A 56,183-nucleotide genomic window follows, 5' to 3' on the forward strand; every position below is an offset into this window, starting at 1 on the left:
GGAGAAAGTGCACTCGACGACGTCAACGTGTTGACCGGCCGGCAGGCCTCACCGTGCCGAACTCACCAAGCTGGAGCGGGACGAACAGATTTCCCGCTGGGTTGAGCTGATCGAACTCAAGAGGGTTTCGTCTCAGGTTGAAACGAAACCTTCCGGCAGGCGCCCCGAGAGCGGGGTGAACGCCGCCGCCCGCGAGCTGGGGATTTCGGAGCCGGATGAGTGCTGACTGCGGCCGGCAGTGTGGCCGGCGGAAGCCCGAGGCGAACTAGGCACTCCAGCGAGTCCCATAGCTACGCTCGCATGTCCTGTGGGGCAATCGCGGGCCAGTTCGTGGCCAAGTGATATTGATTCCCGGCAGCCAGAACGTCGGCATCGCCGCCATCAGGCCCTATGAGCTGCATTCCCATGGGCAGACCACTCGCGCCGAATCCACAGGGGAGAGCCAGCGCGGGAAGCCCAATTAGGCTAACGGGGACGACTATCTCCATCCAGCGGTGATAGGTGTCCATGGCACGGCCGTTAATTGAACCGGGCCAGCGCCAATCCGAGGGGAACGGCCAAACCTGCGCCGAGGGCAACACGAGAAAATCGTAGTGCTCGAAGAGCTTCGCAGCCTCCGAGTACCAGCGCGACCGGGTGACGCTCGCGGCATAGACTTGAGATGCCGTCACCGTCTGGCCGAGCTCGATCTCCCATTGGGCCTCCGGCTTGAGGAGGTCTCGGCTTTTCGGATCCGCAAGAAGGGCGCCTTTCGAGCCTGCATTGAGGAACCCCCGCAATCTGATCCAAGCCTCCCACAGTTCCTCCGCTGCGAACGGCGGGGGAATCAGATCGACCTTGGCGCCAAGCTCCTCAAGCACTCGCAGACCCTGGCCGCACAAATCAAGAATGCCCGGCTCGCACGCATAGGCGCCGCCCCAGTCGGCAAGCCAGCCGACCCGACGGCCGCGCAGGTCGGTGTCGAGCCGGTCAGAGAACGTCGTTGAGCTTCGCCCGAAGGGCGCGCGCGGATTGGGCCCGGCGAGCGTTTCCAGCAGGCGCGCGACATCGTCGATAGTGCGCGCCATGGGTCCGTCCGTCGCCAGCGTCGACAGGAACGTGTCGCCCGTCGCATCGGCCGGAACGAGGCCCCAACTGGGCCGGAACCCATAGACATTGCAGAAGGCCGCTGGGTTTCGCAGGCTTCCCATCATATCCGACCCGTCGGCGACAGGTACCAGCCGCGCTGCCAAAGCGGCCGCCGCGCCGCCCGACGATCCCCCTGCGGATCGGCTCAGGTCGTAGGGATTGCGAGTGGTCCCGAATATCAGGTTGAAGGTGTGACTTCCCTGACCCCACTCCGGCGTATTGGTCTTGCCGGTAAAGATGGCGCCGGCTGCGCGCATGCGCTCGGCGATCAGATCATCCTGCTCGGGCACATGATCCCGATAGAGCGGCGAGCCGAACGTGGTTCGTATGCCGCGCACCTCAACCAGGTCTTTCACCGCAATCGGAATGCCGTGGAGCCAACCGCGTGGAGTTAGGTCGTCCAGCGACCTCGCCTCAGCCAGAAGCGCCTCCGGCTCACGCGAAGAGACGATGGCGTTTATGGGCGGGTTGGCGGCGGTCAGGCGCGTTAGGTACGCCTCCATCAACTCGGATGGCTTCAGCGCGCGGCTTGCTATCAGGCGAGACAGCTCGCTCGCACTTAGGTCCATCAACGACATTGAGATCCGCTCTGCACTTTTGCCTCAACTCAAGCTCTGGACGCTTAGTCGGCCTTCTTCACCAGCCGGACACCCGCGCCGCCGCCATTCTCTGGAATGAACTCGATGCCGGCGGCTTCGAATGCGCGCTGGATAGCGCTCGCCGTACGCGCTTGGGCCGCAAGCGGACCCGGTAGCGATTCAAGCCTTTTAATCGAAGGAAGCGAGACCTCCGAGGCTTCCGCTAACTGTCTTTGCTCCCATCGAAGCATCGCACGGGCGGCTCGCACCTGTTCGCTCGTCAGCATCGTTAGAATTAATCCTGAAGGATAAATTTATCCCTGAGGCATTGACGTAGCCTCAGGAGTTGAATTATTCCTAGGGTATCGAAATTAAACGCGCTGAGCAACCCCATGCCGAACACCATCGTTCCGGCCAACGCCACCGGCTTGCCTGATGTCAGCTACGACCGTTCCGCCATCATGCGGAAAGCAGTGGCTCACGCGCGGCAGATGATCGAGCGCGAGCGGGAGCACTACCAGCGCCGCTGGTCCGCCGAAATCCGCTACGGCGGCAAGCGCCCGGCTATGAAGCTGCCGACATGGCGCGCCGCCATGTCGGAAGGGCTCCGCTTCGCCTGGGCGGATGCAAAGAAGGTTCGCAAGCCTGCGCCCATTGCTCCGGCCATCTCCGCCGAACTCGCCAAGGTCGAGCTTCGCATTCTCTCGATACACGCCGCCGAACGGGTCACCCGAGACGAGAGCGCCATGCTCCCGACTTTGCACGCCCGAGCAGCCGAACTCTCCCGTGCCGCCATGGCGCACATTCACCATTGAGGGCCATCCAATGACGACACGCCGCAATTTCATGTGCGTCGCAGCCGCCCTTCCGGTTTCGGCTGCCATTCCGGACGCCGTCAGCGGCCCGCTCGCGGCGGGCACCGTCGATCCCATCTTTGCGGCCATCCACGCGAGGCGGCAGGCGCGGGCGCGCTATGTGGCCTGTTGCGACGATTGGACGATCCCCAACGAAGAGAAAGATCCTGCGGCGAAAGCGACGGGAGATGATGAGTGCCGCACGACCATTACGGCCCTGCGAACCACGCCGACGACCCTCGCCGGCTTACGGGCATTCGGGGAATTCGGCGCTGAATTGGCGCGGGAATTCGCCGAGGTCGGCTGCGGGCTCTGCGATTACACCCCCGGCATACCGCTGAGGATGCTCGACGTCCCTAACGTCGAAGAGATGTATTTCGCCACGCTGGAGCGAGCGGTGCGGCTGCTGCTGCCGACCTGAACCTCACCACGTCATCCGATCAATCCGCCAACAAAACCCCGCCGCATTGCGCGCGGGACGGAGGAAGACATGTCCAATTTGAACCGCCGCAATCTCATTCGCGGGGCTGCTCTGGCGCCGCTGCTTGGCGCCCTGCCGGCTCCCGCCTGCTCCGCCGAGGCCGATCCGTCCATCATCGCCGTGAACGCCTACAAGGTCGCGCGGGCGGCTTATGTCGATGCCTGCCAGCGATGGGATAGCGACGACGAGGTGGACGCGACGAACCGCATCGAGAGCTTGGCAGCAATCGCCGCCTTGTCGACCGTGCCCACGTCGCCCGCCGGCCTTCGTTCACTCTGCGAATTCGCTAGCTGGCTGGTAAGCGTCGGCGAAGCGGAGCTTTCGGAATGGCGCCCCGGGTATGGCACCGCCGGAGCCGACCAGCGGACCGGCGAAGACATGTACTTTGCAACGCTCGCCGCCGCTGCCGCCGCGCTCCTGCCGGCCGCACCGCAGGACATGGGCACGATGCCGGTTTGCGTGCCTGCGCCTGTGCGTCACGATCCGCTCGCCGATATGATCCGGGCCTTTCACGACGAGGAAGTGGTTATGCGCTCGTTTCCGGGCGATATCCCGGAAGACTTCGAGCATGCGGCCTTCGCTGCGCTCGGCGACGAGGAACTCCCGCCTGCGCTGTCGCAAGAAGTGGCGCTAGATGCCCTGCGGCTCTCTGTCCGCCTCGGCGATGAGGCCCCCGGCGACTATGCGGCGCCGAACCTCGCCCGCGCTGCGCTCGCATTCTTTGAGGGGGTGTGACATGGCACGGACCACACCGACCGAAGAATTGCTGCCGGGCCCCCGCGACTGTCAGATCAACAGCACGGAAGACGCCAACACTGCCTTGGACTTCGCGATTGCGATGGTCCGCACGGTTGGCATTGCCTTGGCCCACAAAGGCGACTTGGACGACAAGGCGATTGATGCCGCGCAGCTCACCATAAGCGCCGCTCTGGACCGCTTGGACGTCGTGTCTGGTTGGGTGCTCGACGCCTATAACGATATGGTTCGGGCGCGGAACGACATTGCGATGCGCAAGGGGATAGTGCGGCTGAGAGCCCCCGTGGCGGAGGCAGCAGAATGAACCAGCGCCCCGAGCCCACAACCTTCATCGCCATCACGCCCACGATGCGCCAGCTCATCGAGAACGTCGTCGAGGATCTGATGCTCCTGCTCGACGAGATCGACGGCGATGTGGATTGCGAAGACGAGGCGCCCCGGTTCGCTGCCGGTGACACCCCGGCACCTTGAAAGGGTGGGGAGCGACGATGTTCGCGCCCCTGTTCATTGACCTTCTTCGTTACGATGCATCAGGATCAGGGAGTTGCATGCTGTCGCCCAAAACGTTCTGACATCTTCCCGAACCAGCGTGCGCAGCTTCGGCGAACATATGATTGAGTAGGGCATGAACGACGAAGAAGATGAAGGACCGTCACCCCCCGATGTTGCCACGGGGGAGCCGATGCTTTTGGGCCTGCCGCAGGACCCACACATCGGCGGGGAAATGGCCTTGTCTGAGGCGATATACTGGATAGCGAGCGAAGGGGGGGCCACCCCATTTGACGCCCGCGATGCCGGCATATGGAGGAAAGCCGCAGACGCCCTTCATATGCGGATAGTCGACGGTTCCGTTCTCCTCATGGGTCGTCGGCACGGTCTTGGATTTGCTGAGCGTGTCGATGGGGTGCTGCTGTCGGGAGTGGAGATGAACCCTCCATACGCAGTTAACGCGCCCTTCTCGCTCATTATGGGCCGCCGTCCTTACATCGATTATGTTGGGCGGGCTTCACGGGAGCAATGGCAGGATTGGGCGCACGACGATCTACATGGCGCTAATCGAGTGCCGGAGTATACCCATTTGCAGGTGAGAGCTCCCGACATAGCTCGAATATGGCCATTCCCCGCTCGTCTCGCGGCCCCGTTAGAGGCGAGCGAGTGCGATGAGACTTCATCGCGACCGGGCCGCCCCACAGATGAACAGGTGCGAGCCATCATAGAGCAGGAGAACGAGCGTCGAGCTATAAGCAAGAGCCCGAACAAAGTGACCCAGAATGAGGCCGGCGAATTGGTCAGAAGCCTTGGCTTTTCAGTCGATAGGCTTCAGGTCAGATCAATAGCTAGGGAACTGAAAGGAAATAACAAATCCGGACCGCAGGGTCCTCGTAAATAAACGTGCGCAATTTTAATCGTGCGGCACGTTTGCACAATTTGACGGCATGATTATCAACCCACAAATTCTCAGCAACGGCAACAAACGCCGGACACGTCATCGACGTTTCACCGCTGAGGACACGAAATGCGCAAGTCGCCTGACCGGATCGACACTGAAACCCTGGCCTATGACGTGAACGACGCCATGCGCGTCCTGAGCATCGGCCGCAACAAGCTCTATGACGAGATTACCGCCGGGCGGCTTGATGCCCGGAAAGTCGGCCGTCGCACCGTGATCCCGCGCGCCGCCATCGAGGCTTGGCTCAGCAATCTGCCGCGCGTCGCGAGCACTGCTGCCTGAGAACGCGAAAGCCCGGCGCTGTGGCGGCACCGGGCTCTCTGAAGCGTCCGAAACCCCATCCCTGGCAGGATTGATTTCAATGTCCTTTATATCTCACGCCCGGAGTCCGGGCAAGGAAGTTCAGCCAACCTCTGGCCTGCCGCTCTTCGACTGGCGCCCCTCGCGGGCGCTGTATGCGAACCCCCTGCACGTCATTGCCCGCCGTCTCGCCGAGCGCTGCCGTGTTCCCTTCCATGTTGCGCTCGCCCACGCCGAACAGGCGGGCCTCGGTAAGGAGGCCTGCTGATGCGCGGCCCGCAATCTCTCCTCATCCGCGCCCGCCTGGGCGGTGAAGACGGCAAGGTGATCACGGTGAACGGGCGTGCTGCCTGGGCGCTGGATCAGCTCATGAAGGCCGGCGACCGGGGGCTCACCCCGGTTTCCAATCCCGCGCCGAGGTGGAGTCATTACGTGTGGCTCTTGAGGGCTGAAGGCGTCGCCGTCGAGACGGTCGATGAGCCGCACGCGGGCGCCTTTGCCGGCACCCATGCCCGGTACATCCTGCGCTCGCCGATTGAGGTGCTGGAGCGTACCGGCGCCACGGCTCCGCCCCCGCCGCCCGTCGCGGCCGGCGCACCGCTGGAATACGGGAGGCGCCCGTGAACGTCATTCGCTACCGCAACCGCCCCTTTGCCGTGCTGAACGGTGGCGTCATCACCAAGGACACCGACCCGTCCAACGTCGGCAAGTTCTGGTTCTTCGTCGAGTACGTTGGCGAGGAAGGCGACCGCCTCGGTGTGTGGGATGGCCCCTCCTATGATGACGCCTGCGCCGCTCTGGCAGCTTGGCGTCAGGACGGTGTGCGTACCGTCGACTTGTTGCAGGGGGCGCCTGATGCTCTCCACTGACACGCACGGCGCTCCCCATTCGGGGGGCGCTGCTCACCCGCATGATGGCGATGCCATTGTCGAGGTGGAGCAGGAACTGCTTGGCGCCCTTCTCACGATGCCCGACGCCTTCCCGGCAGTGGTCGGCCTCGTCACGCCGGAGCATTTCGCGGAGCCGATTCACGCGCGGATCTTCGCAGCCATCGAAGCGCGCCAGACGGCGGGGGCTCCCGCCAACCCGGCGACGCTTGCGGTGGATCTCGGGAGCGATTGGCTCCAGCCCTTGGAAGGGTTGGGCATGACGCTGGGCCAATACATCGCGCGTTTGGCGACCGCACCGGCTCCCGCCGTCATGATCCGGCCCCACGCTCGCGATGTGCGGGATTCCGGCGCGCTGCGGCTCCTCTCCGGTGCCGTGGCTGAGGCCACGACGACGGGCGGGATGCCAGGCGATCAACTCACCCGTATCTTTACCGCCGTCGATGAAGCGCGCGCCCTCGTCGTCGAGCGTGAGGGGGCGCGACGGGCGGCGGGCGAGGTTTCCGGTGCCCTCGTTGAACGGGTCAACGCCGCGCGCATGGGTGAGCCCATCGAGACCGGCGCGACGTCGGGGTGGCCTGCGCTCGATGCGCTCATGGGAGGCTGGCGGCCGGGCCAGTTGGTCGTCATCGCCGGCCGGCCCGGCATGGGTAAGACGACCGTGGGCACGTCGTCTGCCTGGCAAAGCGCGGCGGCTGGCAACCCCGGTCTGTTCTTCTCCCATGAGCTTGGCGAGGAAGATTGGAGCGCGCGCGTCCTGGCGGACATGGCGACGTGCCGGGGTGAGGCGATCCATTACGCCAGCGTGCGCCGGGCCAATCTGATGGATCGGCAGATGTCGCGCCTTTTGGAAGCAGACGCGCGGTTGAAGACGCTCCCGCTTTATGCCGACTTCTCCAGCCGGCTTTCGGTGGCGCAGATCAAAGCCCGCGTTCTTGCCACCAAGCGCAGCCTGGCAGCCAAGGGCGAGCAGCTGCGCACGGTGTACATCGACTACCTCAAGTATCTCACCGCCACGGACCGATATAAGGGCAACCGTGTGTACGAGATTGGCGAGATTACCGCCGGCCTGCGCGCCATGGCGAAGGAGATGGGCGTGTGCGTGGTGCTGCTGGCTCAGCTCAATCGCGGGGTTGAGGCTCGGGACGACAAGCGCCCCCAGCTGTCCGACCTCCGGGAAAGCGGCGACATCGAAGCTGACGCCGACGTGGTACTCTTCGTCTTCCGCGAGGAATATTACCTCACGCGGGAAGCCGAGGGGAAAGACTGCAAGCCGGAGACACTGGCTCGCCTGGATCAGGTGCGCGGCACGGTCGAGTTGATCGCCGCCAAGAACCGGAACGGGGCCACGTCCTCGGTGACGCTGGAGGTGGATATTGCCGCGTCCGCCGTACGTGATCCCAGCAAGGAAGGGGTGCACTGATGACCGCGTTTCCGGTTCTCCCCCTCTTCACGGACGCTTTCATAGCCGACACCACCCATCTCACGGCCGAGGAGACTGGAGCCTACCTCATGCTGCTTATGGTGGCGTGGCGTCGGCCGGGGTGCTCGCTCCCGGACGACGATACAAGCTTGGCACGCTGGGCGCGGGTTTCGGCGAAGACCTGGGCGCGTATCCGGCCCCGCGTCATGGCGTTCTGGACCCTCGGCGAGGCCGGCGAGTGGGTGCAGTCAAGGCTCTCTCAAGAGCAGTTGAGGGCTTCCCAACGGGCGAGTGTCGCCCGCGAAAACGGAACTAGGGGCGGACGACCTAAGTCGTTGAAAAACAAAGATCCCGAAAACCCGGCGGGTTTGCAGAAGGAAACCCAGGAAAAAGCTTCTATATCTATATCTAAAGATAACCCTATAGTCCCTCAATCAAAGCTCGATATCGAAGGCCCCTTTCGAGAGTTCAGGGCAACCTATCCGAAGCGGGATGGATCGCAGGATTGGGCAAAGGCGAAACCCCGGTTTGCCGCTCTCATCGGCAAGGGCATTCCGCCGGATCGGCTCATCGCTTCCGCGCAGGCCTACCGCGCTGAGGCTGTGCGGCAGGGCAAGCTTGGCACGAGCTACGTGAAGCAGGCCGCCACGTTCCTCTCGGGCTCATGGGAGGAGTACGGCGGCGCCTCCGATGCCGAGCCGGGGAATGACCCGCACCCCGCTGCATGGCCCCGCAACCTTCCGGCTCCGAGCCTCGTCAAATCGACGTGGCACAGCGGCAAGTGGCCTCGCGATGCCTGGGGCGCTGAGCCGGGCGAGCAAGGGAGCCGTGTCCCGGCCGCGATTGCGGCGGAGTGGACGGCGGAGCGTGTAGCCGGCGGCGAGGGTGCGGCGTTGGCCGCAGGGCTGAGGCTCGTCGAAGCGGCAGAATTCCCCGCGAAGGGGACATCAGCACTGACAACGTCGGCACATAAGATACCGAGGGCTGCTTGCTGACTCAGGGAGACTCGCTCGCGGCCATTCGGGCCTTGGAAGCTCGGAGGGGCCGGCGACACCAGAGCGCCCGTTACGAGTCAAATGTAGGGATTTACAGGCGGGGCGGTTTTAGAGCGATATAGCCGACCTCACGTGCAGGCGCACGACGCGCGAAAGCCGGCATGCTGGTGACCACCGCTCTGCACTGTTAGGATCAAATCCCAAGAGGGCGGCGCATGAAAGACAATTTCCGGATGGCGGTCATCGGTGCCGCCTGTGCGCTCCTCGGCATCGGCATTGGTTTTGCTCTGGCCGCCACGTTCTGGGATCGGCTCCTGGTCGGCATCAATGATGCGAACCTCTCAAATTGGCTGGGCTTCACCGGGGCGATCCTGGGGGCTCTCGCGACCGTCACCGCCGGCGCGCTGGCCTATCTGGGGGTGCTTTATAACCATTCCGCCAGCACGCGCGACGATGCCGTGCATCGGATCACCGGCTATCTGGCGACCCTGCGCAATCTCTATGCCAGCTGGCTCGAATTGAAGGACATGCCGGAGACTGATCCGAACCGGCCGCTGAAGATGCACACGCTTCAGAGCGAGCTTGTGAGGCCGGAAATCACCGTCGCTCTGTACGATTCGATTCTGCAAGAGGACCAGGTGCCGGTCTTCGTGTTCTGCAACACGCTGCGCGTCGCGCTCACGACAGGGCACCCGCATCAGCACAATGCTGCGGCAATCGCCCTCTTCATCTTCGAGGACGTCACCCGGGCGCTGACAATCCGGAAACGGCTGCTAGAGGAAGGCACCCCGCTCCGGAAGGTACAGGGAACCAAGTTCCTTACTCCTGAGCCTTACATCCAGGCGCTCTCCGACGGACAGACGAACGCCCTCGCCGCGAAGAAGGCATGGGTCTACATCGAGCCTGGGCAGCCGTCGTCCGAGCTGCCCGGATAGCCGTCCAGGCGGGCGACAGCCCGATTGCTACGAGTGACGCTGAAGCCAACCGTCACCCTCCATGCCCCTTACGCGGGTCCGCAGACTATGTCCTTGCGGGTTTCGCCGTCTTCTTCGGCTTCCGCTTGCCCGAAACGCGGGGCGGCGAAGGCGTAGGGGGCAGCGGCGCCAACTGCCGCAGCAATCCCGAGAGGTAGCTTCCGCCTCCTCGGCGCGAAGAACCCTCCTTCTCGATCAGATAGCTTTCAAGCGCTCGCCTGAAATCGTCCTGCCGTTGTGAAGCGCGGCCCTTCGCGAAACCGTCCGTCGCCAGCATCTCCGCAGCGAGCCGAAGCGCGCATTGCAGAAGCCATCGCAGCTCCGCGTCATACGGATCCCGGCCAATTGGCATCAACCGTTCGTGGACATCCCGCACCCCCTCATGAATAGAGGCGTGAAGATGCACATCGGCGGCAGCCAACCTCTCGTACAGGGCTTGGAGCGCTACGCTGGTGCGATAGGCGTTATCAGGGCCTCGTGCGACCGCTCGCAGAATTTCGATGGCAAGCCCGGAAAACGCGTCTGCCGCCATCGCCTCTGCATATGCAGCTCGTCGTTCTTCCGGGCTACCACTGCCCTCGATAACGCGCAGATCGACCATGGCCGCCTCCTCGATTTCGGAGGGAGCCTAAGACCTGATCATCCATGCAGTCGAGTTTGGCGGAGGCGATCCCGCAGAATCACGGTTGTTCCCGCCTGATCCCGCCAAAGTTCGCCGACGGTTGCCCAAAGCCCAGCCGGCTGTTGGGGTAAATGTTGGGGTGCGCCCGAAGGCGATCAGAAAAGACCCAATTTTATCAGAGCGTTAGGGGATTTAATTGGTGGAGCCAGGCGGAATCGAACCGCCGACCTCTTGAATGCCATTCAAGCGCTCTCCCAACTGAGCTATGGCCCCACCGAGGGTGCCGGATGCGTGAAGCGCCGGGGCGCCGCACTTTGGGTTGTCATCCGGACTTGCCGACCCGGATCAACCCGGGGCGGAGTGGTCGTAAAGCATATGGCGGATCGGACTGCAAGCCTCGATTTCAAATCGAGTGATCCGTCCCCAGAGCTTTCCTTGCTCAGCTTTCCTCGTCGTCCTCGATGCCGTCGCCGATGAGATCGGTCACGTCATCGTCGCCGTCCTCGTCTTCTTCGAGGAAGGTGTCGTCATCGTCGCTGGCGACCTCGTCGTCGTCGACCTCCAGATCGTCGTCGGTCGCCGCTGCCTTGGGCGTGCCGGCGGCTTCCTCGTCGGCGTCCTCCAGCGAGACCAGCTCGACCTCGGCGACCTCTTCCAGCTCGGGGTCGACCACCGGCGCCACGACGGCACGCGGCGCTTCCGCGCGGCCGCGCGTCACCGGCAGGGTGATCGGGACGATCTGGCCGGTATAGGGCGAGATCACCGGATCCTTGTTCAGGTCGTAGAACTTCCGCCCCGTGACAGGGCAGACGCGCTTGGTGCCTAATTCAGCTTTCACCACGGTTTCGGACCTCGGGTGGTGATGGAAGGGTGCTCCCATTGAACCGCTGGCGAGACGGAGTCAAGCCGCATCTGCGAGGGCCGTGGCGGCAAGGACGCCCGCATGCTAGGAGGGGCGCCGATTACGCCGCCGGGGAAGAGTTCTGCCGGCGTTCCGCGTTACCGCTCCCGGCCGGGAGCCCTGAACTCTGCAAGACAAGGCTTTTCTGATGAGCAGCAATGGCCACGCCGACCTCCCCGTTCCCGCCCTCGCCCGCCGCTCCCAGGCGCTCAAGGGCCGGGTGCGCGTCCCCGGCGACAAGTCGGTCTCGCACCGCTCGCTCATCTTCGGCGCGCTCACCATCGGCGAGACCCGCATTTTCGGCCTGCTTGAAGGCGAGGACGTGCTCAACACCGCAAAGGCTTGCGCCGCGCTGGGGGCGGATGTCGAGCGGGTGGGCGAGGGCGAATGGCGGGTGCGTGGCCTTGGAGTCGGCGGGCTGCGCGCGCCTGAAGGCGTGCTCGATTTCGGCAATGCCGGCACTGGCTCGCGGCTGATGATGGGCGTGGTGGCCGGCAACCCGATCACCGCCACCTTCGACGGCGATGCGAGCCTGCGCCGTCGGCCGATGCGCCGCATTCTCGACCCGCTGGAGCAGATGGGTGCCGAGGTGGTGGACGCTGCCGAGGGCGGGCGCCTGCCGCTCACCCTCAAAGGGCCGCAGGAGTTGGTGCCGATCACCTATGAGAGCCCAGTCGCCTCGGCGCAGATCAAGTCCGCCGTGCTGCTCGCCGGCCTCGGCGCGCCGGGCGAGACGACCGTGATCGAGAAGGAGGCGAGCCGCGACCACACCGAGCGTATGCTCACCCATTTCGGTGCCGAGGTGACGGTGGAACCCTATGGCGAACACGGCCGCAAGGTGACGCTGAAGGGCCGCCCCGAGTTGAAGCCGGCGCCGATCCGCGTGGCGGCCGACCCCTCCTCCGCCGCCTTTCCGCTGGTAGCGGCGCTGATCGTGCCGGGTTCGGACGTCGTCATCGAAGGGGTCATGACCAATCCGCTGCGCACCGGGCTGCTGATCACTCTCAGGGAAATGGGTGCCGACATCAGCTTCGAGAATGAGCGCGTGGAAGGGGGCGAGAGCGTTGCCGATATTCGCGTGCGGGCCTCCAAGCTGACCGGCGTCGATGTGCCGGCAGAGCGGGCCCCGTCGATGATCGACGAATACCCCGTGCTGGCGGTGGCGGCCGCCTTCGCCACTGGCGAGACGCGGATGAACGGGCTCTCGGAGCTACGGGTGAAGGAATCCGACCGCCTCGCCGCGGTGGCGGAGGGCCTTGCGCAGGCGAGCGTCGCCTACCGCATTGAGGGTGACGACCTGATCGTCGCCGGCGCCGGCGCCGCGCCGGGGGGCGGCACGGTGGAAACCCACATGGACCACCGCATCGCCATGAGCTTCCTGGTGATGGGGCTCGCCACCGATACGCCCTTGAAAGTGGATGACATCTCCTTCATCGCCACCTCTTTCCCCACCTTCCTGTCGCAAATGCGTGGGCTCGGCGCGCTGATCGACACCGAGGTCGTCGCGGCATGATCATCGCCATTGACGGGCCGGCCGCCTCGGGCAAGGGGACGATCGCGCGCCGGCTGGCGGCGCATTACCGTTTGCCGCACCTCGACACCGGGTTGCTCTACCGCGGGGTGGGTGCCAGGGCTCTGGCCGAGCACGTCAAATTCGATGACGAGGCGGCCCTCGCCGCGCTCGCCGGCGGGCTCGACCTCTCCACGCTCGATCCCGAAGCGTTGAAAGCGGGCATCTTCGGCGAGGCCGCCTCGCGGGTCGCCGCGCTTGCGCAGGTGCGTGCCAGGCTGTTGGCCCTGCAGCAGGATTTCGCCCGCCAGCCGGGCGGGGCGGTGCTGGACGGGCGCGACATCGGCACCGTCATCGCTCCTGAGGCGGAGGTGAAACTGTTCGTCACGGCGAAGCCGGAGGCGCGGGCGGCACGGCGGCACCGTGAGTTGCTCCAGCGCGGGGAGAGCGTGACGCTCGACGCGGTGCTCGCCGATATTCTCAAGCGCGATGAGAGAGATAGCGGCCGAGCCAGCGCCCCGCTCATCTGCGCCGCCGATGCTGATATCCTTGACAATACCGGTCTCGACGTCGAGCAGAGCTGGCAGGCGGCGCTGGCGCTGGTCGAGCGCCGCCGCCCTGCCGATGGGGCATGAGGCATATGAGAGAGGGCGATGAGGTGAACGATCAGGTCGATCCGGCCAAACAGGCCACCCCCGCCGCCGGCGACGACCGCCTCATTCGGGGACAGGCCCGGCTCGCGGAAATCACCGGTCGTACCGGTGCCGACGTTATGGCGGCGCTGGGCGAGGTGGCGCCGGATTTCGCCCGCTACATCTTCGAGTTCGGCTATGGCGACGTCTATTCGCGCCCCGGACTGGACCTTCGCACGCGCATGCTCTCCACCGTCGCCGGGCTGGTGTGCCTGGGTCATGCGGCGCGGGAGCTGGAGGTGCATATCGGCTCGGCGCTGAATGTGGGGGCCACGCGCGAGGAGGTGGTGGAGGTCATCATGCAGATGGCGCTCTATGCCGGCTTCCCCGCCGCGCTGGACGCGCTGATGATTGCCAAGACGGTTTTCGCCGCGCGCGGCCTCACCCCGCCGGCGCCCTGAGCCATGCGCGCCGTGCTGGTCATCGGCATCGGCATGGGCGCGCCCGACGGGCTGACCTTCCGCGCCGTGGAAGCGCTCGGCCAGGCGGATGTGTTCTTCCTGCTCGACAAATCGGAGGGTGCGGGCGACTTGGTGACGGCCAGGCAGGCGCTGATCGCCCGCTTCGGCAAACCCAGCCACCGCGTGGTGCGCGCCCCCAGCCCGAAGCGCGCCCCCGCGCCGCTCGACACCGCGCGAAAAACCTATGAGGGCGCGGTGGCGGACTGGCACGACGCCCGCGCGCACCTGCTGGCCGGGCTGATCGCGACCGAGCTGGCGGAGGACGAGACCGGCGCTCTGCTCGTCTGGGGCGACCCCATGCTCTATGATTCCACCTTGAGGGTGCTGGAGCGGGCGCAGGGGCAGGCCGACTTCAATATCGAGGTTTTTCCAGGGGTTACGGCGCTCCAGATGCTGTGCGCGGCGCACGCCATCCCGCTCAACGCCATTGGCGAGGAGGTCGCGCTCACCACCGGGCGCAATGTGGCGGCGGCCACCCCGCAAGCGCGCGCCTTCGCCGTGCTGCTCGACGACGGGTCGGGTCTGGCGGCGCTGATGGCGCGCGGCTTTGACGGGCATATCTGGTGGGGCGCCAATCTCGGCACGGCGGGCGAAGTGCTCCTGGCGGGCCGGCTTGGCGAGGTGGGCCCGGCGATCCCGGAGGCGCGGGCGCGGGTGAAGGCGGCGCGCGGCTGGGTGATGGATGTGTGGCTGGCACGGGTGGCGCCCGGCGGGCCCGGCTGAGGCGGCGGGCGGCCGGAGAGGCGGCGAGCCCCGCGTCTGACGCAGGGCTCGCGGGCCGGAAAGCGGCAGTTTTCGAGCTTCGGCGGCGGCGTTTTCGCGCGCATAATCCGCGCCAGCCCACCATCGAGGAGCCCCTTATGGCCGCCGAATCCGCCATCCCCGAGGTCGCCGGCAGCCGGGCGCGACACCCCGATGCCCCCGCCGGCACGCTGCAGACTGTGCTGCATTCTCAAGCTGCAGAACGGGCCTTTCAGGCTGCAGAGGAGCCCGCAGCCCGGGGACAGGCTGCCGCTTCCGCGCTGGACTGGCTGGCCGCCCCCACGACCCACCCGGAAGAGATGAAGGCGGCCTACGAGGTCCGCTTCGGCCCCCTGCGCCTGTCCGGCGGCGCCCGCATGACCCCCGCCGCCGTCATCGCTGCCGGCGTGTGCACCGGGATCATCCTGCTGGGGGTGGCGGTGGTGATCCGGGCGGGGCGGCGGTGAGGGGGCTTCTCCGGACTGGGGGCGGACCGCACCGAAGCCCCGCCCGCCTAGCGCCCGCTCACTCGAAGACGTCTCGCAATTCAGGTAAGTCCGATTCGCTCAAAGAACGCTCGGTTACGAGATTTAGCCGAATGAAGCACATCTTTGAAAGACGAAATTTCGATAAATATCGAATATGATGGATCCCAGCAATAATAACTATTTGAACCAGCTCGTCGATGAAATGATCCTAGATCTTTCATGACAGATTTCAAAGTTGGCGTCATATCCGCGATTATGTGACACATAAACGGCGTCGTTTGATCTATAGCCCGAAGAGGAGATCCATCAAATCGAACCGCTTGACCGGCATCGCGCATGTCATCAACGTATTTGCGAACTTGCGTAATTGGGTTATTTGCCAAACTATAATTGTCAATTTTCGGCCGCTTAAACTCGATTATTGTAATCGGCGTAGACGTGTCGTCATTTTGAAAAGCAAGACCCAAATCAAATACGGAAATATCTGGGCGATCATCCGGGCGAGTTGGGGCATCAACTTGTTTTCGAAGCTTAATATCAGAGTTAAAATATGAATAAAATGCCAAACGATCGTCTACAATCCACAAATTGTGATCTTCATATTCAAGCTCATCTGTAGTCGATTTCAGAGGGCATATTATGTCATGTAATATATCTTCATATTCAGAAGACTGTTTTTCTACATCTTTAAATTTTAAACTGTCTTCGAACACTTCCAGTATCAATTTACGTTTCATCACATATTCAGCCAATGACGAAAGAGATTCAGCCTTTAGGCCGGATACGTATTCCGCAGCTTTTATATGAATATCCGGAAGTTTTTTCTGTAGTGATTTCCTAAACCCATTCTTTCGGCGCTCGTATGCGCGTAGAGATTGCCTAGACAGTTCTACGTATATCTCTTCTTTCGATTGAGTTGCGTAGTGCAAGGAGTCCGCGACAGTTTTAGGGTCGCTTGCGATGCTCAAAAATCTAGGATGTTCAATGCGTAGAGCCGCGACAACATTCGTTTGTCGGTCGCGAATATCCTTTAATTCGGCAGCTAAAAATGTGTGAACTATAGCTTTTGATTTGTCGACAATATCGGATATGCTTTCGTCTGAAATTGAAAATTCAGTCCGTGTCTCGTTGACGCTATCGTCCAAAGCGTCAGATTCGACGTATCCGAGAAATGCGTATTTTCCATCTATTGCTTTGAGGCCGAGCACGGCGTCCATGTCAAAACGTTTAACAGCCCTACCGTTGGCCCCTAGATAAAGTGCATTAGTGCTCTTTTCATCATCCGAAATGGCTTTCGGCAATAAGAAGCAATGAACAGTAAATTGCGTTGAGCCAGCATCGGTGTCGATACTGAAACTAAAATCCTGATCTCTCTCCGTTGACAACGTGAACTGATCGAATAGATCGATTACATTATCATTATCAATGACGGTAATTTTGGGTTGGCTTATATTTATAAAGTAACTTATAAAATGTGCCAAAACGCGATTAGCAATAGTTGACGCCTTCTTCGGTATCTGAGAGGCGTACTCTATTTTGTACGGATATAAATTAACTGACGTTCCAATATTAGACGGATGACTGTCAATTTTACGAAGAAAACCATAAAGTGGATCGTCGATACAGAAATCAAAATCAACTGTAGTTATTTTGTCTTCGTTGATAAATGTACTTTTTATATGAGCTTTCTCTAGTACTTTTAGCCAAAGAAGGCGACCGACACCTTTCCCGCCGATCGTTGCTTTCGTCTGAGAGTCCATTCGAGTGAACGAGCTGATATTGGACGGAGTGAATCCAATACCATTGTCGTCGATCCTGAATCCAATACAATTTTCATCTTGACGTATAATTGTAATATCAATTATACCATTTGAAATATGATCTTTTCCAAATCTCTCTTCTACGGCATGAATTGAGTTCATTACTGCTTCGAAGAGCGGATATAAGGTGTTTTTGGCACTTGGTGCCAAAGAGATGTTTCGCACCCTTCCAGCAGGATCGCTTTGCCAGTTCGAGGCCGGGTTCTTTTCCACGAGTTCTCTTTCTGCAATTTAGTTACAAGAGAATGCACACGGATGAAGGGCAAGGCAATGTGGGAGCGGAGTTCATCCCCCCGCCCTTGCCCTTCGGCTCCCCTTGCGCTATTTCACGCGCTGGTCCGGGCCACCCTCTTTTCGAGGCGGTTCATCGGGAGGGCCGGAGGCGCGGGATGCGCGCTCTCCGTGCTTGGAGGCCTGTCCTCCGATCCTGCCTCGCGGCGTGCCCCGGACAGTTCGGCGTTTCCGTGCGTGACGGCTCCATCTGAGGGGCCGCGCCCGGGCGGCGCCGCGTAAAAAAGCTTTCAAAGCCTTGTCCCCCACGGCCAGCGCGCCGGGTTCGCTCCTTGAGCGGACAGCGCCGGGCCTGCCAGTCCCGGCGCCCGTGGAGGAGAAGGCTCATTCAACCCAATCCGGCGCAGATCCTGGCAAGGAGCTTATATGTCCGCTACTCAAACGCTTGCCGCCGCACGTGACGATTTCGCCGCCATGCTCGAAGCGAGCTTCGGTGAATCGGAGCTCGCCGAAGGTTCGGTCGTCAAAGGTATCGTCGTCGCGATCGAGAAGGATCTCGCGATCATCGATATCGGCCTGAAGACCGAAGGCCGCGTGGCACTAAAGGAATTTGCCGGCCCCGGCCGCGACCAGGAAATCAAGGTCGGCGACGAGGTCGAGGTCTATCTCGAGCGCGTCGAGAACGCGCTGGGCGAAGCCGTCCTCTCGCGCGACAAGGCCCGCCGCGAAGAGAGCTGGGTCCGCCTCGAGAAGGCGTTCAACGCCACCGAGAAGGTCACCGGCGTGATCTTCAACCAGGTCAAGGGCGGCTTCACCGTCGACCTCGACGGCGCCGTGGCGTTCCTGCCGCGCTCCCAGGTGGACATCCGCCCGATCCGCGATGTCGGCCCGCTGATGCACAACCCGCAGCCCTTCCAGATCCTCAAGATGGACCGCCGCCGCGGCAACATCGTCGTGTCGCGCCGCACCGTGCTGGAAGAGACCCGCGCCGAGCAGCGCCACGAGCTGGTGCAGAATCTCGAAGAGGGCCAGGTCATCGACGGCGTGGTCAAGAACATCACCGATTACGGTGCGTTCGTGGACCTCGGCGGCATTGACGGCCTGCTGCACGTCACCGACATCGCCTGGCGCCGCGTGAACCACCCGACCGAGGTGCTCTCCATCGGCCAGACGGTCAAGGTGAAGATCATCAAGATCAACCACGAGACCCACCGCATCTCGCTCGGCATGAAGCAGCTGCTCGGCGATCCGTGGGAGGGCATCGAGGCCAAGTACCCGGTCGAGGCCCGCTTCAAGGGTCGCGTCACCAACATCACCGACTACGGCGCGTTCGTGGAACTGGAGCCGGGCATCGAAGGCCTGATCCACGTCTCCGAGATGAGCTGGACCAAGAAGAACGTCCACCCCGGCAAGATCGTCGCCACCTCGCAGGAAGTGGAAGTGGCGATCCTCGAGGTCGACCCGGTCAAGCGCCGCATCTCGCTCGGCCTCAAGCAGACGCTGCAGAACCCCTGGGACGCCTTCGCCGAGAAGTATCCGGCGGGCGCCACGGTCGAGGGCGAGGTCAAGAACAAGACCGAGTTCGGCCTGTTCCTGGGCCTCGACGGCGACGTCGACGGCATGGTCCACCTGTCGGATCTCGACTGGAACCGTCCCGGCGAGCAGGTGATCGAGGAGTTCAAGAAGGGCGACATGATCAAGGCGGTCGTTCTCGACGTGGATGTCGAGAAGGAGCGCATCTCGCTCGGCGTGAAGCAGCTCGGCGGCGACCCCTTCCAGGATTCCGGCGAGCTCCGCAAGGGCGCGATCGTCACCTGCGAAGTGATCGACGTGAAGGATGGCGGCGTCGATGTGAAGATCATCGGCTCGGACATGACCGCCTTCGTCAAGCGCTCGGAACTGGCCCGCGACCGCGGCGACCAGCGTCCGGACCGCTTCGCCGTCGGCGAGAAGTTCGATGCCCGCGTCACCCTGTTCGACCGCAAGGCGCGCAAGGTGCAGGTCTCGATCAAGGCGCTCGAAATCGCCGAGGAAAAGGAAGCCGTGGCCCAGTTCGGCTCGCAGGATTCCGGTGCCTCGCTCGGCGACATCCTCGGTGCCGCGCTGAAGAAGCAGGCCGAGAAGACGGATTGATCCGTCTTCGTTCAGCCGCCTGACGGCTGATCGAAAATGACAGAAGCGGCCGGCGTGGCGACACGCCGGCCGTTTTGTTTTGCGGGAGCTCAGCGTGAGCGCCCCGGCACCGTCATGGCTGCCACGCCGATCACCACCGCGATGAGCCCGAGCCAGGCGGTGGGCGCCAGCGCCTCGCCGAGGAACACGACGCTGATGCCGACGCCGATCGGCACCCGGACATAGGCCTGCGCCGTGGCGCCCACCGGGCCGAGCGTGCGCAGCAGGCGGAAATACAGCACGAAGGCCGCCGCCGTGCAGGCCAGCGCCAGCGCGACCAGCGCCGCCAGCGAGGCGGGCGAGGGCGAAAGCGTCCATGGCTGGTCGACCACCAGTGCCAGCGGCGCCAGCAACGCGGTGCCGCACAGAAGCGAGCCGCAGGCCGGCAGCATCGGATCGAGCCCGGCGAAACGCGCGCCGAACAGCGCCGCGCCGGCATAGCAGGCGGTGGCGAGGAGGATGGCGAGCGGCGCCAGCAGCGCTGACGGCGTCGCGAGGGCCTCCGCATTAAGCGCCTGCGTGCCCACCACGAGGCCGGCGCCCACCAGCCCGCAGGCGACGCCCACCAGCCGCAGCACCCCGCCGGAGGAATGCCGGCCGGTAGCTGCCGCCATCAGGAAGGCGAAGATCGGCGTGGTGGCATTGAGAATGACGGCCAGCCCGGCGCCGAGCCGCGTTTCCGCCCAGGCGATGAGGGTGAACGGCACCGCACTGTTGAGGCACGCCTGGATGAGGAAGGCGCGCCACGTCGCCCGGTTCGCCGGCAGGCGCAGGCCGCGCCCGCGCAGCACGCCATAGAGCACCGCGCCCGCCAGCGCCGTGCGGGCGGCGATAAAGGTGAGCGGGGGGATCGTCTCCACGCCGATCTTGATGAAGCTGTAGGAGGCGCCCCACAGCGTCGACAACAGCAGCAGCAGGGCAAGTTCGACCGCGAGGCGGGGCTTTTCCATGGGGCATCCGGCATGAGGGGGCCCCTGTCTAGCCGACCGCGCTGCGCCGATGTTTCGGCCGTGGCCGAAGCGTTGGCGGCTGACGCACGCGGCGCCTGCGCCTAGAGTGGCTGGATGAACCACCCGGTGTCCCGCGCCACGGCCGCCCTGCCCTTTGCCTCGGGCGCCCGCATCGCCGAGATCGCGGCGCTGCTGGGCGACCCCGCGCGCGCCAACATGCTGCTGGCGCTGATGGGCGGCCAGGCGCTGACCGCGGGGGAACTGGCGCGCCATGCCGGGGTGAGCGCGCCGACCACCAGCGGGCATCTGGCGAAGCTGGGGGCGGCCGGCGTGGTGGCGGCGCGGGCGCAGGGGCGGCACCGCTACTACCGGCTGGCCTCGCCCGAGATCGCCGAGGTGCTGCACGCGCTGATGGTGGCCGCGACAGCAGGCCCACCCCGTCATCGCCCGCCCGGCCCGCGCGATGGCGCGCTGCGCCTCGCCCGCAGCTGCTACGACCATCTTGCCGGGCGGCTGGCGGTGGCGCTGCTCGCCGCGCTGGAGGCGCGGGGACATATGCGCCTCTCGGGCGAGGGCGACGCCGCCGAGCCGACGCCGCAGGGGCGGGCGTTTCTGGCCGATTTCGGCCTCGCTCTCGATGGGCAAGGCCAAACTTCCCGCCAAACCTCCCGCCGCCCGCTGTGCCGTACCTGCCTCGACTGGAGCGAGCGGCGCCCGCACCTCTCCGGCCGGCTCGGCGCCGGCCTGCTGGAGCGGCTGCTCATCCTCGGCTGGCTCGTCCGCGTGCCGGGAAGCCGCGCCCTCACCCTCACCCGCGCCGGCGAAGCCGGCCTGATCGCCACCTTCCACCTGCCGCCCGACTGGCGGGAGGGGGAGAAGGCGGCGTCGCATCCGGAGGCAACGGCCGGCATCGCGTTTGATGGTGTCACTTTCCTCCGCTAATCTCGATGTTCATCCGGCGCTTCCCGCGCCCCGGATGCCAGCGCGGAGGCGCGGAGCATGATGTCAGACCCGCCGCGCGACGCTTCTCCGGTGTCAGCGCCCGCGACTTCGGGCTGGGTTGGCCGGCAGATCGTGCGGGTGGTGCTGCTCAGCCGCTGGGCGATGGTGCCGCTGTTTCTCGGCCTGTCGCTCGGGCTGGTGCTGCTGGTCATTGCCTTCGCGCTGCGGCTTTGGAACTTTGCGTTCCTGCTTCCCAGCCTGACCGAGACGGCGGTCATTATGGAACTGCTCACCCTGATAGACATCGTGCTGGTGGGCGGGCTGATGGTCATCATCATCCAGTCCGGCTACGAGAATTTCGTCGAGCAGATCGACCGCCGCCACGCCCCGGATTCGCCGGCCTGGATGATGCGGATCAGCTTTTCCGGGCTGAAACTGAAGCTGTTCGCCTCGCTGATGGCGATCTCGGCCATCACCTTGCTCAAGGCGCTGATGCGGCTGGAGACCGATGTGAGCGAGACGCAGGTGCGCTGGCTGATGGCGGCGAGCGTGCTGTTCCTCGCCGCCTATGCGGTGCTGGCCTTCACCGACCGTTTCGCCGGCACTGCGCGCGACGACTAGGGCGCGAGGATCAGCGCGCCGCCCGCACCCGCGCCGGATTGCCCACCGCCGTCGCCCCGGCCGGGATGTCCTTGGTGACCACGGCGCCCGCGCCGATCACCGCATCGTCGCCGATGGTGACGCCCGGCAGGATGACGGCCTTGCCGCCGATCCACACATTGCGGCCGATCGTGACCGGGCGGCCGAATTCCAGGCCGGCGCGCCGCACCTCCGGGTCGCGCGGGTGGTCGGCGGTGTAGATGTGGGTGCCCGGGCCGATCTCCGTGCCGTCGCCGATATGCACCGCCACCACGTCGAGGATCACGCAGTCGAAATTGAGAAAGACGCCGGTGCCGAGGTGGATGTTGAAGCCGTAATCGCAATGGAAGGGCGGGCGGAGGCCGGTGCGCTCGCCCACCGAGCCGAGCCCCTCGCGCAGCAGCGCGCGGCGCTCCTCGCGCGAGAGGGTGAGTGACGCGTTGAACCGCGCCAGCCAGGCGAAGTTGGCGCGCTGGGCCGCCTGGATCTCCGGGTCGCCGGCCCGGTAAAGCTCGCCGGCCAGCATTTTTTGCAGTTCGGTGCGGGGGGCGGGTTCGGTCATGCGCGGCTCTCGTCGGGAGGGGTGGCCCTCTGCATCCGCGAAGGCCGTCGGTAAGGTCTCGACTAAACGTTACGCCCCTTACAGCTCCACCCAGCCCTTCAGCTCGCGCGTCACCACCGCTTCCAGCACGTTGATGCCGCCGGGTGAGTCGTTGAGGCAGGGGATGAAGTGGAACTTTTCGCCGCCATTATGGTGGAAGATCTCGGCGTTCTCGCCGGCGATTTCCTCCATCGTCTCCAGGCAGTCGGCCACGAAGCCGGGGGTGAGCACAGCGAGGCGCTTGACGCCGGATTTCGCCAGCGCCTCGATCGTCTTGTCGGTGTAGGGCTGCAGCCATTCGGCGGCGCCGAAGCGTGACTGGAAGGTGAGGCGCAGCTTGCCCTCGGGCCAGCCGAGGCGCTCGCGCACCAGCCGCGTGGTCTTGTAGCAATAGCAGTGATAGGGGTCGCCCTTGTCGAAATATTCCTTCGGGATGCCGTGGAACGAGGCGAGCACCAGCTCCGGCTCCCAGTCCAGCGTGGCGAGTTCCGTGGTGATGGAGTTGGCCAGCGCCTCGATATAGGCCGGCTCGTCCGGCCAGTGCGGGGCGACGCGCAGTACCGGCTGCCAGCGCATCTTCTTCAGCGCGTCGAAGGCGGCGTCGCACACGGTGGCCGAGGTCGCGGCGGCATATTGCGGGTAGAGCGGCACCAGCAGCAGCCGCTCGCAGCCCTGTGCCTGCAGCGCCTCGATGCGCGAGGCGATGGACGGGTTGCCGTAGCGCATCGCCCAGTCGAAGACGAGCCGGTCGCTGCGCACGCCGAGCGCGGCGGCGAGCTTTTCCGACTGCGCCCGGGTGATGGTGCGCAGCGGGCCCTCGTTGCGCTCATTGTTCCAGATGGTCGCGTAATCCTTGCCCTTGGCCTGCGGCCGGCGGGACAGGATGATGACGTTGAGGATGAACCACCACAGAACACGGTTGACCTCGATCACCCGGCGGTCGGAGAGGAACTCCTTGAGATAGCGCCGCATCGACCAGTAGTCGGTGCCATCGGGGGTGCCGAGATTGACGATGAGCACGCCGATCTTGCCATGGGCGACAGGGGGATGGCCGGCGGGCAACCCGCCATCGGGCGAGGGGTGGAGCGCGACGTGCGCCGCGTCCACCGGAACAGGCTTGGTCATCGGTACTCCCTCGACAGATCGCTGCCGGCAGCTTCTGCCGTGCTTATAGGTGGACCGGCGGCGCATTCCAACCGGATGCATGTCGCAGGCGCACGCTCCGGCCCGCCCGGCGGCCCGCACGGCTTCCGGCCGGGATGTTGTACGCTGCCCGGCGCGCCGGGGTTCACGGCGGAAGGGGGCGACATGGACAAAATTCACGGCACATTGGGTCTGGTGGGCTGCGCCCAGCTTGGCGCGGCGATCGGCGGGGCACTGCTGCGGGCGGGGACGGTGGAGCCGACGCGGATGTGGATCGCCAACCGTTCCGGCCCTGTCGCCGCCCTTGCTGGGTTTTCCGGGCTGAACTGGACACGCGATGTGCAGACGCTGGCGGATCGCTGCGACACGCTCCTCCTCGCCCTGCCACCCGCCACCGGGCGTCCACTGCGCTTCGAGGGGGCGGGGCGGCTGGTGGTCTCGGTCATGGCCGGGGTGAGCGTGGAGCAACTGGCGCTCATCAGCGGCGGGGCGCGGGTGGTGCGGGCGATGTCGTCGCCCGCCGCCGCCATCGGCATGGCCTATTCCCCCTTTTTCGCCGGCGCCGGGGTGACCGAGGCCGACCGGGCATTGGTGCGAACGCTGTTCTCCGCCTGCGGGATCACCGACGAGGTGCCGGCGGAGGGCCAGATCGACGTGTTCACCGCCATCACCGGCCCGGTGCCGGGCTTCGTCGCCGCCTTTGCCGCGAGCGTGCAGGACTATGCGCAGGCGCAGGGCGTCGACGCGGAGGTGGCGCGGCGGGCGGTCGGCCAGCTGTTCCACGCCGCCGGCGCGCTGCTGGCGCAGTCCGACAGGCCGGCGGCGGACTTCGTGCAGGAGATGGTGGACTATGCCGGCACCACGGCCGCCGGGCTGGAGGCGCTGCGCGCCGCCGGCCTTGCCGATGTCATCGCACAGGGGCTGGAAGCCGCGCGCCAGCGCTGCCTGACCATCGGCCGGCCGCTGGGGTGAGGCGTCGGGGGGACGGTGTGACGGGTGGGAGAAATAGGGGCCGCGCAAAGATTATTTCAACCAAAGGCTGCATCATGCTATTCTCGGCCGGGACGATGAGGGCCAAGCATCATGCGCCGATTATTCCTGATTTCGTTGTGTTTAATCGGCTTTTCGCCAGCCGGTTCCGCCCAGGAGACGGGCGCCGCCGCCAATGCGGTTAACACAGCTCAAGATTGCAATTGCGATCCTCCGAAGCCCGCGTTGGAGATCGCATTGTGTAAAGTTACATGCCGCCCCCCGGTGACGCCATCCGATCCTCTAAAGGGTTTAAACCCCTCCATCATGGTGCCGAACGCAGCGGAGCGGCTGGACCTTCGCGGACAGGTTGAGTGAGGGGCGGGCCATGCAACTCCTGACCTTGTCGATGCTGAACGTTCTTCTCACGGCGATCGCCGTATCCGGAGTCCTGGCGCTCCTGTGCTTCCTGCTGGCCCGCGCGCTCGGCTACACCCGGAACGGAGCCGCGTTGCTGGTTTGCGCGGCGGCGTTCGCCCTGCTGGGGTTCGTGACCGGCTCGATCATGGGGCACAGCCGCACGCCTGCGGTGAACGCCGTTCTGCCGGCGGCGCTCGCCTTCCTCGGCGGCACGCTCGCCTACCTGATCGGCACAAAGGGTGTTCGCGAACAGGTTGGAACGGCAGGCTTCGTGCTGTGCTTCGCCTTCAGTCTTTTTATCGGCACCCATTTCGGGGCGCGGATGCGCTTCGACTTCGACAGTGCGCTAGCCGCTCCCAATGTCGCGCGCGACCGCCAGCTCGACATCGAGGCCGCGCAGCATATTGTCGACCTCCAGCGCATGGTCAATGCGGCCGAGCTGCTGGCCCTTCTGGACGGGGTGGCGAAAGATAAGGGCATAGATCCCGTTCAGCTCCGCGCCATGTCGCTGCGCGAGCGCTTGGCGGCGAAAGCCACTTCGACCGCGCCCTGACCAACGCCGACGGCCGGACGGAAAGGCGGCACGCGGGAGCGGCCGCCGCTCGGTGCCGCCCCGCCTGTCGATAGGCTCACCGCACCAGAACGTTGCGGAACAGCCAGGGGTCTGAGGGGTCGATATCCTCGGGGAACAGGCCGGGGCGGCCGTCCAGCGGGGTCCAGTCGGTGTAATAGCCCTTCACCGTGCCGAGATAGGGCTTCTGGATTTCCAGGCAGCGGCGGTAGTCCATCTCGTCGGTCTCGACGATGCCGGCCTCGGGGTTCTCCAGCGCCCACACCATGCCGGCAAGCACGGCGGAGGTCACCTGCAGCCCGGTCGCGTTCTGGTAGGGGGCGAGCTGGCGGGTTTCCTCGATGGTGAGCTGAGAGCCGTACCAATAGGCGTTCCGGGCATGGCCGAAGAGCAGCACGCCCAGTTCGTCGCACCCGTCCACCACCTCGTTCTCGTCGAGGATCGTCCATTCGCCGTCGAACCGGCCCTCATTGCCGAACGTCTCGTGCCAGGACAGCAGCGCGTCGTTGCAGGGATGGTAGGCATAGTGGCAGGTCGGGCGGTAGGCGACCTGGGCGCCGTTGCGGACGGTGAAATAGTCGGCGATCGAGATCGACTCGTTATGGGTGACGAGGAAGCCGTGCTGCGGGCCCAGCGTCGGGCACCAGGTGCGGACCTTGGTGGCCGCGCCGGCCTGCATCAGGTAGATCGCCGCGCTGGAGCCGAAATTATGGGTGTGGGCGTTCTCCGGCATCCAGGTCTCGTGCGTGCCCCAGCCGAGCTCGGCCGGCTGCAGCCCCTCGGAGACGAAGCCTTCCACCGACCAGGTGTTGACGAAGATGCCGAAGGGGCGCGGGTCGCGGGCACGCTGGGTGTCGCGCTCGGCGATGTGAATGCCCTTGACGCCGACCCGGCTCATCAGCGCCGCCCAGCCCTCGCGGCTGGTCGGCTCCTCGAAAGCAAGGCCGGTATCGCTGGCGATGTCGACCAGCGCCTGCTTGACGAACCAGGACACCATGCCCGGATTGGCGCCGCAGCAGGACACGGCGGTCGGCCCGCCGGGGCTGGCGCGCTTGGCCTTGAGCATGGATTCGCGCAGCGCATAGTTGGAGCGGCTGGCGGCGGTGGCGTCCTTGTCGAAATAGAAGCCGAGCCAGGGCTCGACCACGGTGTCGATGTAGAGCGCGCCGCATTCGCGGGCGAGCGTCATCATGTCGACCGAGCCGGTGTCGACCGAGAGGTTGATGACAAAGCCGCGCCCGCCGGTGGTGAGCAGCGGGGTGAGGGTGTCGCGGTAGTTCTCCCGCGTGATCGCCATCTGGACGAAGCGGATGCCGCGCTCGTCCAGCAGGGCGCGGTGGTCGTCCACCGGGTCGATGACGGTCAACCGTTCCTTGTCGAAATCGAAGTGCCGCTCCAGGAGAGGCAGGATGCCGCGCCCGATCGAGCCGAAGCCGATGAGCACGAGGGGACCGTCGATTTTTCCGTAGACCGGCCAGACTGACATTCGCGGGGACACTCCTTTGGTTCCAAAAGGGGGATGATGCGGGCGCACCATGGGGCGCCGCAGCCTGCCGCGTCAATGGTGACGGGGGCGTGACGGGGGGCGGGGAGGAGAGATGGTGAGAGGCCGGCCTTCCGGCCGGCACCTCGGCATGACGAAGGCCCTGGGGCAGGGCCCCTTCCCTCACGCGTCGGCGGCGAGGATGTGGTTGCGCACCAGCGGGTAGACCTGGCCCTTCCAGCGGCGGCCCGAGAACACGCCGTAATGGCCCACGCCGGCCTGCATGTGGTGGCGCCGCAGATGCGGGCGCAGGCCGGTGCAGATGTCCTGCGCCGCGACCGTCTGGCCGACGGCGCAGATGTCGTCGCGCTCGCCCTCCACGGTGAGCAGCGCGGTGCGGCGGATGGCGTGGAAATCGAGGCTGCCGCCGCGATAGGTGAGCACGCCGCGCGGCAGCTCGTGCTGCTGGAACACCTTGTCGATGGTTTCCAGAAAGAACGCGGCATCGAGGTCGAGAACGGCGAAATACTCGTCATAGAAGGTCTTGGTGGCGCCGGCCTTTTCGTGCTCGCCCATGGCGAGATCCTCGAACAGCCCGACATGCGCCTTCACATGGCGCTGCAGGTTCATCGCCATGAAGGCACTCACCTGCAGGAACCCCGGATAGACCCGCCGCCCCGCTCCCTTGTAGCCGGGCGGCACGGTGGCGATGAGGTTCTGCTCGAACCATTCCATCGGCTTGGACGTGGCGAGCTCGTTGACCTTGGTCGGGTTGATGCGGGTGTCGACAGGCCCGGCCATCAGCGTCATCGAGAGGGGCTGGGCGGGGTTGTTCTCCTGCGCCATCACCGCGCAGGCGGCGAGCACCTGCACGCAAGGCTGGCACACCGCGAGCACATGCCCGCCCGGCCCCATTTCCTCCAGGAAGCGCACGACATGGCCGACATAATCGTCGAAGCCGAAGCCGCCGGCGGACAGCGGCACGTCGCGGGCATTGTGCCAGTCGGTGATGTAGACGTCGTTCTCCGGCAGCAGCGTCTTCACCGTGTCCAGCAGCAGGGTGGCGAAATGGCCGGACAGCGGGGCGACGACGAGGAGGCGCGGCTGCTTCTGCTCGACATCCTTGGCGAAATGCACGAGCGAGCCGAAGGGCAGGGTGAGCACCACCTCCTCGCGCACCTCGACCTCGCGATTGCCTGAGGTGACGGTGCCGATATCGAAGGCCGGCCGCTCGTGGCTGAGCCCGGCGCGCTCGATCATCTCGAAGGTGGCGGTGAGGTTGCGCAGCAGCGGCGTGTCGCCGAAGCCGCCCAGCGTGCCGATCATCTGGCGCGAGAGGCGCGCGGCCAGGCGGATCGGATCTAAGAGGTCGGACTGGGCCTGATAGGCGGCATAGATCATCGGCGGGGGATCTTCCGGCACAGGGACTTGCCGCAAAAGCCCTCGGGGCGGCAGCGCGATCGGCGACGGTCTGGGCGACGAGAGGTCATGCGCGCTCCGGCAGAAGGTCCACATGCGGCGTGCGGTGCGGGGCGCACGGTTCGCCGGCACTGAGGCCTGCCGCATCCATCCTAGAGCGGATGCAAGGCCGCTGCCAAGGCGGTTGCAGAGTAGGACGGCGCGCGGCTCTCTCCTCCCCGGCGTGCGCGGGGGATGCCGGGGCGAGCGGGGCGCGCGTAACACGCCCGTCAGGAATGGCACGAAGTGTGATTGCGGTTGCGGGGCCGTATCGTCTACGCCCCGCCGGAACAGGAAGCCTGCCATGCCCGCGCCGACCAAGACCTCCAAGCCGAACGTCACCCCCGCCGCGCGCGGGACGACGAAGGCACCGGCGAAGGGTGCAGGCAGCAAGGAAGGCGCCAAGGCAGGCATCAAGGCCGTTGCGAAGCCGGCGAAGGCGGCCGCGGTGCTTGCCCCCGAGGTGGCCGAACCTGCAGCGGTGCTGATCATCAGCAGCAAGAACTATTCGTCCTGGTCGCTGCGCGGCTTCCTGCTGTGCCGGCTGGCGGGTCTCGATGTGGCGGAGGTGGCCGTCTCCGCCGACGACCCGGCGATCCGCGCCGAGCTGCTGCTGCAATCCTCGTCCTTCCTGGTGCCGCGCCTCGACCATGAGGGGCTGCGCATCTGGGACACGCTGGCCATTGCCGAATATCTGCACGAATGGGCGCCAGAGGCCGGGCTTCTGCCTAGGAACCGCGCAGCGCGGGCGCATTGCCGTTCCATCTGCGGCGAGATGCATTCGGGCTTCGCCAATCTGCGCTCGGCGCTGCCGATGAACCTCAAGGCGCACCATCCCGGCTTCAAGGTGTGGGCCGGCGCGCAGGGCGACATTCTGCGCATCGTCACCATCTGGACCGAGTGCCTGAAGACCTATGGCGGGCCGTACCTGTTCGGTGCGGCGCCGACCATGGCGGACGCGATGTACGCCCCGGTCTGCGCACGCTTTACCACCTATGACGTGCCGCTCGACCCCGCGAGCCGGGCCTATTGCCGGACCATGCTCGCCTTGCCCGCCATGCAGGAATGGCTGGCGGCGGCTCTGGCGGAGCCGGACGAGATGGAGGAACTGGACGTCGAGTTCTGAGGGGGGGCGCGGGGCCAGGGAAGACGTCATCCCGGACGGCCGCAAGGCCGATCCGGGATCGCTCTCAGAATAAGCCGGCCCGCGATCCCGGCTCTCGCGGCGCTCGGCCGGGATGACGGCCTTGCCGCCACCCCTACGGGCCCCCGCAGGGCCGACGGCCGCTCTTCAGCGCTCATCCTTCGAGGCTCGCTGCGCTCGCGCCTCAGGATGACGGTGCTCTCGTGGGACGAGGCTGCCGTCATCCCGGACGGCGGCAGGCCGATCCGGGATCGCTCTCAGGCGCGAAGCCGGCACGCGGTCCCGGCTCTCGCGGAGCTCGGCCGGGATGACGGCGTGTCAGAGCCCCTCAGTGCGCCTCGTCCCAGTTCTCGGCGGCGCGGGCGTCGACCTTCAACGGCACCTTCAGAGCCACGGCGGGGAAGGGGGCGAGTTCCATCACCTCGCGCACCACGGGGATGGTGGCGGCGACCTCGTCATCCGGCACCTCGAAGATGAGTTCGTCATGCACCTGCAGCAGCATGCGGGCGGAAAGCCGCGCACTCGCCAGCGCGCCGTCCATCCGCACCATGGCGCGGCGGATGATGTCGGCGGCCGAACCCTGCAGACGGGCATTGATCGCCGCGCGCTCGTTGAAGGCGCGGATCGACGGGTTCTTGGCCGTGATATCCGGGTAGTGGCAGCGCCGGCCGAACAGCGTCTCGACATAGCCATGCGCGCGGGCGAAGGCGCGGGTTTCGTCCATATAGGCGCGGATGCCGGGGAAACGCTCGAAATAGCGCTTGATATAGGCGCCCGCCTCCTCGCGCGGGATCGAAAGCTGGTTGGCCAGCCCGAAGGCCGAGATGCCATAGATGATGCCGAAATTGATCGCCTTGGCGCGCCGGCGCACCTCGCCCGGCATGCCCTCGATCGGCACGCCGAACATTTCCGACGCGGTCATGGCGTGGATGTCGAGCCCGTCCTGGAAGGCCTGGCGCAGCGAGGGGGTGTCGGCGATCTCGGCCAGCAGCCGCAATTCGATCTGCGAATAATCGGCCGAAATCAGCTTGTGGCCGGGGGCGGCAATGAAGGCCTTGCGGATCTTGCGGCCTTCCTCGGAGCGCACCGGGATGTTCTGCAAATTCGGCTCGGAGGAGGAAAGCCGGCCGGTGGTGGTGGCCGCCAGCGCGAAGGAGGAATGCACGCGCCCGGTCTCGGGGTGGACATAGGAGGGCAGCGCGTCGGCATAGGTGGATTTCAGCTTCTGCAGCTGGCGCCAGTCGAGGATGCGGCGGGGCAGTTCGTGCCCCTGCTCGGCCAGTTCCTCCAGCACGTCGGCGCCGGTGGACCACGCGCCCGTGGGGGTCTTGCGCCCGCCGGGAATGGCCATCTTGCCGAACAAGATGTCGCCGAGCTGCTTGGGCGAGCCGGGGTTGAAGCTCTCCCCCGCCATCTCGGATATATCGGCCTCCAGCCGGCCCATGCCTTGCGCGAATTCGCCTGACAGCCGCGAGAGCATCTGCCGGTCGATCATGATGCCGCGCGCTTCCATGCGGGCGAGCACGGCGACCAGCGGCCGCTCCAGCGTCTCGTAGACGCCGGCCTTGCCTTCGCTGGCGAGGCGGGGCTTGAGCACCCGCCACAGGCGCAGCGTGACGTCGGCATCCTCGGCGGCGTATTCGCTCGCCTTGTCGAGCGGGGCGCGGTCGAAGCGGATCTGCCCCTTGCCCTTGCCGCACACCTCCTCGAACTTGATCGGGGTGTGGCCGAGCCAGCGCATGGAGAGCGGGTCCATGCCGTGCGGCGAGGCGCCGGCGTCCAGCACATAGGAGAGCAGCATCGTGTCGTCGTACGGGCCGACCTCGATGCCGACGCGCTTGAGCACCAGCCAGTCATATTTGAGGTTCTGGCCGATCTTGAGGACGGACGGGTCCTCCATCAGCGGCTTAAGGACAGCAAGCGCGTCGCGCGGAAAAATCTGGCCGGGCAGCAGCCCCTCGCTGAACAGGCCTTCGTCGCCGCCCTTGTGGGCGAGCGGGACATAGCAGGCCTCGCTCGGTGCGGTGGCGAGCGAGAAGCCGACCAGTTCCGCCTGCATCGGGTCGAGGCCGGTGGTCTCGGTGTCGACGGCGACGACGCCGATCTCCGTGGCGCGGGCGACACATTCCTGGAGGCGGGCGAGCGACATCACCGTCTCGTAGCGCGAGCGGTCGACCGGGGTGTTGCGGGCTTCCGCCTGACGCGCGGCGGCGAGCGCCTGCGGGGTGAAGCCTTCCGCCGCGCTCGGCGCATCTTCCAGCGGAACCGCCGTCTCGCGCGTGTCCGGGTCGAGCCCGGCGGTGAGCAGGGCGGTCTCGTTGCCGCCCGCCTTCAGGCCGGGATCGGGCTCGATGGCGGCGATGTCGATCTCGTACGCCTCGCCGACGCGGCGGGTCAGCGTGGTGAACTCCATCGCCTTGAGGAAGGCAATGAGCTTGCGGCCCTCCGGCTCGATGACGGCGATGTCGTCGAGCGGCACGTCGAGCGGCACGTCGCGCTTCAGGGTGACGAGCTGGCGCGACAGCCGGGCCTGGTCGGCGAATTCGATCAGGTTCTCGCGGCGCTTGGTCTGCTTGATCTCCTCGGCGCGGGCCAGCAGCGTGTCGAGGTCGCCATAATCGGCGAGCAGCTGGGCGGCGGTCTTCACCCCGATGCCGGGCACGCCGGGCACGTTGTCCACCGAATCGCCGGCCAGCGACTGCACGTCGATTACCTTGTCCGGGGTGACGCCGAATTTCTCGAACACCTCCTCGATGCCGATCGCCTTGTCCTTCATCGGGTCGTACATGCGCACGAGGCCATCGACGAGCTGCATCAGGTCCTTGTCGGAGGAAATGACGGTGACGTGGGCGCCCTTCGCCTTGGCGATCTCGGCATAGGTGGCGATGAGGTCGTCGGCCTCGAAGCCGCTCTGTTCAACGCAGGCGAGGTCGAAGGCGCGGGTGGCCTCGCGGATGAGCGGGAATTGCGGGCGCAGATCCTCCGGCAGCTCCGGGCGCTGCGCCTTGTAGAGCGGGTAGATGTCCTTGCGGAAGGTCTGCTCGGACTTGTCGAACACCACGGCGAGATGGGTCGGCTTCGGCTCGAATCCGCCGCCGTTCTGCCCGGCCCGCACCAGCTTCCACAGCATGTTGCAGAAGCCTGCCACCGCACCCACCGGCAGCTTGTCGGAGGAGCGGGTGAGCGGGGGCAAGGCGTGATAGGCGCGGAAGATATAGGCCGAGCCGTCGATCAGGACGACATGGTCGCCGGAACCGACGGTTTGATCAGGGGCATCATGGGCGGGCATTGCGGGCTCCGTTTCGGGCCGCACGATGCCCCCGGCGGTGCGCCGGGGCAAGGGGGACGGGATGAGGGTGGGCTGGGAGGGCGTCCGCGCAGGTGACGGCGCCGCCATCCGGCGCTACAGAGCACCATGCCGCGCTACAAGCTCACCATCGAATATGACGGCACGCCCTTTGTCGGCTGGCAGATGCAGGCGGCGGGCTCAACCGTGCAGGGTGTGCTGGGCGAGGCGGTGCGCCGCTTTTCCGGCGAGGTTGCGGTGGTGCACGGCGCCGGCCGCACCGATGCCGGGGTGCACGCCACCGGGCAGGTCGCCCATATCGAACTGGCCCGCGAGTGGAAGCCGGACACGGTGCGCGACGCGATGAACGCGCATCTGCGCCCGCATCCCGTCGCGGTGCTGGAGGCCGAGCGGGCGGACGAGGATTTCCACGCCCGCTTCTCCGCCACCGGGCGGCGCTATGTCTACCGCATCATCGCCCGCCGCCCCGACCTGGTGCTGGAGCGCAACCGGGCGTGGCGGGTGCAACGTCCGCTCGATGCCGGGGCGATGGCGCTGGGCGCCTTGCGGCTGGTGGGGCGGCACGACTTCACCACCTTCCGCGCCATTGGCTGCCAGGCCGCCTCGCCGGTGAAGACGCTGGACCGGCTGGAGGTGGAGACCGTGCCGCTGGAGGGGCCGGGGGTGGAGATAAGGGTGCACGCGCAGGCGCGCTCGTTTCTCCACCATCAGGTGCGCTCCATGGTCGGCACGCTGGTGAAGCTGGGCGAGGGCGCATGGACGCCGGACGACGTCACCGCCGCGCTGGAAGCCGCCGACCGCATCCGCTGCGGCCCGATGGCGCCCTCGGCCGGGCTATATTTGGCGGAAGTGACCTATTGAGGGGGCGTGCCTCAACGCCGGCCTGCCGGCCGGCACCTCAGCATGACGGATTTTTCCTCGCTGCTGATACGCCGTCATCCTGAGGTGCGCGCACAGCGCGCCTCGAAGGATGGCCTGGAGGCGTCGCCTCACCCCCGCGCCAGCGTCTCCAGGAAGCGGATGGCCTCGCCCTGCGCCGGGGCGACGAGTTCGCCTTCCCACATGACGCGACGGCCGCGGATGAGCGTGCCGACCGGCCAGCCCGTGACCTCGACCCCGTCATAGGGGGTCCAGCCGGCCTTGGAGGCGATCCATTCGTTGCGGATGGTTTCGCGCCGCTTCATGTCGACGATGGTGAAGTCGGCGTCATAGCCCACCGCAATACGGCCCTTGGTGGCGATGTTGAAGATCCGCGCCGGGCCGGCGCTGGAGAGGTCGACGAAGCGTTCCAGCGTCAGGCGGCCGGCGTTCACATGGTCGAGCATGGTGGGCACGAAGGTCTGCACCCCGGTCATGCCGGACGGGCTCGCCGGGTAGGGCTTGGCCTTTTCCTCCCGCGTATGGGGCGCGTGGTCGGAGCCGAGCACGTCGACCACGCCCTCGGCCAAGCCGCGCCACAGCGCCGCCTTGTGGCGGGCGTCGCGCACCGGCGGGTTCATCTGCACCAGCGTGCCGTGCGAGGCGTACCAGGAGGCGTCCATGGTGAGGTGATGGGGCGTCACCTCCACCGTGGCGACATCCTTCTGCTGGCGCAGATACTCGATCTCCTCCTGGGAGGTGATGTGCAGCACGTGAACCCGCTTGCCCTCGCTGCGGGCGAGGGTGACGAGGCGGGTGGTGGCGGTCAGCGCCGCGATCTCGTCGCGCCACACCGGGTGCGAGGACGCGTCGCCCGGCACGCGCAGGCCCTTGCGTTCTTCCAGGCGCGGCTCGTCCTCGCAATGGAAGGCGGCGCGGCGGCGGATGACCTTGAGGATGGCGCGCACGCCGGGATCGTCCGCCACCAGCAGCGAGCCGGTGGAGGAGCCGATGAACACCTTGATGCCGGGCACGCCGGGCAGCATTTCGAGTTCGGGCAGGTCCTTCACATTGTCATGCGTGCCGCCGACGAAGAAGGCGAAGTCGCAATGCATGCGGTGATGGGCGCGGGAGAGCTTGCCCTCCAGCGCCTCGGCCGAAATGGTCAGCGGGTTGGTGTTGGGCATCTCGAACACGCCGGTGACGCCGCCCATGACGGCGGCGCGGGAGCCCGATTCGAGGTCTTCCTTGTGGTCGAGGCCGGGCTCGCGGAAATGCACCTGGGTGTCGATGACGCCCGGCAGCACGTGCAGGCCGGTGCAGTCGATCGTCTCGCCCGCCTGTGCCGGATCGAAGCTGCCGATGCCAGCGATCCGACCCCGGCTGATGCCGACATCGCGGGCGCCGGTGCCGTCCTGGTTCACCACCGTGCCGCCCTTGAGGAGAAGATCGAACGTCTCAGTCATGGCTGCCCCGCCGGTGAGAGATGGACCCGCCGCCCGCAGGCGCGCGGTGTCGCTCTTACGCCAAAAGGCGCCTCAGGTGAACGCCGAAAGGGCTGTCGGCGGCGCCGGGTGGGGACGGCTTGAGGCTCAGATGACGGCGAACTGGACCCGCACCGCCGTGCCGCGGCTGGGTTCCACCCGGTTGGCAAGCTCCACCTTGCCGCCGAGCTGGGCGGCGAGGCTCTGGATGATGCGCCAGCCGAGCCCCTCGCTGCGCGAGAGGTCCGCATCCGGCGGCAGGCCCCGCCCGTCATCGGCGACGGTCATCTCGTATTTGTCTGTTCCGCAGGGCAGGACGGTGATGGCGATCACCCCGGCATCGGCGTCGACGAAGGCGTGCTTGAGCGAATTGGTGACGATCTCAGCCACCAGCATGGAGAGGGTGGTGAGCTGGGTGACGCTCAGCGGCAGGTTGGGCGCGTCCACCGTGCAGCTTATGCCCGTCGCGCCGGAGGCGGTGACGAGATCGCAGCAGAGCTGGCTCAGATACTGGTCGGTCGGCAGGTCGAGGCGCTCGGGCGCGTAGAGCTGGCGGTGAATGCGGGCGATGGTGTCGAGCCGCGAGCGTGCCTCGTCCAGCGCGGTGATCGCCTGCCGCGCATCCTGCCCCACCTTGCGCTTCTGCAGGGTGAGCAGGGCGGCGACGAACTGCATGTTGTTGGCGACGCGGTGCTGCAGCTCCTGGAACATGGTGCGCTGGCTCTCATAGAGCCGGGCGGAGGTTTCCTTCTCCGTGCGCAGCCGGTCGGCGGCGCTGAAGGTGAAATGGATCAGCGTGATGTCGATCGCGGCGATGACGGCGAAGAAGCCGAGCGCCATCAGCGACTGGCCGTCCACCCGCATGCCGTTGGCCGGGCCGATGAAGAAGAACCAGGCGGCGAAGGCGGAAAGCGCCGCGCAGGTGATTCCCGGCCGCAGCCCACAGAAGAAGGTGGAAAGGATCACCGCCGGAAAGAAGGTGAGGAAGGGAAAGCCGGGTGGCAGCACGCCGTCCACCGCGAAGCGCAGGGCCAGCGACACGGCGAACATCGCCACCCCGACCGCGTCGGCCAGCCAGGGATGGCGGCGCAGCGGCTGGGCGGCACGCACCAGCGACCAGAAGAGCGAGCCGTCCCCGCGCCCCTGCGCGACCGATTTGCTCTCTCCAACGATGTCAGAGTCCCGCGGACGGGCCACGCCGTCAGTCATGGGCGAAGGCCGCACGGGCAGTGCCGGTCGCGAAAGGCCGGCACCCGGCGCGGGCGGCCGCTCCCCGGTCTAACGGTATCTGCGCCGGATGGCCCGCCGTGGAAGTCGCATGCATTAACCGGACTCCCTAACGCGCTGCCATGTCCGCTGGTGCGCGAGTGTGCCTGTTTGTACCTAACTCGTCATCCGAGTTCTGTCCGCTTGTGAACATTTCTCCGGCCCGTGCGTTAAGGCGGCAAAAGGGGAGAGCATCATGCGCGTCGACACCAGCGAAGAAAGCGGCGGCAACGGCGTCGCCGTCACCTCGTCGGGCGGCAACAACCTGCTTGGTGCCTTGCGCCCGGCCGATTTCGCCCTGCTGCGCGGCCATTTGCGCCGGATCGACCGGCCGGCCGGCGCCGTGCTCTACGAGCCGGGCGACGATGTGCGCCATGTGTATTTTCCCTGCGGGCAGGCGCTGTTGTCCTTCATGGTGCTGCTGGAGGACGGGCGGCAGGTGGAAATCACCAGCATCGGCCGCGAGGGCGCGGTGGGCGGCATCGTCAGCCAGGGAAGGCTGCCGGCCTTTTCCCGCGCCGTGGTGCAGATGGGCGGGCCGCTGCTCAAGCTCGACGGTGGCGAACTGGAGCGGGCCAAGGAAACCTCGCCGCCGCTGCGCAACCTCTTTGCCCGTTATGCCGATTGCCTGCTGGCGCAGGTCTTCCAGTCCGTCGCCTGCAACGCCACCCATTCCATCGACCAGCGCACCGCCAAATGGCTGCTGGCCGCCTATGACCGCACCGGCGACGAAACGCTGAGCCTCACCCAGGAGCAGCTGGCCGCCATGCTGGCGGTCGGCCGGCCCTATATCAGCCGGGTGCTCGGGCAGATGAGGGAGGCCGGCGCGGTCGAGCCGCTGCGCGGGCGCATCCGCATTGCTGCTCCCGACCGGCTGCGCAGCCTGTGCTGCGGCTGTCACCAGGCGGTCAAGCGCCATTTCGACGAGGTGCTCGGGGGCGTCTATCCCCGCGCCAACGAGGTGGCCGGCCACGGCATGGTCATCACCAACGGCCCCTCCTTCCGCCCCTGAGGCCGGTGCCGGACGCCGCGTGCAGCCCTGCCCTGCCGGGGCGGGCCTTGTGCGCGGCGCGCACCCATGGCAATCGCCACCGCATGGAAATTGACAGCGCCCCGCCCCTCGTTTCGTCCTTCGCCACGCTGGCACCCCGCTACGACCTCGTCCTGTGTGACGTGTGGGGCGTGCTGCACAATGGCGTCCTCGGCTCGCAGGCCGCCGCCGAGGCGCTGATACGTGCGCGCGAGGGCGGCGCCACGGTGATCCTCGTCTCCAACGCTCCGCGCGAGCCGGAAGGCGTTGCCCGCATTCTCGACGGTTTCGGCGTTCCCCGCACTGCCTACGACGCCATCGTCACGTCGGGCATGGTGACGAGCGCGCTGCTGGCCGGGCGGCCGGGCGTGAAGATGTGGCATCTCGGCCCCCAGCGCGATCTCGGCATCTATAAGGGGCTCGACCTCACGCAGGCCTCCTTCGAGGAGGCCGAACTGATCGTCTGCACCGGCCTGTTCGACGACACGGTGGAAACGCCGGACGATTATGCCGACATGCTGGCGGCGGCGCGCGAGCGTGCGCTGCCCTTCATCTGCGCCAATCCCGATATCGTGGTGGAGCGCGGCGGCGACCTGATCTGGTGCGCCGGCGCCATCGCCGAAGCCTATGCGGAACTGGGCGGCGAGGTGGTGTTCTGCGGCAAGCCGCACCGCCCGATCTACGAGACGGCCTTTGCCACCGCCGAAAAGCTGCGCGGGGCGCCGGTGGAGCGGGCGCGCACCCTTGCCATCGGCGACGCGCTGCGCACGGATCTGGCCGGCGCGCTGGGCTATGGCATCGACTGCCTGTTCGTCGCGGCGGGCATCCATGCCGGCGAGCTCGGCCTTGAGCATGGCGCCGAGGTCGAGCCGCGCGCCCTCGCCCGGCTGCTCGCCGACGGGCCCGGCCGCCCGACCGCCGTCACCACGCGCCTCGCCTGGTAGCGCGCGCCGTCTCCCGCCGCGCACTCCCACATTGACGCCGGGGCGGGACGGGGCCACTTAGCAGGCGAGCTTATCCGGGCCCGCCGCCGGCGGACGCCCTTTCCGTTGCCTAGCGCTGACATGACCCACGCCGCCGCCACCCCGCACCCTTTCCCCGTCCTGCGCAAGGACGACGCGCTGCCGCCCGAGCTCGCCGGCCCCGTGGTCGCCATCGGCAATTTCGACGGCGTGCATCGCGGCCACCGGGCCGTGATCGGCACCGCCATCGACCAGGCCCGCTCGCTCGGCCGCCCGGCGCTGGCGGTGACGTTCGAGCCGCACCCGCGCGCCTTCTTCCGTCCCTCCGAGCCGATCTTCCGCCTGACCCCCGAGCCGATGAAGCTGCGGCGCCTCTCGGCGACCGGGCTCGACGGGGCGGTGGTGCTGGCCTTCGACGCCGCGATGGCGGGCCGCGAGGCCGAGGATTTCGTCGCCGAGATCCTCGTCGGTCGGCTCGGCGTTTCCATGGTGGTGGCGGGCTACGATTTCCACTTCGGCAAGGCGCGCGGCGGCTCGCCGCTGTTTTTGCGCGAGGCTGGGCGGCGTCATGGCTTCGGGGTGGAGATCGTTGCGCCGCTGCTCGACGAGGGCGCCCAAATCTCTTCCAGCGTCATCCGCGCCGCGCTGGCGCAGGGCCGCGTCGAGCAGGCCGCCCACATGTTGGGCGCGCCGTTCGAGATCGAGGCCGAAGTGATCCACGGCGACAAGCGCGGGCGGGAACTGGGCTACCCCACCGCCAATATGCGGCTCGACCCGGCGGTGACGCTGGCGCACGGGATCTACGCGGTGACGGTCGAGATCGACGGCGTGCGCCACAAGGGCGTTGCGAGCTTCGGCCGCCGCCCGACCTTCGATGATGGCGCGCCACGGCTCGAAACGTTCATCTTCGATTACGCCGGCGACCTCTATGGCCGGGTGCTGCCCGTCGCCTTCCACGCCTGGCTGCGGCCGGAACTGAAATTCGACGGAATCGACGCGCTGATCGCGCAGATGGACATCGACAGCGCCAAGGCGCGGGCGGCGCTGGGGTAGTAAGAGCCAGGGTTTCGGCCAAGGATTGTCAACGCTGGGTCCCGGCTCGGCACTCCGCCTGCGGCGTCGCTGGGCCGGGATACCGTTTCCCGGACAAGGTGCGCGAAGCGCACCGCCGATCCGGGACCCAGCGTTGGGACTGCGCGTAGCGGCTTAACCGACTTGACCGCCAGCCGTCCCCTCCCTTGCACGCGCAAGCCGCTGCGCTTAAACCGGGCGGCGATGGCAAGGAGCGCGTCATGACGAGCCGCAACAGCGATGGTCGCAACGGGAACGAGCCCGCCGGGGAACCGGCCGGCGCGGGAACGGCGCATGATTATTCCGCGACCCTGTTCCTGCCGCAGACCGATTTCCCCATGCGCGCCGGACTGCCGCAGCGCGAGCCGGAGCTGCTGGCGCGCTGGGAGCGGATCGACCTTTACGGCCAGCAGCGCAAGGCGGGCGAGGGCAAGCCGCGCTTCGTGCTGCATGACGGCCCGCCCTATGCCAATGGCAACATCCATATCGGCCACGCGCTGAACAAGATCCTGAAGGACGTGGTGGTGCGCTCGCAGGGCGCGCTCGGCCACGATTCCAACTATGTGCCGGGCTGGGACTGCCACGGCCTGCCGATCGAGTGGAAGATCGAGGAACAGTACCGCGCGCGGGGCAAGAACAAGGACGAGGTGCCGGTCGTCGAGTTCCGCCAGGAATGCCGCAGCTTTGCCGAAGGCTGGATCGACGTGCAGCGCGCCGAGTTCAAGCGGCTCGGCGTCGAGGGCGACTGGTCGCACCCCTATGTGACGATGAGCTATGACGCGGAAGCGCAGATCGCCCGCGAGATCGTGAAATTCGCCGGCAATGGCCTGCTCTATCGCGGCTCCAAGCCGGTGATGTGGTCGGTGGTCGAGCGCACCGCGCTGGCCGAGGCGGAGGTCGAGTATCACGACCACACCTCGTCCACGATCTTCGTCAAATTCCCCGTCACCGGGTACCGCAAGAGCGCGGCGACCGCCGGCGGACTGCCCAAGGGGCTGGAGCCGGCGAGCGAAGCGGCCGACATCCACCTGTTCCCCTCCTATGAGGGCGCCTCGGTCGTCATCTGGACGACGACGCCCTGGACCATCCCCGGCAACCGCGCGATCGCCTTCTCGCCCAACGTGACCTATGCGGTCTACGAGGTGACGGAGGCCCCGCACGACAACTGGGCCAAGGTGGGCGAGCACTTCATCCTTGCCGACAAGCTGGCGGAAGAGGTGTTCAAGGCCGCCCGGGTGACGGGCTATGAGCGCCATCGCGAGGTCGACCCGACGCATCTGGTCTGCGCCCATCCGCTCAAGGGCGTCGAGGGGGCGAGGGACTATTTCGACTTCTGCGTGCCTGTCGTGCCCGGCGACTTCGTGACCGACGACACCGGCACCGGCTTCGTCCACATCGCCCCCGGCCACGGCGCCGACGACTTCAACCTGTTCATGTCCGCGCATCTGGGTGAGGTGCCACACACGGTGGGCCCGGACGGACGCTATTACGACCATGTGCCGCTGTTCGCCGGCGCCCGCGTGATGGACGACAAGGGCAAGGACGGCGACGCCAATGACGCGGTGATCAAGGCGCTGGCGGGGGCCGACAAGCTGATCGCCCGCGGCCGGCTGAAGCACCAGTACCCCCATAGCTGGCGTTCCAAGGCGCCGATCATCTTCCGCAACACGCCGCAATGGTTCATCGCGATGGACAAGGACATTGCGGCGGCGGACGGCTCGACCCATGCCGGCGACACGCTGCGGGCGCGCGCGCTCGGCGGCATCGCGCAGGTGCAGTGGGTGCCCGCCTCGGGCCAGAACCGCATCACCGGCATGATCGAGAACCGGCCCGACTGGGTGGTCTCGCGCCAGCGCGCCTGGGGCGTGCCGATCGCCGTCTTCGTGCGCGACCGGGGCGACGGCACGGTGGAAATCCTGCGCGACAACGCGGTCAACCAGCGCATCGCCGACGCCTTCGCGGCCGAGGGTGCCGATGCCTGGTACCAGGAAGGCGCGGCCGCCCGCTTCCTCGGCAACGACCACGACCCGGCCGAGTGGTCCAAGGTCGACGACATTCTCGACGTGTGGTTCGATTCAGGCTCCACCCACGCCTTCACGCTGGAAGTGCGCGACGATCTGAAGGTGAACCGCGCCTTTGCCGGCGGGCCGGACCGGGTGATGTATCTGGAAGGCTCGGACCAGCACCGCGGCTGGTTCCATTCCTCGCTGCTGGAGAGCTGCGGCACGCGCGGGCGCCCGCCCTATGACGTGGTGCTGACCCATGGCTTCGTGCTCGACGAGCAGGGCCGCAAGATGTCGAAATCGGTCGGCAACGTGGTGGCCCCGCAGGAGGTGATCAAGAACTCCGGCGCCGACATCCTGCGCCTGTGGGTGTGCGCCTCCGACTATTCCGACGATCTGCGTATCGGCGCTGAAATCCTGAAAACCACGGTCGAGACCTATCGCAAGCTGCGCAACACGCTGCGCTGGCTGCTGGGCTCGCTGCACCATTACCGCGAGGCCGAGCGCGTCGCCTATGCCGACATGCCGGCGCTGGAGCGCATGGTGCTGCACCGGCTGGCCGAGCTCGACGGGACCGTGCGCGAGGCCTATGCCGCGTTCGACTTCAAGCGGGTGCACGCGGCGCTGACGGCGTTCATGACCAGCGAATTGTCGGCCTTCTATTTCGACGTGCGCAAGGATGCGCTCTATTGCGACCCGCCCTCCTCGGTGACGCGGCGGGCGTGCCTCACCGTGCTGGACGAGGTGTTCGCCCGCCTCGTCGTGTGGCTGGCGCCGATCCTTCCCTTCACGGCGGAGGAGACCTGGCTGGCGCGCTTCCCCTCCGAGACCGGCTCGGTGCATCTCGCCACCTTCCCCGACACGCCGGCGAAATGGCGCGACGACACGCTGGCCGACGAGTGGCGCAAGATCCGCCAGGTGCGGCGCGTGGTGCTCGGCGCGCTGGAAGTGGAGCGCGCGGCCAAGCGCATCGGCTCCAGCCTGGAGGCGGCGCCGGTGGTGCATGTGAGCGACGCCAACCTGTTCGCGGCGGTGAGCGCGGTGGACCTCGCCGAAGTGTGCATCACCTCCGACGCGCATCTGATGCCGGACGAGGGCCCGAAAGACGCCTTCCGCCTGCCCGACGTGCCGGGCGTGGCGGTGGTGCCGAACCGGGCGACGGGCCACAAATGCGCCCGCTCGTGGAAGATCTCGCCGCTGGTCGGGACGGATGCGGACTATCCCGACGTGACCCCGCGCGACGCCATGGCGCTGCGCGAACTCGCCCATGCACGGCGGGCGGCGGAATGAGCGGCGCCCCGTGAAGCTGCGCCTCGCCGGCCCGTTCACCCTTTACGGCGGCGCCTTCGCGCTGGCGGCGCTGGTCGCCGATCAGGCGTCCAAGCTCGCCGTGCTGCACGGGGTCGCTTTCGGCCCCGACGGCATCGTGCCGGTGACACCCTTTCTCGACATCGTCTGGGCGTGGAACACCGGCATCAGCTACGGGCTGTTCTCGCTGGGGGCGGAGGGCTGGTGGATTCTCGGCGGGCTGAAAGTGGCGGCCGCCCTGCTGTTCTGGCTCTGGCTGGCGCGCATCGACAACCGGCTGGAGGCGGCGGCGCTGGGGCTGCTGATCGGCGGCGCGCTGGGCAACGCCATCGACCGCGCGGCCTATGGCGCGGTGTTCGATTTCATCTCGCTGCACGCCTTCGGCTTCTACTGGTACGTGTTCAATCTCTCCGATGTCGCCATTGTTGCCGGAGTGGGCGTGCTTTTGTATGCTTCCTTTTTCGGGGGCGCCGCAAAATCGCCGCCCTGAGGTGAGATCGGATCTTCCGCACGCTTGAGCGGTCGCGCGGGGGCGGCATCTCGCCCGCCTCACCCGACCGGCAGGAGACGACCGGATGACGAAACGAGTTCATGCCACACGCGCCGCGCTTCTGCGGGGTGCCCTGGTCTGCACGATGGTCGGCGCCTTCGCCAGCGGCCCCGCCTTCGCCAATGACGATCCGCCGGAGATGAACCTCACCGGCCAGCTGCTCACCGGCCTCGGCCTGGTGGCGCCACCCCCGCCGAATATCGACTACCGCGAGCGCGCCCCGCTGGTGGTGCCGCCGACCGGCGACATTCTTCCGCCCCCGCGCGACGCCACGGCCATCTCGCAGAACCCGGCCTGGCCGAAGGACCATGACGAGATCGCCCGCGAGCAGGCGGAAAAGACCAACTGGTCCGAAGCCTGGGAATCGATCGCCCGCGACGGCAACACCAATTCGCGCACCCTCACCCCGGCCGAGCTCGACAAGGGCTACAGGGCCGGCAAGGCGACGGGTTCCGGCTTCAACAACCGGCGCACCAACGACGACAACCGCCTCTCGCTCAACCAGCTCGACTTCTTCGGCTGGGGGAACAAGAAGGCCGAGGAATCCGTGCCGTTCGAGGGCGAGCCGGACCGGGAATCGCTGGTCCAGCCGCCACCCGGCTACCAGACGCCCGCGCCCGGCGCCAAATACGGTGTCGTCGCCGACCGTCCGGAAGACAAGGACTGGAAGATGCCGGCCTGGTTCGACCGCAGCCAGCCGAACAAGTGACCGCCTGACGACGCGGGAGGCCCTCGCGCCGCGCCTCTTGCGGCGACGAACCCGGCCGCGCCGGCCCCTGCCCTGATGCGGGGCTCTCACTTCGCGGTGAAGCGCATGCGCCGCGCGTCGCGTCGCGCACGCTTCGTCGCTACATTGTGCAGCGATCCCCGCCCTGCGTGGCCCGCTCCCGGGCCGCGCGCCTCCGGCGCCATACGGGCGGCCGCCGAAACGGATGAAGCTGTGACTGGAAGAATCATGCCCGCTCTGATGCTGCTGGCCGGCGCCGCCGCCGGCCTCGCCACGGCCCCCTCGCGCGCCGACGCTGCCGAGGTATCGGAATTCACCCTCGGCAACGGCCTGCAGGTGGTGGTGGTGCCCGACCATCGGGCGCCCGTCGTCACCCACATGGTGTGGTACCGGGTCGGTTCGGCCGACGAGCAGCCCGGCAAATCAGGCATCGCCCATTTCCTCGAACATCTGATGTTCAAGGGCACCGCCACCCACCCGGCGGGTGAGTTCTCGCAGGTGGTGGCCAAGCTTGGCGGGCAGGAGAACGCCTTCACCTCGCAGGACTACACCGCCTATTTCCAGCGCGTGGCCAAGCAGAATCTCGGCACGGTGATGGGCTTCGAGGCCGACCGCATGACCGGGCTGGTGCTCACCGACGAGGTGGTGCTGCCCGAGCGCGACGTGGTGCTGGAAGAGCGCCGCATGCGGACCGACAACGACCCCGCCTCGCAGCTCTCCGAGGCGGCGCAGGCGGCGATGTTCGTCAACCACCCCTACGGCCATCCGATCATCGGCTGGGAAGACGAGATCCGGCAGCTGAACCGCGAGGACGCGCTCGCTTTCTACCGCCGCTTCTACACCCCCAACAACGCCATCCTCGTGGTGGCCGGCGATGTCGAGCCGGAAGAGGTGAGGAAGCTCGCCGAGGAGACCTATGGCAAGGTCGCCCGGCGCGCCGAGACCGCCGAGCGGGTCCGCCCGCAGGAGCCGCCGCCGCGCGCCGAGCGCCGCCTGACGCTGGCGGACGGGCGCGTGGGCCAGCCGAGCCTGTCGCGCAGCTACCTCGTGCCGTCCTATCGCGGCGACAAGCAGGAAAGCGCCGCCCTCGACGTGCTCTCGCAGGTACTGGGCGGCGGTTCGACCGGCCGGCTCTACCGCTCGCTGGTGGTCGACAAGGCGGTCGCCGCCAATGCCGGGGCTTGGTACCAGTCCACTGCGCTCGACGATACCCGCTTCGGCCTCTCCGTCACCCCCCGCCCGGAGGTGACGATGGAGGCGCTGGAAACCGCGCTCGACGAGACCATCGCCGCGCTGGCGAAGGACGGGCCGGACCCGGCGGAACTGGAGCGCGCCAAGACGAGGCTGGTGGCCGAGGCGATCTATGCCCAGGACAACCAGGCGACGCTGGCGCGCATCTATGGCGCGGCGCTCGCCACCGGCTCCACCGCGCAGGACGTGCAGATCTGGCCCGATCTGGTGAAGGCCGTTACCGCCGAGCAGGTGCGCGACGCCGCCCGCCGCTGGCTGGTGCCCGCCCGCGCCGTGACCAGCCAGCTGCTGCAGGTCAAGCCCGCCCCGGCCGCCGTCCTGCCCGAGCCGGGCGCCGACAAGGCGACCCCGGCGGAGGACCGCTCGTGACCGGCGGCGCCGTTCAGCGGCGCTTCGGCGTTTCCCGTTCCCTCCTGTCCCTCGCTGCGGCCACGCTCATGACAATCGCCCTTGCCCCCGCCTCCCTCGCCCAGTCCGAGACCACCCGCATCCAGCGGGTGATCAGCCCGGGCGGCATCGAGGCCTGGCTGGTGCACGACACCACCCTGCCGCTGGTGGCGATGGAGATCGCCTTTCTCGGCGGCGCGGCGCAGGACCCGGCGGAAAAGCCCGGCGTCGCCAGCCTCACCTCCTCGCTGCTCGACGAGGGCGCCGGCGATCTCGATTCCCGCACGTTCCAGGACCGGCTGGCGGAGAAGGCGATCGAACTGCGCTTCGACGCCTCGCGCGACAGCCTCGGCGGTTCGCTGCGCACCTTGTCGGAGAATGTCGACGACGCCTTCGCGCTGATGGCGCTGGCGGTGAACGCGCCGCGCTTCGACGACGAGGCGGTGGAGCGCATCCGCCAGGGCCAGCTTGCCCAGCTGCGCCGGCGGCTGAACGACCCCTCGTCGCTCGCCAGCCTCGGCTGGTCGGCCGCCGCCTTCCCGGGCCATCCCTATGGCCGCCCGGTGGCCGGCACGCTGGAGAGCGTGCCCGTCATCAGCCGCGACGATCTGAAGGCCTATGTCGGGCGCACCATTGCCCGCGACAATCTCAAGATCGCCGTGGTCGGCGACATCACGGCGGAGAAGCTCGGCCCGGCGCTCGACGCCATGTTCGGCGCCCTGCCGGCCAAGGCCCAGCTGACCCCGGTGCCGGACGTGGAGCCGCGAGGCCTCGGCACCGACGTGGTGAAGACGCTCGACGTGCCGCAGACCTCCATCGTCTTCGGCGGCATCGGCCTGAAGCGCGACGACCCGGACTTCATCCCCGCCTTCGTGCTCAACCATATTTTCGGCGGCTCGGCGTTTTCCTCGCGCCTGTTCAGCGAAGTGCGGGAAAAGCGCGGGCTGGCCTATTCGGTTTACAGCCACCTCGCCCCGCTCGACCACGCGGCGCTGATCCTTGGCGGCACGGCGACCAAGAACGAGCGCGCCGGCGAGAGCGCGGATCTGATCCGGGCGGAATATCAGCGCCTGCTCACCGTCGGCCCGAGCGCGGAGGAGCTGGAGGACGCCAAGAGCTACCTCATCGGTTCCTTCGCCCTGCGCTTCGACAGCTCGGCCAAGGTCGCCTCGCAGCTGCTGCAGATCCAGATCGACAATCTCGGCATCGACTATATCGACATCCGCAACCAGCTGGTGGCGGCGGTGACGCTGGACGACGTGCAGCGCGTGGCGGCGCGGCTGGACAAGCATCCGGCCCTGCTGTTCAGCCTGGTGGGCAAGCCCGAGGGGCTGACCCAGTAACGGCTTGCCGGCACCGCGCGGGCGTTTGCGCGCCCCGCCTCGGCGCGGAAGCTTGACGGGAGGGCGTCAGGGCATGTTCCCTGTCGGCGATCCCCTGCTATAAGAGCGTCCGTGAACGTATGGGTTCAGCACGGCCATCCGGCGCCGCGGGGGAAGGCGTCGGGGTTCATCCAGCCGCCACGGCGGGGAGTATGCGTATGGGTATCGGGGACGTTGGGAGCCGGAACGTGGGGATCGGCGACGGTTTGAACGGCGATGTGGTGGACAAAGCCGCCGGCCGCATCAGGCGCGCGCGGTCGCATGCCGGACGCGCCCGCCAGTGGCTGGCGCTCCCGGCGCTCGCTCTCCTGCTGGCGGGTTGCGCCGGCAACGGCATTGGCGGCGGTGACGGCAATGACGGCCCGATGGGCGCCGGCAATGCGGGCGACCAGGGCGTTTTCGGCTCGTCCATGGAAACCACGACCGTGGCCCCGACCGCCGGCACGGCAGCGGTCACGCCCGGTGTCGCCGATGCCTCCGATTTCACCTGCCCGCCGGTCCAGGTGCGGGCCGGCGCGGCGGCCTGGCAGGTGACGGAACCTTCCGATGGCGGCGTGCGCTATCAGGCGACGCTCGGCCAGTTCTCGCGCGAATGCCGCTTCACCTCCCCCGAGATGAACATGCGCGTCGGCATCCAGGGCCGGGTGCTGCTCGGCCCCAAGGGCGGCCCGGGCAAGCTCACCGTGCCGATCCGCCTCGCCGTGGTCGAGGAAGGCCCGGCACCGAAATCGGTGTGGACCAAGTTCTATTCCGTGCCGGTGGAAGTCGGCGCCGGCGTCATGCAGGTCGATTTCGGCCTGGTGGCCGACGACGTGAACTTCCCGCTTCCGACGCCGGGCCTGTCCGAGCGCTATATCGTCTATGTCGGCTTCGACCCGCAGGGGAAGGAAGAGAAGCCCGTGCGGGCGCGTCCGACCACCCCGCGCGCCCAGCCGCAGGCCCAGCAGGCGCCACGCCCGGCGCCTGCCGCCACGGCGGCGCCGCGCGCGACACCCGTGGCGACGCCCGCGCCAAGCACCACGCCGCGCCAGATTACGCCCGCCGCCAGCGCCGCGCCGCGCACCAGCCCCTCGGCACCGAGCGCCACGGTGCAGACCGCGCCCGCCACCCCGGCGCCGGCAACGCCCGCTCCTGCGGCGGCGGCTGCCACACCGGCACCGGCCGCCAGCGCGCCCGCACCGTCTCCTGACAACAGCCAGACCCAGTGGATCGGGGCTCCGGCGCCTTCCACCGGCGGTTTCTCGCAATAGAGACCATGTCGATCAGGTGGAATGACCTGATCGACATGACAGGGCCGGCAATCCCGGCTGGAAAGCAGTGTCCGATCGGCTGGCCGATGCGCTTGCATGGCGGGCTGATCGGCGCGTGCTCATTAATCAACAAACTGGAGCATTCTCTCGTCGCGAAAGTCTGCCAATTTTCGCGGAAAATGCTCTAGCCGGCGCTGGCCGGCGGAGGGAAGGGCGCCCCGGCGAGTTCCGTGCCGTAATGGGCGCCAATGGCGGCCCGGCTCGTGCCGAAGGCACCGAGGAAGGAGCCCACCGTCTGGTCCACCACATTGCGGATCGTCGCGGCGTCCGGGCGGGTATTGTCGCCGAACAGCATCGGCATGATGAGCTTGCCCTGGCACCCCAGCATGAACTGCCAGGCGGCCATTTCGACATCCTCGATGACGAATTCGCCTTGCGCGATCTTGGCGCGCAGCCAGCCGGACAGCCGGGCAACCCCGGCCTCCTGCCCCGCCTGCATATAGGCGCGGCCGATATCGGGCAGTTTCTCCCCGACGCCGATCACCATCCGCACCGTGCGGATATGGCCGGGCTCCAGCATGGCGTGGATATAGCGGCAGGCGAGCCCCCGCAGGGTCTCCACGGTGGGGCCGTCGGGATCGAGGTCGAAGCAGGCTTCGGCGGTGCGCTTGCATTCATCCGTCACCAGGGCGGTGAACAGGTTCTCCTTCGAGTCGAAATAGACGTACAGCGTCCCCTTCGAGACGCCGGCAGCCCGCGCGATTTCGCCCATGCTGGCGCCGTCGAAGCCCGACGCGAGAAAGACCTCCCGTGCGCCGCGCAGGATCTGGCCCTGCTTGGTGGGGGGGCTGCCGGAGGCGCTGGGCGCCGATTCCCCGGGTTCCGACTCGGCGTGCTGTTCGCCGGCCGGCCGGCGCTCGATCCGTTGATGGGCGAAGTCCGGTAATGAGGCCATGAACAATCTGATGAGAATGAGCAATTACGACTTAGTCGCAACTTTAGTTTGAAGTGCCGGGCACATTTAATCAACGCGGCAGGTGGCCCGGGAGAGACGGTCAAACAAATTGACCGAACGGTTCAGTCGATGTTGCTCGCGGGCATGGAACCGTTTATTGATCCAGACGCGCCAGCGGGTCTGGTCTCAAGGAGCCCGCAAGCCTTTGGACAACACAGGCCCGCTGGTAGAGGGAGGGGGATTAAACCGCCCCCCCCATCCCCCTCCCTCATCTCCGATTGTGAGTGCACTATCGGTCTTTTCGTGTGTCTTCACATTCGCGTGGGCGTCAGTGCTGACGATCTAAAGGCCGCCCCGAGACAGCGCTTGGCGTCGGTAGCGCGGCGGAGTATTGCTGCGACGCCCCCCGATGCCACGGCATTGCCCCGCGCGAATCCGGCCCTCATGCTTCGTCCCGCCGCCTTTTCTCTGTTGATCGCCTGCCCCGCCCGCGCGCTCGTCGCCGGCCGGCCGGGTCCTGCCGGCCGGTTCCGTCCCGGTTCGCCCTGTGGCGGTGCGGATGGCGAGCGGGGGGCCCATGGCTGAGCGCCGCCCCACCGGCCGCCGGGCGCTTCCCTTCGCCGCCGAGATGGCGGCGCTGGGGGTGGTGTTCGGCGATATCGGCACCAGTCCGCTCTATGCCTTCAAGCAGGGGCTCAACGCGGTGGGCGGGCCCGGCATTGCCGATGCCGACGTGTTCGGCCTGCTGTCGCTGATCACCTGGGCCATCATCCTCTCCGTCACCCTCAAATACGTCATGCTGGTGCTGCGGGCGGACAATGACGGCGAAGGCGGCATCCTCGCGCTGGTCACGCTGCTCGACCTGCAGCGCTCGGCCAATGGAAGGCGCCTGTTCCTGCTGGTCGCCGGCCTCATCGGCGCCGCCATGCTCATTGGCGATGGCGTGCTGACCCCGGCTATTTCGGTGCTCTCGGCCATTGAGGGGCTGGAGGTGATCGCGCCTGCGCTCGACCACTGGATCGTCGCTGCCACGGTGCTGGTCATCCTGCTCGTCTTCATTTCGCAGCGCGCGGGCACCGAACGCATCGGCGCGCTCTACGGGCCGGTGATGCTGGTCTGGTTCCTGTCGCTGGCCGCCCTCGGCCTCCACGGCATCGTCGAGGCGCCGCAGGTGCTGGCGGCGTTCGACCCGCGCCACGGCATACTGATCCTCGCCGACCATCCACTGCTGGCGGGCGCCATTCTCGGCGCCACCTTCCTCGCCATCACCGGCGGCGAGGCGCTCTATGCCGATCTCGGCCATTTCGGCCGGCCGGTCATCGCCCGCGCCTGGCTCTTCGTCGCCATGCCCGCCTTGCTGCTCAACTATTACGGCCAGGGCGCCCATGTGCTGGTGCACCGCGAGTCGGTGCGCAATCCGTTCTACGATCTGGCGCCCGACATGTTCGAGGTGCCGCTGCTGATCCTCGCCACGCTGGCGACGGTGATCGCCTCGCAGGCGATCATCACCGGCGTGTTCTCGCTGGCCAAGCAGGCCATCGAGCTCGGCTACCTGCCGCCGATGCGCATCCGCTACACCAGCGAGCGCAACGACCAGCACATCTATGTCGGCCGGCTCAACTGGATCATGATGACGGCCTGCGCCGCCATCGTGGTGTCCTTCGGCTCGTCCGACCGGCTGGCTTCCGCCTATGGCATCGCGGTGGCGATGGCGATGGTCTCGACCACCATCCTGTTCGTCGCCTATGTCCGCCGGCGCTGGCAGTGGCCCTGGCCGGCGCTGGTGGGCCTTGCCGGCGGGCTGGCGGTGATCGACCTGTCCTTCGCCGCCGCCAATCTCACCAAGCTGCACGATGGCGGCTGGCTGCCCGTGACCATCGCCGCGCTGGTGCTGGTCATCATGGTGTCCTGGCGCCGCGGCCTGGAAGGGCTCGGCATCCAGCAGCGCCGCTTCACCGAGCCGCTCGACGAATTCGTCGCCCGGGGCCGCCCGGCGGGCTGCGCGGTAAGCCCGCGCACCGCCATCTTCCTCTCGCGCGGCGGCGCCGTGACGCCGGTGGCGCTGGGGCGCGTGTCGGAGCTGCTCAACGTGCAGTTCACCCGCGCCGTCATCGTCTCGGTGTGGATCGCCTCGCGCCCGCGCGTGCCGGTGGACGAGCGGGTGCGGGTGCTGCCCCTCGATTCCGCCCATCTGCGCGTCGATGTGCGCTTCGGCTACATGCAGCAGATCGACGTGCCCGCCGTGCTCGGCCCCGCCCTCTATGCCCAGGGCATCGACCCCGACGAGGCGGTCTACGTCATCGGCCACGAGCGGGTGATGCCGCCCGACGACATTCAGGGCGTGCGGGACGTGCTCGCCCACGTCTTCGCCTTTCTCGCCCGCAATGCCGAGCGCTCGGTCGACCGCTTCGGCCTGCCGCGCCCGCGCACCATCGAGATCGGCTACCCGGTCCGGCTCTAGTGGAGCGCGACCCGCCTCACGCCGGCGCGCCTGTCATTGCGTTGTCGCACCGGCGCCGCCATCTGCGTGCAGACAGGCGCGAAAGCGAGCGGAGCGGCTGGGTGCGTTAATGCGACGCCGGAGCCGCCGAACGTGTTTCGCAAGCCGGCCGGGTCTGCTAGGGCTGCCCGGCAACTCGGCGCGACAGGGGAGAGACGCACGCAATGACGGGACTGAAGCTGATTCCCGGCTGGTTGCGCGCGCGGCTCGGCTGGCACACGCTCGGTCTGGTCGCGAGCCTGGTCATCATCGGCATCGCCGTTTTCGTTCTCTACGAGATGCTGCGCCACATCCGGCCGCGCGAGGTGCTGGAAGCGATCTCGGGCACCGAGCCCTGGCGGATCGGCGTGGCGGCGCTGTTCGTGGCGGGCGCCTATTTCACGCTCACCTTCTATGACTGGTTCGCCCTGCGCACCATCGGCAAGCCGCATGTGCCCTATCGGGTCGCGGCGCTGGCTTCCTTCACATCCTATTCCATCGGCCACAATATCGGCTTCTCCGCCTTCACCGGCGGCACGGTGCGCTACCGCATCTACTCCGCCCACGGCCTGGGCGCGGTGGACGTGGCCAAGCTCTGCTTCATCACCGGGCTCACCTTCTGGCTCGGCAACATCGCCATTCTCGGCCTCGGCATCACCGTCGAGCCCTGGGCCGCCAGCGCGGTCGATCACCTGCCGCCCTGGGTGAACCGGCTGATCGGGCTGACGCTTCTTGCCGGCCTCGCCGCCTATGTCGTCTGGGTCGGGCTCAAGCCGCGCCGCATCGGCGTCGGCAAGGGGCACTGGACCGTCACCCTGCCGGGCTGGAAGCTGACCCTGCTGCAGATCGTGATCGGCATCATCGACCTCTCCTTCTGCGCCGCCGCCATGTATGTGCTGATGCCGCAGCAGCCCTTTATCGACCCCATCGCGCTCGGCGTGGTGTTCATCTCCGCCACCCTGCTCGGCTTCGCCAGCCACGCGCCGGGGGGGCTCGGCGTGTTCGACGCGGCGATGCTGGTGGCGCTGCCGCAGTTCGAGACCGAGCCGCTGCTGGGCGCGCTGCTGCTTCTGCGCCTGCTCTACTATGTGACGCCCTTCGCCATCGCGCTCGCCCTCATGGGCGCCCGTGAACTGATGATGAGCCGTCGTCGCACCGCCGCAACCAAGGGCGTCTCGGTGGACCCGCTGGCCGCATTGCCGGTGATCAAGCCGGACGCGGCGCCGGACGACGCTTCTGGCAAGGACGAGCGTCGTCGCGCCGCCGGCTGATGCGGCGGGGGCGCTCCTGTCGGGAGCGCGGTTCGAGCCGCGCGGGCGTCAGCGGATGAGGTCGGGCAGCAGGCTGCGCATGCTGGACGGCACCTTCCGCGCCTTCATGCCCTTGGGCAGGGCGAACTGCGCCGGGTCCTGGGGCGCGCGCGTGAGTTCCGTGACCTCGAACAGCACCGCCGGCTTGCCACCCATCGAGGTGGTGGTCCTGAGCACGATGCCGTCGGCGGTGATGCAGCTTTCCACCGGCTGGTTCAGCGCTTTCGGCTCGAAGCGCCAGATCTCGCATGCCTCGCCCAGCGCCTCGCCGCTGCCGGCACGGGTGCCCTGCCGGTTGGCATCGGAAAAGGCGAAGCCGGGCGGCATGTCCATCTCGACGGCGATGCGGTCCATGCCGGGCACGTTCATCAGCACGATCATGCTGCTGTTCTGGAGATCGATCAGGCTGACCATGCCGTTGGGCAGGTTGCCGCTCGCCACCTCGACCCGCACCTTGCCCTGATGGTGAAACACATCCAGTTGCACGCCTTGCGGCGCGCGGGCGCGAGCGCGGTAGTCGGCCGTCGGGGCGGGCATGGGTTCGGCGGCAGCACCGGCAATGTCAAAGGACATGCAGATGCCGAGCATCAGGCTGGCGATCCCCTGGCGGCGCATCGAGGTCCCTTCGAGGTTCTTCAGGTGGGCTGACGGCCCAGAAAGCGGCGTCCATCAAGCACGATGGCGGGGTCGGGAATGCCGACGACGCCATCATCCCTGCCCTCATACGGGATTTGGGCGAGGATTTGGCGTATGACTCCTAGTCGCGCCCGCATTTTATCGTTGGCCAGGACCACCGACCACGGCACCGGCGCCTGGCTGGCGTCGATCATCGTGTCACGTGCCGCCGCGATGGCATCCCAGCGCGCCGGGGCGGCGAAATCGACCGGCGACAGCTTCCAGCGTTTGAGCGGGTCCAGATGGCGCTCATGCAGGCGCAGCAGCTGCATCTCGCGCCCGATGTCGAGCCAGATCTTGAACAGGCGGATGCCGTCATCCACCAGCATCTTCTCGAAAACGGGAACCTGGGTGAGGAAATGCGCGCTTTCGGCCGGGGTGCAGAAGCCCATCACCGGCTCGACGACGGCGCGGTTGTACCAGGAGCGGTCGAAGATCGCCATTTCCCCCCGACGCGGCAAATGGGCGATGTAGCGCTGGAAATACCATTGCCCGGCTTCCACCTCGGTCGGCTTGTCCAGCGCGACGACGTGCACGAAGCGCGGGTTGAGGTGCTGCGTCAGCCGGTGGATGGTGCCGCCCTTGCCAGCGGCATCGCGCCCCTCGAAGACGATCACGATCCGCTCGTGCTGGGCCTTTACCCATTCCTGCAACTTCAGCAGTTCGATCTGCAGCGCGTGCAGATCCTTTTCATAGATCTTGCGCTTGGGCCGGTCGCTATAGGGATAGGAGCCGCTGCCATAGGCGTGCGCGGCAATGATCGGCGGCAAGTCCGGCGCGTCCACCGAGAATGCGGCGACGGCGGCGAAGAGCTCGGCCTCATGCCCGCCCGGCTGAGGAGCGGAGGCGGGCTTGCCGTTGACAGGCTTGCCCTTGGTCGACTTGCCCTTGGTCAACTTGCCCTTGGTGGAATTTCCCTTGGCAGCCTTAGCCTTGGTGGGTTTTCCCGTCGCGGGTATACCCTTCGCGGCTTGCCCTTCGTCGGCGGGGGAGGGCGCGGCCGGCCTCTTCGTCATATGGAAGCCTTTCAACTATAACATAAGCTGCAACGTGCCGACCTGCGTAAGGTTCGGCGCCTGAGGCGATTCGCCTTTCGGCAGCCTCGCCGAAAGCATATCAGCAAAGCACGGCGCGCCTGGAAGAGGCGCGGGGAAACATCGGGCAGGACGTGTGGGCATGGCCCTCGGAGAGTCGCAGCCTCTGGCGGAAGATACGCTGCGCGAGCGCCTCGTCGGCGCGCGGTGGATACTTGCCGCCGCCGCCCTGGGGCTCGGTGGCGCGTGCTGGGCCGGCACGATGACGCCGGGCGCGGGCCTGGCCATCGGCCTGCTCGTCGCGGTCGGGGCGATGCTGCCCAGCCGCAAGCGCCCGGTCGCGGCGGCCCTCGCCCGCCTGAGCGGCGAGCCCCGGCCCATCCCTCGCGCCGAAGAGCGGCTGCCGGCGCTTGTGCGCGCTTTGCCCGAGGCGGCGCTGCTGCTCGATGCGCGCGGCACCGTGCTCACCGCCAATGCCGGCGCGGTCGGGCTCCTCGCCAGCGTGCGGGTCGGCGATCCCGTTTCCTTCGCCGTGCGCGTGCCCGAAGTGCTTGAGGCGCTGCGCGCCTCGATCGCCGACGGTGCCGCCCGCCGCATCGAATTTGCCGAGCGCGTGCCGATCGACCGCTGGCTGCGGGCCGACATCGTGCCGATCCGTTCCGGCCTGCTGCGCGAGGGCGCGCCGACCGAGGCGGTGCTGCTGAGCTTTGTCGACCTCACCCCGCAGCGCCGAGTCGAGCAGATGCGCGTCGACTTCGTCGCCAATGCCAGCCACGAGCTGCGCACCCCGCTGGCCTCGCTCTCCGGCTTCATCGAAACCCTCCAGGGGCCGGCCCGCAACGATTCCAGTGCCCGCGAGCGCTTCCTGAAAATCATGAACGAGCAGGCGCGGCGCATGTCGCGGCTGATCGACGACCTGCTGTCGCTCTCGCGCATCGAGCTCAACGCGCATCTTCGCCCCGAGGCGCCGGTAGATCTTGTCGCCGTGGTCAGCCATGTGCGCGACGCGCTCGCCCCACTGGGCCGCGAGCGCGGGGTGGAGATCGCCTTCGAGCACCCGGCGGACCCGGTGGAGGTGCGCGGCGACCGCGACGAGCTGATCCGGGTGTT

Annotated in this window: 52 protein-coding genes and 1 tRNA gene (1 of these 53 only partly in view); 36 read left to right on the top strand and 17 right to left on the bottom strand. The window is 67.0% G+C overall.

Annotated features, from left to right (window positions below; all coding sequences use genetic code 11):
- Positions 1–290: 290 nt before the first annotated feature.
- Positions 291–1,706 carry an amidase gene (locus tag EV667_RS01125; RefSeq protein WP_131833507.1) on the bottom strand — a complete coding sequence of 472 codons (1,416 nt, stop codon included), beginning with the start codon at positions 1,704–1,706 and terminating at the stop codon, positions 291–293.
- Positions 1,707–1,750: 44 nt separating this feature from the next.
- The gene (locus EV667_RS01130; protein ID WP_131833508.1) at positions 1,751–1,993 is read right to left on the bottom strand and encodes a helix-turn-helix domain-containing protein; all 243 of its coding nucleotides are present in this window, start codon (positions 1,991–1,993) and stop codon (positions 1,751–1,753) included.
- A 105-nt stretch (positions 1,994–2,098) separates the two neighbouring features.
- Here EV667_RS01130 and EV667_RS01135 point away from each other — a divergent pair, with 105 nt between their 5' ends.
- From EV667_RS01135 to EV667_RS01185, 12 genes are all read left to right on the top strand, one after another.
- Positions 2,099–2,521 carry a hypothetical protein gene (locus EV667_RS01135; protein ID WP_131833509.1) on the top strand — a complete coding sequence of 141 codons (423 nt, stop codon included), beginning with the start codon at positions 2,099–2,101 and terminating at the stop codon, positions 2,519–2,521.
- A 10-nt stretch (positions 2,522–2,531) separates the two neighbouring features.
- Positions 2,532–2,981, top strand: coding sequence for a hypothetical protein (locus EV667_RS01140; RefSeq protein WP_131833510.1), 450 nt, complete (start codon positions 2,532–2,534; stop codon positions 2,979–2,981).
- Positions 2,982–3,059: 78 nt separating this feature from the next.
- The gene (locus tag EV667_RS01145; RefSeq protein ID WP_131833511.1) at positions 3,060–3,776 is read left to right on the top strand and encodes a hypothetical protein; all 717 of its coding nucleotides are present in this window, start codon (positions 3,060–3,062) and stop codon (positions 3,774–3,776) included.
- 1 nt (position 3,777) lies between these two features.
- On the top strand, positions 3,778–4,101 hold the full coding sequence (locus EV667_RS01150; protein WP_131833512.1) for a hypothetical protein: 324 nt from the start codon (positions 3,778–3,780) through the stop codon (positions 4,099–4,101).
- Positions 4,098–4,268 (top strand): hypothetical protein, encoded by a 171-nt coding sequence (locus EV667_RS22485; RefSeq protein WP_165901527.1) that lies wholly within the window; start codon positions 4,098–4,100, stop codon positions 4,266–4,268. Before EV667_RS01150 ends, EV667_RS22485 begins: the two co-directional genes overlap by 4 nt.
- A 1,045-nt stretch (positions 4,269–5,313) precedes the next feature.
- Positions 5,314–5,529 carry a helix-turn-helix domain-containing protein gene (locus tag EV667_RS01155; RefSeq protein WP_131833513.1) on the top strand — a complete coding sequence of 72 codons (216 nt, stop codon included), beginning with the start codon at positions 5,314–5,316 and terminating at the stop codon, positions 5,527–5,529.
- Positions 5,530–5,608: 79 nt separating this feature from the next.
- Entirely contained in the window at positions 5,609–5,815 is a 207-nt protein-coding gene (locus tag EV667_RS01160) for a hypothetical protein (RefSeq protein ID WP_131833514.1), read from the top strand.
- Positions 5,815–6,171 carry a winged helix domain-containing protein gene (locus EV667_RS01165; RefSeq protein WP_207907654.1) on the top strand — a complete coding sequence of 119 codons (357 nt, stop codon included), beginning with the start codon at positions 5,815–5,817 and terminating at the stop codon, positions 6,169–6,171. The genes EV667_RS01160 and EV667_RS01165 overlap by 1 nt, the downstream gene beginning before the upstream one ends.
- Entirely contained in the window at positions 6,168–6,416 is a 249-nt protein-coding gene (locus EV667_RS01170) for a hypothetical protein (RefSeq protein ID WP_131833515.1), read from the top strand. Before EV667_RS01165 ends, EV667_RS01170 begins: the two co-directional genes overlap by 4 nt.
- Complete coding sequence (locus tag EV667_RS01175) at positions 6,403–7,857, top strand: replicative DNA helicase (RefSeq protein ID WP_165901528.1); 1,455 nt, start codon at positions 6,403–6,405, stop codon at positions 7,855–7,857. Before EV667_RS01170 ends, EV667_RS01175 begins: the two co-directional genes overlap by 14 nt.
- Entirely contained in the window at positions 7,857–8,852 is a 996-nt protein-coding gene (locus tag EV667_RS22690) for a YdaU family protein (protein WP_207907655.1), read from the top strand. Before EV667_RS01175 ends, EV667_RS22690 begins: the two co-directional genes overlap by 1 nt.
- Positions 8,853–9,067: 215 nt before the next feature.
- On the top strand, positions 9,068–9,787 hold the full coding sequence (locus EV667_RS01185) for a hypothetical protein (RefSeq protein WP_131833517.1): 720 nt from the start codon (positions 9,068–9,070) through the stop codon (positions 9,785–9,787).
- A gap of 85 nt (positions 9,788–9,872) precedes the next feature.
- Here EV667_RS01185 and EV667_RS01190 read toward each other — a convergent pair whose 3' ends face one another.
- The 3 genes from EV667_RS01190 to EV667_RS01200 all read right to left on the bottom strand — a co-directional run bounded on the left by EV667_RS01190 (position 9,873) and on the right by EV667_RS01200 (position 11,289).
- Entirely contained in the window at positions 9,873–10,427 is a 555-nt protein-coding gene (locus EV667_RS01190; protein ID WP_131833518.1) for a hypothetical protein, read from the bottom strand.
- 218 nt (positions 10,428–10,645) lie between these two features.
- Positions 10,646–10,721, bottom strand: a tRNA-Ala gene (locus EV667_RS01195).
- Between the two features lie 166 nt (positions 10,722–10,887).
- Positions 10,888–11,289, bottom strand: a complete 402-nt coding sequence (locus tag EV667_RS01200) for a TIGR02300 family protein (RefSeq protein ID WP_131833519.1) — start codon at positions 11,287–11,289, stop codon at positions 10,888–10,890.
- Positions 11,290–11,497: 208 nt separating this feature from the next.
- Between EV667_RS01200 and aroA the strand changes: the two genes are divergently transcribed.
- The 5 genes from aroA to EV667_RS22810 all read left to right on the top strand — a co-directional run bounded on the left by aroA (position 11,498) and on the right by EV667_RS22810 (position 15,220).
- A complete protein-coding gene (gene aroA / locus EV667_RS01205) occupies positions 11,498–12,862 on the top strand; it encodes a 3-phosphoshikimate 1-carboxyvinyltransferase (protein WP_131833520.1) in 1,365 nt (454 codons plus the stop codon).
- A complete protein-coding gene (cmk, locus tag EV667_RS01210) occupies positions 12,859–13,494 on the top strand; it encodes a (d)CMP kinase (RefSeq protein WP_131833521.1) in 636 nt (211 codons plus the stop codon). The genes aroA and cmk overlap by 4 nt, the downstream gene beginning before the upstream one ends.
- A gap of 5 nt (positions 13,495–13,499) precedes the next feature.
- A complete protein-coding gene (locus EV667_RS01215) occupies positions 13,500–13,952 on the top strand; it encodes a carboxymuconolactone decarboxylase family protein (RefSeq protein WP_245515924.1) in 453 nt (150 codons plus the stop codon).
- 3 nt (positions 13,953–13,955) lie between these two features.
- Positions 13,956–14,735, top strand: coding sequence for a precorrin-6A synthase (deacetylating) (cobF, locus tag EV667_RS01220; protein WP_131833522.1), 780 nt, complete (start codon positions 13,956–13,958; stop codon positions 14,733–14,735).
- Positions 14,736–14,872: 137 nt separating this feature from the next.
- Positions 14,873–15,220: a hypothetical protein gene (locus EV667_RS22810; RefSeq protein WP_245515925.1), complete on the top strand. Its 348-nt coding sequence runs from the start codon at positions 14,873–14,875 to the stop codon at positions 15,218–15,220.
- Between the two features lie 80 nt (positions 15,221–15,300).
- Here the strand turns inward: EV667_RS22810 and EV667_RS01230 are convergent, their stop codons facing one another.
- The gene (locus tag EV667_RS01230) at positions 15,301–17,274 is read right to left on the bottom strand and encodes an ATP-binding protein (RefSeq protein WP_131833523.1); all 1,974 of its coding nucleotides are present in this window, start codon (positions 17,272–17,274) and stop codon (positions 15,301–15,303) included.
- A gap of 444 nt (positions 17,275–17,718) precedes the next feature.
- On the opposite strand from EV667_RS01230, the gene rpsA reads away from it, so the two are divergent.
- The gene (rpsA, locus tag EV667_RS01235; protein WP_131833524.1) at positions 17,719–19,425 is read left to right on the top strand and encodes a 30S ribosomal protein S1; all 1,707 of its coding nucleotides are present in this window, start codon (positions 17,719–17,721) and stop codon (positions 19,423–19,425) included.
- A gap of 89 nt (positions 19,426–19,514) precedes the next feature.
- Here rpsA and EV667_RS01240 read toward each other — a convergent pair whose 3' ends face one another.
- Positions 19,515–20,414, bottom strand: coding sequence for a DMT family transporter (locus EV667_RS01240; RefSeq protein ID WP_131833525.1), 900 nt, complete (start codon positions 20,412–20,414; stop codon positions 19,515–19,517).
- 114 nt (positions 20,415–20,528) lie between these two features.
- Between EV667_RS01240 and EV667_RS01245 the strand changes: the two genes are divergently transcribed.
- Positions 20,529–21,356, top strand: a complete 828-nt coding sequence (locus EV667_RS01245; protein WP_245515926.1) for an ArsR/SmtB family transcription factor — start codon at positions 20,529–20,531, stop codon at positions 21,354–21,356.
- A 57-nt stretch (positions 21,357–21,413) separates the two neighbouring features.
- On the top strand, positions 21,414–21,977 hold the full coding sequence (locus EV667_RS01250; RefSeq protein WP_245515927.1) for a YqhA family protein: 564 nt from the start codon (positions 21,414–21,416) through the stop codon (positions 21,975–21,977).
- Between the two features lie 10 nt (positions 21,978–21,987).
- Here the strand turns inward: EV667_RS01250 and EV667_RS01255 are convergent, their stop codons facing one another.
- Positions 21,988–22,557 (bottom strand): sugar O-acetyltransferase, encoded by a 570-nt coding sequence (locus EV667_RS01255; protein WP_131833526.1) that lies wholly within the window; start codon positions 22,555–22,557, stop codon positions 21,988–21,990.
- Between the two features lie 78 nt (positions 22,558–22,635).
- A complete protein-coding gene (hemH, locus tag EV667_RS01260) occupies positions 22,636–23,721 on the bottom strand; it encodes a ferrochelatase (protein WP_131833527.1) in 1,086 nt (361 codons plus the stop codon).
- Positions 23,722–23,904: 183 nt separating this feature from the next.
- Between hemH and EV667_RS01265 the strand changes: the two genes are divergently transcribed.
- Both EV667_RS01265 and EV667_RS01270 read left to right on the top strand, forming a co-directional pair.
- Complete coding sequence (locus EV667_RS01265) at positions 23,905–24,711, top strand: pyrroline-5-carboxylate reductase family protein (RefSeq protein ID WP_131833528.1); 807 nt, start codon at positions 23,905–23,907, stop codon at positions 24,709–24,711.
- 385 nt (positions 24,712–25,096) lie between these two features.
- Complete coding sequence (locus tag EV667_RS01270; RefSeq protein WP_131833529.1) at positions 25,097–25,681, top strand: hypothetical protein; 585 nt, start codon at positions 25,097–25,099, stop codon at positions 25,679–25,681.
- 76 nt (positions 25,682–25,757) lie between these two features.
- On the opposite strand, the gene EV667_RS01275 is transcribed toward EV667_RS01270, so the two are convergent.
- Both EV667_RS01275 and EV667_RS01280 read right to left on the bottom strand, forming a co-directional pair.
- Entirely contained in the window at positions 25,758–27,185 is a 1,428-nt protein-coding gene (locus tag EV667_RS01275; protein ID WP_131833530.1) for a homospermidine synthase, read from the bottom strand.
- A gap of 180 nt (positions 27,186–27,365) precedes the next feature.
- Positions 27,366–28,583 (bottom strand): polyhydroxyalkanoate depolymerase, encoded by a 1,218-nt coding sequence (locus EV667_RS01280; RefSeq protein WP_131834956.1) that lies wholly within the window; start codon positions 28,581–28,583, stop codon positions 27,366–27,368.
- A gap of 361 nt (positions 28,584–28,944) precedes the next feature.
- Between EV667_RS01280 and EV667_RS01285 the strand changes: the two genes are divergently transcribed.
- Positions 28,945–29,766 carry a glutathione S-transferase gene (locus EV667_RS01285; protein WP_131833531.1) on the top strand — a complete coding sequence of 274 codons (822 nt, stop codon included), beginning with the start codon at positions 28,945–28,947 and terminating at the stop codon, positions 29,764–29,766.
- A 346-nt stretch (positions 29,767–30,112) separates the two neighbouring features.
- Here the strand turns inward: EV667_RS01285 and polA are convergent, their stop codons facing one another.
- Positions 30,113–33,073 (bottom strand): DNA polymerase I, encoded by a 2,961-nt coding sequence (polA, locus tag EV667_RS01290; protein WP_131833532.1) that lies wholly within the window; start codon positions 33,071–33,073, stop codon positions 30,113–30,115.
- A 126-nt stretch (positions 33,074–33,199) separates the two neighbouring features.
- On the opposite strand from polA, the gene truA reads away from it, so the two are divergent.
- Complete coding sequence (gene truA / locus EV667_RS01295; RefSeq protein ID WP_131833533.1) at positions 33,200–33,952, top strand: tRNA pseudouridine(38-40) synthase TruA; 753 nt, start codon at positions 33,200–33,202, stop codon at positions 33,950–33,952.
- A 128-nt stretch (positions 33,953–34,080) separates the two neighbouring features.
- Here the strand turns inward: truA and EV667_RS01300 are convergent, their stop codons facing one another.
- Both EV667_RS01300 and EV667_RS01305 read right to left on the bottom strand, forming a co-directional pair.
- Positions 34,081–35,415: a dihydroorotase gene (locus tag EV667_RS01300; protein WP_131833534.1), complete on the bottom strand. Its 1,335-nt coding sequence runs from the start codon at positions 35,413–35,415 to the stop codon at positions 34,081–34,083.
- Between the two features lie 126 nt (positions 35,416–35,541).
- The gene (locus EV667_RS01305) at positions 35,542–36,642 is read right to left on the bottom strand and encodes a sensor histidine kinase (protein ID WP_131833535.1); all 1,101 of its coding nucleotides are present in this window, start codon (positions 36,640–36,642) and stop codon (positions 35,542–35,544) included.
- Positions 36,643–36,895: 253 nt separating this feature from the next.
- Between EV667_RS01305 and EV667_RS01310 the strand changes: the two genes are divergently transcribed.
- The 9 genes from EV667_RS01310 (at position 36,896) to EV667_RS01350 (ending at position 48,620) form a co-directional block, all read left to right on the top strand.
- Positions 36,896–37,711 carry a Crp/Fnr family transcriptional regulator gene (locus EV667_RS01310; RefSeq protein ID WP_131833536.1) on the top strand — a complete coding sequence of 272 codons (816 nt, stop codon included), beginning with the start codon at positions 36,896–36,898 and terminating at the stop codon, positions 37,709–37,711.
- An 83-nt stretch (positions 37,712–37,794) separates the two neighbouring features.
- Positions 37,795–38,673: a TIGR01459 family HAD-type hydrolase gene (locus tag EV667_RS01315; protein WP_131833537.1), complete on the top strand. Its 879-nt coding sequence runs from the start codon at positions 37,795–37,797 to the stop codon at positions 38,671–38,673.
- Positions 38,674–38,793: 120 nt separating this feature from the next.
- Positions 38,794–39,744 (top strand): bifunctional riboflavin kinase/FAD synthetase, encoded by a 951-nt coding sequence (locus EV667_RS01320; protein ID WP_131833538.1) that lies wholly within the window; start codon positions 38,794–38,796, stop codon positions 39,742–39,744.
- 239 nt (positions 39,745–39,983) lie between these two features.
- On the top strand, positions 39,984–43,055 hold the full coding sequence (gene ileS, locus EV667_RS01325) for an isoleucine--tRNA ligase (protein ID WP_131833539.1): 3,072 nt from the start codon (positions 39,984–39,986) through the stop codon (positions 43,053–43,055).
- On the top strand, positions 43,033–43,563 hold the full coding sequence (lspA, locus tag EV667_RS01330) for a signal peptidase II (RefSeq protein WP_131833540.1): 531 nt from the start codon (positions 43,033–43,035) through the stop codon (positions 43,561–43,563). Before ileS ends, lspA begins: the two co-directional genes overlap by 23 nt.
- 85 nt (positions 43,564–43,648) lie before the next feature.
- Positions 43,649–44,332: a hypothetical protein gene (locus EV667_RS01335; protein WP_245515929.1), complete on the top strand. Its 684-nt coding sequence runs from the start codon at positions 43,649–43,651 to the stop codon at positions 44,330–44,332.
- 246 nt (positions 44,333–44,578) lie between these two features.
- Positions 44,579–45,970 carry a M16 family metallopeptidase gene (locus tag EV667_RS01340; protein ID WP_131833541.1) on the top strand — a complete coding sequence of 464 codons (1,392 nt, stop codon included), beginning with the start codon at positions 44,579–44,581 and terminating at the stop codon, positions 45,968–45,970.
- Entirely contained in the window at positions 45,967–47,331 is a 1,365-nt protein-coding gene (locus tag EV667_RS01345) for a M16 family metallopeptidase (protein ID WP_131833542.1), read from the top strand. The genes EV667_RS01340 and EV667_RS01345 overlap by 4 nt, the downstream gene beginning before the upstream one ends.
- 227 nt (positions 47,332–47,558) lie before the next feature.
- The gene (locus EV667_RS01350) at positions 47,559–48,620 is read left to right on the top strand and encodes a hypothetical protein (protein WP_245515931.1); all 1,062 of its coding nucleotides are present in this window, start codon (positions 47,559–47,561) and stop codon (positions 48,618–48,620) included.
- A 184-nt stretch (positions 48,621–48,804) separates the two neighbouring features.
- On the opposite strand, the gene EV667_RS01355 is transcribed toward EV667_RS01350, so the two are convergent.
- Positions 48,805–49,575, bottom strand: coding sequence for a TetR/AcrR family transcriptional regulator (locus EV667_RS01355; protein WP_131833544.1), 771 nt, complete (start codon positions 49,573–49,575; stop codon positions 48,805–48,807).
- A 577-nt stretch (positions 49,576–50,152) separates the two neighbouring features.
- Between EV667_RS01355 and EV667_RS01360 the strand changes: the two genes are divergently transcribed.
- Together EV667_RS01360 and EV667_RS01365 are read left to right on the top strand one after the other, a co-directional pair.
- Positions 50,153–52,036: a potassium transporter Kup gene (locus EV667_RS01360; protein ID WP_245515932.1), complete on the top strand. Its 1,884-nt coding sequence runs from the start codon at positions 50,153–50,155 to the stop codon at positions 52,034–52,036.
- A gap of 203 nt (positions 52,037–52,239) precedes the next feature.
- Positions 52,240–53,325, top strand: a complete 1,086-nt coding sequence (locus tag EV667_RS01365) for a putative bifunctional lysylphosphatidylglycerol flippase/synthetase (RefSeq protein ID WP_131833545.1) — start codon at positions 52,240–52,242, stop codon at positions 53,323–53,325.
- Between the two features lie 48 nt (positions 53,326–53,373).
- Here the strand turns inward: EV667_RS01365 and EV667_RS01370 are convergent, their stop codons facing one another.
- Together EV667_RS01370 and ppk2 are read right to left on the bottom strand one after the other, a co-directional pair.
- Positions 53,374–53,979: a hypothetical protein gene (locus EV667_RS01370; RefSeq protein WP_131833546.1), complete on the bottom strand. Its 606-nt coding sequence runs from the start codon at positions 53,977–53,979 to the stop codon at positions 53,374–53,376.
- Positions 53,980–53,999: 20 nt separating this feature from the next.
- Positions 54,000–55,055, bottom strand: coding sequence for a polyphosphate kinase 2 (gene ppk2 / locus EV667_RS01375; protein WP_131833547.1), 1,056 nt, complete (start codon positions 55,053–55,055; stop codon positions 54,000–54,002).
- 160 nt (positions 55,056–55,215) lie between these two features.
- Here ppk2 and EV667_RS01380 point away from each other — a divergent pair, with 160 nt between their 5' ends.
- Positions 55,216–56,183 carry the 5' portion of an ATP-binding protein gene (locus EV667_RS01380; RefSeq protein ID WP_131833548.1) on the top strand. It continues 325 nt past the right edge of the window, so the window shows 968 of its 1,293 coding nt (coding positions 1–968); the start codon lies at positions 55,216–55,218; the stop codon falls past the right edge of the window.

This window comes from Ancylobacter aquaticus (genome assembly GCF_004339465.1).
Lineage (GTDB): Bacteria > Pseudomonadota > Alphaproteobacteria > Rhizobiales > Xanthobacteraceae > Ancylobacter > Ancylobacter aquaticus.

What these genes read in the sequence shown, in the direction of transcription:
- EV667_RS01125 (WP_131833507.1), bottom strand. Translation starts at nt 1,706, where the DNA reads ATGTCGTTGATGGACCTAAGTGCGAGCGAGCTGTCTCGCCTGATAGCA.
- EV667_RS01130 (WP_131833508.1), bottom strand. Translation starts at nt 1,993, where the DNA reads ATGCTGACGAGCGAACAGGTGCGAGCCGCCCGTGCGATGCTTCGATGG.
- EV667_RS01135 (WP_131833509.1), top strand. Translation starts at nt 2,099, where the DNA reads ATGCCGAACACCATCGTTCCGGCCAACGCCACCGGCTTGCCTGATGTC.
- EV667_RS01140 (WP_131833510.1), top strand. Translation starts at nt 2,532, where the DNA reads ATGACGACACGCCGCAATTTCATGTGCGTCGCAGCCGCCCTTCCGGTT.
- EV667_RS01150 (WP_131833512.1), top strand. Translation starts at nt 3,778, where the DNA reads ATGGCACGGACCACACCGACCGAAGAATTGCTGCCGGGCCCCCGCGAC.
- EV667_RS22485 (WP_165901527.1), top strand. Translation starts at nt 4,098, where the DNA reads ATGAACCAGCGCCCCGAGCCCACAACCTTCATCGCCATCACGCCCACG.
- EV667_RS01155 (WP_131833513.1), top strand. Translation starts at nt 5,314, where the DNA reads ATGCGCAAGTCGCCTGACCGGATCGACACTGAAACCCTGGCCTATGAC.
- EV667_RS01160 (WP_131833514.1), top strand. Translation starts at nt 5,609, where the DNA reads ATGTCCTTTATATCTCACGCCCGGAGTCCGGGCAAGGAAGTTCAGCCA.
- EV667_RS01165 (WP_207907654.1), top strand. Translation starts at nt 5,815, where the DNA reads ATGCGCGGCCCGCAATCTCTCCTCATCCGCGCCCGCCTGGGCGGTGAA.
- EV667_RS01175 (WP_165901528.1), top strand. Translation starts at nt 6,403, where the DNA reads ATGCTCTCCACTGACACGCACGGCGCTCCCCATTCGGGGGGCGCTGCT.
- EV667_RS22690 (WP_207907655.1), top strand. Translation starts at nt 7,857, where the DNA reads ATGACCGCGTTTCCGGTTCTCCCCCTCTTCACGGACGCTTTCATAGCC.
- EV667_RS01185 (WP_131833517.1), top strand. Translation starts at nt 9,068, where the DNA reads ATGAAAGACAATTTCCGGATGGCGGTCATCGGTGCCGCCTGTGCGCTC.
- EV667_RS01190 (WP_131833518.1), bottom strand. Translation starts at nt 10,427, where the DNA reads ATGGTCGATCTGCGCGTTATCGAGGGCAGTGGTAGCCCGGAAGAACGA.
- aroA (WP_131833520.1), top strand. Translation starts at nt 11,498, where the DNA reads ATGAGCAGCAATGGCCACGCCGACCTCCCCGTTCCCGCCCTCGCCCGC.
- cmk (WP_131833521.1), top strand. Translation starts at nt 12,859, where the DNA reads ATGATCATCGCCATTGACGGGCCGGCCGCCTCGGGCAAGGGGACGATC.
- EV667_RS01215 (WP_245515924.1), top strand. Translation starts at nt 13,500, where the DNA reads ATGAGAGAGGGCGATGAGGTGAACGATCAGGTCGATCCGGCCAAACAG.
- cobF (WP_131833522.1), top strand. Translation starts at nt 13,956, where the DNA reads ATGCGCGCCGTGCTGGTCATCGGCATCGGCATGGGCGCGCCCGACGGG.
- EV667_RS22810 (WP_245515925.1), top strand. Translation starts at nt 14,873, where the DNA reads ATGGCCGCCGAATCCGCCATCCCCGAGGTCGCCGGCAGCCGGGCGCGA.
- rpsA (WP_131833524.1), top strand. Translation starts at nt 17,719, where the DNA reads ATGTCCGCTACTCAAACGCTTGCCGCCGCACGTGACGATTTCGCCGCC.
- EV667_RS01240 (WP_131833525.1), bottom strand. Translation starts at nt 20,414, where the DNA reads ATGGAAAAGCCCCGCCTCGCGGTCGAACTTGCCCTGCTGCTGCTGTTG.
- EV667_RS01245 (WP_245515926.1), top strand. Translation starts at nt 20,529, where the DNA reads ATGAACCACCCGGTGTCCCGCGCCACGGCCGCCCTGCCCTTTGCCTCG.
- EV667_RS01250 (WP_245515927.1), top strand. Translation starts at nt 21,414, where the DNA reads ATGATGTCAGACCCGCCGCGCGACGCTTCTCCGGTGTCAGCGCCCGCG.
- EV667_RS01255 (WP_131833526.1), bottom strand. Translation starts at nt 22,557, where the DNA reads ATGACCGAACCCGCCCCCCGCACCGAACTGCAAAAAATGCTGGCCGGC.
- hemH (WP_131833527.1), bottom strand. Translation starts at nt 23,721, where the DNA reads ATGACCAAGCCTGTTCCGGTGGACGCGGCGCACGTCGCGCTCCACCCC.
- EV667_RS01265 (WP_131833528.1), top strand. Translation starts at nt 23,905, where the DNA reads ATGGACAAAATTCACGGCACATTGGGTCTGGTGGGCTGCGCCCAGCTT.
- EV667_RS01270 (WP_131833529.1), top strand. Translation starts at nt 25,097, where the DNA reads ATGCAACTCCTGACCTTGTCGATGCTGAACGTTCTTCTCACGGCGATC.
- EV667_RS01275 (WP_131833530.1), bottom strand. Translation starts at nt 27,185, where the DNA reads ATGTCAGTCTGGCCGGTCTACGGAAAAATCGACGGTCCCCTCGTGCTC.
- EV667_RS01280 (WP_131834956.1), bottom strand. Translation starts at nt 28,583, where the DNA reads ATGATCTATGCCGCCTATCAGGCCCAGTCCGACCTCTTAGATCCGATC.
- EV667_RS01285 (WP_131833531.1), top strand. Translation starts at nt 28,945, where the DNA reads ATGCCCGCGCCGACCAAGACCTCCAAGCCGAACGTCACCCCCGCCGCG.
- polA (WP_131833532.1), bottom strand. Translation starts at nt 33,073, where the DNA reads ATGCCCGCCCATGATGCCCCTGATCAAACCGTCGGTTCCGGCGACCAT.
- truA (WP_131833533.1), top strand. Translation starts at nt 33,200, where the DNA reads ATGCCGCGCTACAAGCTCACCATCGAATATGACGGCACGCCCTTTGTC.
- EV667_RS01300 (WP_131833534.1), bottom strand. Translation starts at nt 35,415, where the DNA reads ATGACTGAGACGTTCGATCTTCTCCTCAAGGGCGGCACGGTGGTGAAC.
- EV667_RS01305 (WP_131833535.1), bottom strand. Translation starts at nt 36,642, where the DNA reads ATGACTGACGGCGTGGCCCGTCCGCGGGACTCTGACATCGTTGGAGAG.
- EV667_RS01310 (WP_131833536.1), top strand. Translation starts at nt 36,896, where the DNA reads ATGCGCGTCGACACCAGCGAAGAAAGCGGCGGCAACGGCGTCGCCGTC.
- EV667_RS01315 (WP_131833537.1), top strand. Translation starts at nt 37,795, where the DNA reads ATGGAAATTGACAGCGCCCCGCCCCTCGTTTCGTCCTTCGCCACGCTG.
- EV667_RS01320 (WP_131833538.1), top strand. Translation starts at nt 38,794, where the DNA reads ATGACCCACGCCGCCGCCACCCCGCACCCTTTCCCCGTCCTGCGCAAG.
- ileS (WP_131833539.1), top strand. Translation starts at nt 39,984, where the DNA reads ATGACGAGCCGCAACAGCGATGGTCGCAACGGGAACGAGCCCGCCGGG.
- lspA (WP_131833540.1), top strand. Translation starts at nt 43,033, where the DNA reads ATGCACGGCGGGCGGCGGAATGAGCGGCGCCCCGTGAAGCTGCGCCTC.
- EV667_RS01335 (WP_245515929.1), top strand. Translation starts at nt 43,649, where the DNA reads ATGACGAAACGAGTTCATGCCACACGCGCCGCGCTTCTGCGGGGTGCC.
- EV667_RS01340 (WP_131833541.1), top strand. Translation starts at nt 44,579, where the DNA reads ATGCCCGCTCTGATGCTGCTGGCCGGCGCCGCCGCCGGCCTCGCCACG.
- EV667_RS01355 (WP_131833544.1), bottom strand. Translation starts at nt 49,575, where the DNA reads ATGGCCTCATTACCGGACTTCGCCCATCAACGGATCGAGCGCCGGCCG.
- EV667_RS01360 (WP_245515932.1), top strand. Translation starts at nt 50,153, where the DNA reads ATGGCTGAGCGCCGCCCCACCGGCCGCCGGGCGCTTCCCTTCGCCGCC.
- EV667_RS01365 (WP_131833545.1), top strand. Translation starts at nt 52,240, where the DNA reads ATGACGGGACTGAAGCTGATTCCCGGCTGGTTGCGCGCGCGGCTCGGC.
- EV667_RS01370 (WP_131833546.1), bottom strand. Translation starts at nt 53,979, where the DNA reads ATGCGCCGCCAGGGGATCGCCAGCCTGATGCTCGGCATCTGCATGTCC.
- ppk2 (WP_131833547.1), bottom strand. Translation starts at nt 55,055, where the DNA reads ATGACGAAGAGGCCGGCCGCGCCCTCCCCCGCCGACGAAGGGCAAGCC.